General features: G+C 63.7%; 59 protein-coding genes and 1 other RNA gene (2 of these 60 cut by a window edge). 41 read left to right on the plus strand and 19 right to left on the minus strand.

Annotated elements, in window-relative coordinates:
- From LB569_RS13885 to LB569_RS13895, 3 genes are all read left to right on the plus strand, one after another.
- On the plus strand, window positions 1–120 hold the 3' portion of the coding sequence (locus LB569_RS13885; RefSeq protein WP_140702505.1) for a glutamate-5-semialdehyde dehydrogenase. The gene continues 1,161 nt to the left of window position 1, outside the view; only the last 120 of its 1,281 coding nucleotides appear in the window; its start codon lies off the left edge, out of view; its stop codon occupies window positions 118–120.
- 72 nt (window positions 121–192) lie between these two features.
- Window positions 193–780 (plus strand): nicotinate-nucleotide adenylyltransferase, encoded by a 588-nt coding sequence (locus LB569_RS13890; RefSeq protein WP_140703873.1) that lies wholly within the window; start codon window positions 193–195, stop codon window positions 778–780.
- Window positions 781–874: 94 nt separating this feature from the next.
- Window positions 875–2,173, plus strand: a complete 1,299-nt coding sequence (locus tag LB569_RS13895) for an MFS transporter (RefSeq protein ID WP_224692829.1) — start codon at window positions 875–877, stop codon at window positions 2,171–2,173.
- On the opposite strand, the gene LB569_RS13900 is transcribed toward LB569_RS13895, so the two are convergent.
- The gene (locus tag LB569_RS13900; RefSeq protein WP_140702501.1) at window positions 2,174–3,025 is read right to left on the minus strand and encodes a mechanosensitive ion channel family protein; all 852 of its coding nucleotides are present in this window, start codon (window positions 3,023–3,025) and stop codon (window positions 2,174–2,176) included.
- A 242-nt stretch (window positions 3,026–3,267) separates the two neighbouring features.
- On the opposite strand from LB569_RS13900, the gene rsfS reads away from it, so the two are divergent.
- The 10 genes from rsfS (at window position 3,268) to LB569_RS13950 (ending at window position 12,804) form a co-directional block, all read left to right on the plus strand.
- Window positions 3,268–3,645: a ribosome silencing factor gene (rsfS, locus tag LB569_RS13905; protein ID WP_140702499.1), complete on the plus strand. Its 378-nt coding sequence runs from the start codon at window positions 3,268–3,270 to the stop codon at window positions 3,643–3,645.
- Between the two features lie 70 nt (window positions 3,646–3,715).
- The gene (gene rlmH / locus LB569_RS13910; RefSeq protein ID WP_140702497.1) at window positions 3,716–4,198 is read left to right on the plus strand and encodes a 23S rRNA (pseudouridine(1915)-N(3))-methyltransferase RlmH; all 483 of its coding nucleotides are present in this window, start codon (window positions 3,716–3,718) and stop codon (window positions 4,196–4,198) included.
- Between the two features lie 153 nt (window positions 4,199–4,351).
- Complete coding sequence (locus LB569_RS13915) at window positions 4,352–5,713, plus strand: murein hydrolase activator EnvC family protein (RefSeq protein WP_224537459.1); 1,362 nt, start codon at window positions 4,352–4,354, stop codon at window positions 5,711–5,713.
- A 1-nt stretch (window position 5,714) separates the two neighbouring features.
- Complete coding sequence (locus tag LB569_RS13920) at window positions 5,715–7,046, plus strand: S41 family peptidase (protein ID WP_224537461.1); 1,332 nt, start codon at window positions 5,715–5,717, stop codon at window positions 7,044–7,046.
- A 184-nt stretch (window positions 7,047–7,230) separates the two neighbouring features.
- Window positions 7,231–8,421, plus strand: a complete 1,191-nt coding sequence (locus LB569_RS13925) for a divergent polysaccharide deacetylase family protein (protein WP_224692830.1) — start codon at window positions 7,231–7,233, stop codon at window positions 8,419–8,421.
- Window positions 8,422–8,451: 30 nt separating this feature from the next.
- The gene (locus LB569_RS13930; protein ID WP_224692903.1) at window positions 8,452–9,012 is read left to right on the plus strand and encodes an RNA pyrophosphohydrolase; all 561 of its coding nucleotides are present in this window, start codon (window positions 8,452–8,454) and stop codon (window positions 9,010–9,012) included.
- 27 nt (window positions 9,013–9,039) lie between these two features.
- Complete coding sequence (gene alr / locus LB569_RS13935) at window positions 9,040–10,179, plus strand: alanine racemase (RefSeq protein ID WP_224692831.1); 1,140 nt, start codon at window positions 9,040–9,042, stop codon at window positions 10,177–10,179.
- A gap of 274 nt (window positions 10,180–10,453) precedes the next feature.
- Complete coding sequence (gene rnk / locus LB569_RS13940; RefSeq protein ID WP_224692832.1) at window positions 10,454–10,885, plus strand: nucleoside diphosphate kinase regulator; 432 nt, start codon at window positions 10,454–10,456, stop codon at window positions 10,883–10,885.
- 26 nt (window positions 10,886–10,911) lie between these two features.
- Window positions 10,912–11,430, plus strand: a complete 519-nt coding sequence (locus LB569_RS13945; RefSeq protein WP_224692833.1) for a GreA/GreB family elongation factor — start codon at window positions 10,912–10,914, stop codon at window positions 11,428–11,430.
- 117 nt (window positions 11,431–11,547) lie between these two features.
- The gene (locus LB569_RS13950) at window positions 11,548–12,804 is read left to right on the plus strand and encodes a D-amino acid dehydrogenase (RefSeq protein ID WP_224692834.1); all 1,257 of its coding nucleotides are present in this window, start codon (window positions 11,548–11,550) and stop codon (window positions 12,802–12,804) included.
- A 33-nt stretch (window positions 12,805–12,837) separates the two neighbouring features.
- Here LB569_RS13950 and LB569_RS13955 read toward each other — a convergent pair whose 3' ends face one another.
- Together LB569_RS13955 and LB569_RS13960 are read right to left on the minus strand one after the other, a co-directional pair.
- Window positions 12,838–14,904: a phospholipase D-like domain-containing protein gene (locus LB569_RS13955; RefSeq protein WP_224692904.1), complete on the minus strand. Its 2,067-nt coding sequence runs from the start codon at window positions 14,902–14,904 to the stop codon at window positions 12,838–12,840.
- Window positions 14,905–14,990: 86 nt separating this feature from the next.
- Complete coding sequence (locus tag LB569_RS13960) at window positions 14,991–15,434, minus strand: hypothetical protein (RefSeq protein WP_140702486.1); 444 nt, start codon at window positions 15,432–15,434, stop codon at window positions 14,991–14,993.
- Window positions 15,435–15,619: 185 nt separating this feature from the next.
- On the opposite strand from LB569_RS13960, the gene LB569_RS13965 reads away from it, so the two are divergent.
- A complete protein-coding gene (locus tag LB569_RS13965; RefSeq protein ID WP_140702484.1) occupies window positions 15,620–16,189 on the plus strand; it encodes a hypothetical protein in 570 nt (189 codons plus the stop codon).
- Between the two features lie 30 nt (window positions 16,190–16,219).
- Here the strand turns inward: LB569_RS13965 and LB569_RS13970 are convergent, their stop codons facing one another.
- The gene (locus LB569_RS13970) at window positions 16,220–17,101 is read right to left on the minus strand and encodes a LysR family transcriptional regulator (protein WP_140702482.1); all 882 of its coding nucleotides are present in this window, start codon (window positions 17,099–17,101) and stop codon (window positions 16,220–16,222) included.
- A gap of 153 nt (window positions 17,102–17,254) precedes the next feature.
- Between LB569_RS13970 and LB569_RS13975 the strand changes: the two genes are divergently transcribed.
- Window positions 17,255–18,751 (plus strand): CoA-acylating methylmalonate-semialdehyde dehydrogenase, encoded by a 1,497-nt coding sequence (locus tag LB569_RS13975; protein ID WP_224692835.1) that lies wholly within the window; start codon window positions 17,255–17,257, stop codon window positions 18,749–18,751.
- A gap of 431 nt (window positions 18,752–19,182) precedes the next feature.
- On the opposite strand, the gene LB569_RS13980 is transcribed toward LB569_RS13975, so the two are convergent.
- Window positions 19,183–19,818, minus strand: coding sequence for a GntR family transcriptional regulator (locus tag LB569_RS13980; RefSeq protein WP_181173620.1), 636 nt, complete (start codon window positions 19,816–19,818; stop codon window positions 19,183–19,185).
- 126 nt (window positions 19,819–19,944) lie between these two features.
- On the opposite strand from LB569_RS13980, the gene LB569_RS13985 reads away from it, so the two are divergent.
- The 11 genes from LB569_RS13985 (at window position 19,945) to LB569_RS14035 (ending at window position 34,136) form a co-directional block, all read left to right on the plus strand.
- Complete coding sequence (locus LB569_RS13985) at window positions 19,945–20,838, plus strand: dihydrodipicolinate synthase family protein (RefSeq protein ID WP_224692836.1); 894 nt, start codon at window positions 19,945–19,947, stop codon at window positions 20,836–20,838.
- 90 nt (window positions 20,839–20,928) lie between these two features.
- Complete coding sequence (locus tag LB569_RS13990) at window positions 20,929–22,236, plus strand: NAD(P)/FAD-dependent oxidoreductase (RefSeq protein ID WP_224692837.1); 1,308 nt, start codon at window positions 20,929–20,931, stop codon at window positions 22,234–22,236.
- 31 nt (window positions 22,237–22,267) lie between these two features.
- On the plus strand, window positions 22,268–23,269 hold the full coding sequence (locus LB569_RS13995) for a 4-hydroxyproline epimerase (RefSeq protein ID WP_140702472.1): 1,002 nt from the start codon (window positions 22,268–22,270) through the stop codon (window positions 23,267–23,269).
- A 336-nt stretch (window positions 23,270–23,605) separates the two neighbouring features.
- Window positions 23,606–24,508, plus strand: a complete 903-nt coding sequence (locus LB569_RS14000; RefSeq protein WP_140702470.1) for a branched-chain amino acid ABC transporter permease — start codon at window positions 23,606–23,608, stop codon at window positions 24,506–24,508.
- Window positions 24,509–24,512: 4 nt separating this feature from the next.
- Complete coding sequence (livM, locus tag LB569_RS14005; RefSeq protein WP_140702468.1) at window positions 24,513–26,108, plus strand: high-affinity branched-chain amino acid ABC transporter permease LivM; 1,596 nt, start codon at window positions 24,513–24,515, stop codon at window positions 26,106–26,108.
- Entirely contained in the window at window positions 26,108–27,622 is a 1,515-nt protein-coding gene (locus LB569_RS14010) for an ATP-binding cassette domain-containing protein (RefSeq protein ID WP_224692838.1), read from the plus strand. Before livM ends, LB569_RS14010 begins: the two co-directional genes overlap by 1 nt.
- Entirely contained in the window at window positions 27,622–28,350 is a 729-nt protein-coding gene (locus tag LB569_RS14015; protein WP_140702465.1) for an ABC transporter ATP-binding protein, read from the plus strand. The genes LB569_RS14010 and LB569_RS14015 overlap by 1 nt, the downstream gene beginning before the upstream one ends.
- A gap of 16 nt (window positions 28,351–28,366) precedes the next feature.
- A complete protein-coding gene (locus LB569_RS14020; protein WP_140702463.1) occupies window positions 28,367–28,714 on the plus strand; it encodes a DUF6867 family protein in 348 nt (115 codons plus the stop codon).
- Window positions 28,715–28,851: 137 nt separating this feature from the next.
- Window positions 28,852–29,970 (plus strand): branched-chain amino acid ABC transporter substrate-binding protein, encoded by a 1,119-nt coding sequence (locus LB569_RS14025; protein WP_140702461.1) that lies wholly within the window; start codon window positions 28,852–28,854, stop codon window positions 29,968–29,970.
- A 286-nt stretch (window positions 29,971–30,256) separates the two neighbouring features.
- Complete coding sequence (gene pyc / locus LB569_RS14030) at window positions 30,257–33,715, plus strand: pyruvate carboxylase (RefSeq protein WP_224692839.1); 3,459 nt, start codon at window positions 30,257–30,259, stop codon at window positions 33,713–33,715.
- Between the two features lie 160 nt (window positions 33,716–33,875).
- Window positions 33,876–34,136, plus strand: a complete 261-nt coding sequence (locus LB569_RS14035; protein WP_140702457.1) for a DUF2312 domain-containing protein — start codon at window positions 33,876–33,878, stop codon at window positions 34,134–34,136.
- A 113-nt stretch (window positions 34,137–34,249) separates the two neighbouring features.
- On the opposite strand, the gene LB569_RS14040 is transcribed toward LB569_RS14035, so the two are convergent.
- Window positions 34,250–35,209 carry an alpha/beta hydrolase gene (locus LB569_RS14040; protein WP_224692840.1) on the minus strand — a complete coding sequence of 320 codons (960 nt, stop codon included), beginning with the start codon at window positions 35,207–35,209 and terminating at the stop codon, window positions 34,250–34,252.
- Between the two features lie 188 nt (window positions 35,210–35,397).
- Between LB569_RS14040 and LB569_RS14045 the strand changes: the two genes are divergently transcribed.
- From LB569_RS14045 to LB569_RS14055, 3 genes are all read left to right on the plus strand, one after another.
- On the plus strand, window positions 35,398–35,940 hold the full coding sequence (locus tag LB569_RS14045; RefSeq protein ID WP_224692841.1) for a TetR/AcrR family transcriptional regulator: 543 nt from the start codon (window positions 35,398–35,400) through the stop codon (window positions 35,938–35,940).
- A 109-nt stretch (window positions 35,941–36,049) separates the two neighbouring features.
- The gene (locus LB569_RS14050; protein WP_140702455.1) at window positions 36,050–36,499 is read left to right on the plus strand and encodes a hypothetical protein; all 450 of its coding nucleotides are present in this window, start codon (window positions 36,050–36,052) and stop codon (window positions 36,497–36,499) included.
- Complete coding sequence (locus LB569_RS14055) at window positions 36,496–36,795, plus strand: hypothetical protein (RefSeq protein ID WP_224692842.1); 300 nt, start codon at window positions 36,496–36,498, stop codon at window positions 36,793–36,795. The genes LB569_RS14050 and LB569_RS14055 overlap by 4 nt, the downstream gene beginning before the upstream one ends.
- Window positions 36,796–36,861: 66 nt before the next feature.
- Here the strand turns inward: LB569_RS14055 and msrB are convergent, their stop codons facing one another.
- The 4 genes from msrB to LB569_RS14075 all read right to left on the minus strand — a co-directional run bounded on the left by msrB (window position 36,862) and on the right by LB569_RS14075 (window position 39,937).
- Window positions 36,862–37,266, minus strand: coding sequence for a peptide-methionine (R)-S-oxide reductase MsrB (gene msrB / locus LB569_RS14060; protein WP_140702451.1), 405 nt, complete (start codon window positions 37,264–37,266; stop codon window positions 36,862–36,864).
- A gap of 105 nt (window positions 37,267–37,371) precedes the next feature.
- On the minus strand, window positions 37,372–38,562 hold the full coding sequence (locus tag LB569_RS14065; protein ID WP_224692843.1) for a vWA domain-containing protein: 1,191 nt from the start codon (window positions 38,560–38,562) through the stop codon (window positions 37,372–37,374).
- 6 nt (window positions 38,563–38,568) lie between these two features.
- Window positions 38,569–39,015 (minus strand): GNAT family N-acetyltransferase, encoded by a 447-nt coding sequence (locus LB569_RS14070; protein ID WP_224537491.1) that lies wholly within the window; start codon window positions 39,013–39,015, stop codon window positions 38,569–38,571.
- 58 nt (window positions 39,016–39,073) lie between these two features.
- Window positions 39,074–39,937, minus strand: a complete 864-nt coding sequence (locus LB569_RS14075; RefSeq protein ID WP_140702445.1) for a LysR family transcriptional regulator — start codon at window positions 39,935–39,937, stop codon at window positions 39,074–39,076.
- Between the two features lie 140 nt (window positions 39,938–40,077).
- On the opposite strand from LB569_RS14075, the gene LB569_RS14080 reads away from it, so the two are divergent.
- Window positions 40,078–41,616: an MFS transporter gene (locus tag LB569_RS14080; RefSeq protein ID WP_224692844.1), complete on the plus strand. Its 1,539-nt coding sequence runs from the start codon at window positions 40,078–40,080 to the stop codon at window positions 41,614–41,616.
- Window positions 41,617–41,656: 40 nt separating this feature from the next.
- Here the strand turns inward: LB569_RS14080 and LB569_RS14085 are convergent, their stop codons facing one another.
- Entirely contained in the window at window positions 41,657–42,496 is an 840-nt protein-coding gene (locus LB569_RS14085) for an AAA family ATPase (RefSeq protein WP_224692845.1), read from the minus strand.
- A 145-nt stretch (window positions 42,497–42,641) separates the two neighbouring features.
- Between LB569_RS14085 and LB569_RS14090 the strand changes: the two genes are divergently transcribed.
- The 6 genes from LB569_RS14090 (at window position 42,642) to LB569_RS14115 (ending at window position 45,999) form a co-directional block, all read left to right on the plus strand.
- A complete protein-coding gene (locus LB569_RS14090) occupies window positions 42,642–43,067 on the plus strand; it encodes a DUF4345 domain-containing protein (RefSeq protein ID WP_140703867.1) in 426 nt (141 codons plus the stop codon).
- 25 nt (window positions 43,068–43,092) lie between these two features.
- Window positions 43,093–43,248, plus strand: a non-coding RNA gene (gene ssrS / locus LB569_RS14095) — 6S RNA.
- A 94-nt stretch (window positions 43,249–43,342) separates the two neighbouring features.
- Window positions 43,343–43,930: a 5-formyltetrahydrofolate cyclo-ligase gene (locus tag LB569_RS14100; protein WP_224558872.1), complete on the plus strand. Its 588-nt coding sequence runs from the start codon at window positions 43,343–43,345 to the stop codon at window positions 43,928–43,930.
- A gap of 62 nt (window positions 43,931–43,992) precedes the next feature.
- Window positions 43,993–44,817, plus strand: coding sequence for a YmdB family metallophosphoesterase (locus tag LB569_RS14105; protein ID WP_140702437.1), 825 nt, complete (start codon window positions 43,993–43,995; stop codon window positions 44,815–44,817).
- Window positions 44,818–44,885: 68 nt separating this feature from the next.
- A complete protein-coding gene (locus LB569_RS14110) occupies window positions 44,886–45,653 on the plus strand; it encodes a TerC family protein (RefSeq protein ID WP_224692846.1) in 768 nt (255 codons plus the stop codon).
- Between the two features lie 58 nt (window positions 45,654–45,711).
- Window positions 45,712–45,999, plus strand: a complete 288-nt coding sequence (locus tag LB569_RS14115; RefSeq protein ID WP_224692847.1) for a BrnA antitoxin family protein — start codon at window positions 45,712–45,714, stop codon at window positions 45,997–45,999.
- Between the two features lie 5 nt (window positions 46,000–46,004).
- On the opposite strand, the gene LB569_RS14120 is transcribed toward LB569_RS14115, so the two are convergent.
- The 3 genes from LB569_RS14120 to LB569_RS14130 are packed head-to-tail and all read right to left on the minus strand — an operon-like array spanning window position 46,005 to window position 47,361.
- Entirely contained in the window at window positions 46,005–46,472 is a 468-nt protein-coding gene (locus LB569_RS14120) for an SRPBCC family protein (RefSeq protein WP_224692848.1), read from the minus strand.
- Between the two features lie 20 nt (window positions 46,473–46,492).
- Window positions 46,493–46,855, minus strand: coding sequence for a hypothetical protein (locus LB569_RS14125; protein ID WP_224692849.1), 363 nt, complete (start codon window positions 46,853–46,855; stop codon window positions 46,493–46,495).
- 23 nt (window positions 46,856–46,878) lie between these two features.
- Window positions 46,879–47,361, minus strand: a complete 483-nt coding sequence (locus LB569_RS14130; RefSeq protein ID WP_224692850.1) for an SRPBCC domain-containing protein — start codon at window positions 47,359–47,361, stop codon at window positions 46,879–46,881.
- 51 nt (window positions 47,362–47,412) lie between these two features.
- Between LB569_RS14130 and LB569_RS14135 the strand changes: the two genes are divergently transcribed.
- From LB569_RS14135 to LB569_RS14145, 3 genes are all read left to right on the plus strand, one after another.
- The gene (locus LB569_RS14135; protein ID WP_224692851.1) at window positions 47,413–47,736 is read left to right on the plus strand and encodes an ArsR/SmtB family transcription factor; all 324 of its coding nucleotides are present in this window, start codon (window positions 47,413–47,415) and stop codon (window positions 47,734–47,736) included.
- 199 nt (window positions 47,737–47,935) lie between these two features.
- Complete coding sequence (locus tag LB569_RS14140; RefSeq protein ID WP_140702425.1) at window positions 47,936–48,685, plus strand: YebC/PmpR family DNA-binding transcriptional regulator; 750 nt, start codon at window positions 47,936–47,938, stop codon at window positions 48,683–48,685.
- A 16-nt stretch (window positions 48,686–48,701) separates the two neighbouring features.
- On the plus strand, window positions 48,702–49,028 hold the full coding sequence (locus LB569_RS14145) for a SelT/SelW/SelH family protein (protein WP_224692852.1): 327 nt from the start codon (window positions 48,702–48,704) through the stop codon (window positions 49,026–49,028).
- Between the two features lie 30 nt (window positions 49,029–49,058).
- Here LB569_RS14145 and LB569_RS14150 read toward each other — a convergent pair whose 3' ends face one another.
- Both LB569_RS14150 and LB569_RS14155 read right to left on the minus strand, forming a co-directional pair.
- Entirely contained in the window at window positions 49,059–49,535 is a 477-nt protein-coding gene (locus tag LB569_RS14150) for a DUF1772 domain-containing protein (protein ID WP_224692853.1), read from the minus strand.
- A gap of 1 nt (window position 49,536) precedes the next feature.
- Window positions 49,537–50,361 carry an NAD(P)H-binding protein gene (locus LB569_RS14155; protein WP_224692854.1) on the minus strand — a complete coding sequence of 275 codons (825 nt, stop codon included), beginning with the start codon at window positions 50,359–50,361 and terminating at the stop codon, window positions 49,537–49,539.
- A gap of 122 nt (window positions 50,362–50,483) precedes the next feature.
- Here LB569_RS14155 and LB569_RS14160 point away from each other — a divergent pair, with 122 nt between their 5' ends.
- The gene (locus LB569_RS14160) at window positions 50,484–51,119 is read left to right on the plus strand and encodes a TetR/AcrR family transcriptional regulator (RefSeq protein WP_224692855.1); all 636 of its coding nucleotides are present in this window, start codon (window positions 50,484–50,486) and stop codon (window positions 51,117–51,119) included.
- Here LB569_RS14160 and LB569_RS14165 read toward each other — a convergent pair.
- Entirely contained in the window at window positions 51,116–51,394 is a 279-nt protein-coding gene (locus LB569_RS14165) for a hypothetical protein (RefSeq protein WP_224692856.1), read from the minus strand. The two genes, LB569_RS14160 and LB569_RS14165, sit on opposite strands and share 4 nt — an antisense overlap.
- A 316-nt stretch (window positions 51,395–51,710) precedes the next feature.
- Complete coding sequence (rpmE, locus tag LB569_RS14170) at window positions 51,711–51,932, minus strand: 50S ribosomal protein L31 (RefSeq protein WP_010912060.1); 222 nt, start codon at window positions 51,930–51,932, stop codon at window positions 51,711–51,713.
- 204 nt (window positions 51,933–52,136) lie between these two features.
- Between rpmE and LB569_RS14175 the strand changes: the two genes are divergently transcribed.
- The gene (locus LB569_RS14175; RefSeq protein WP_224692857.1) at window positions 52,137–53,936 is read left to right on the plus strand and encodes an ABC transporter transmembrane domain-containing protein; all 1,800 of its coding nucleotides are present in this window, start codon (window positions 52,137–52,139) and stop codon (window positions 53,934–53,936) included.
- 77 nt (window positions 53,937–54,013) lie between these two features.
- Here the strand turns inward: LB569_RS14175 and LB569_RS14180 are convergent, their stop codons facing one another.
- Window positions 54,014–55,045, minus strand: partial view of a carboxypeptidase M32 gene (locus tag LB569_RS14180; RefSeq protein ID WP_224692858.1) — the 3' portion only. It continues 453 nt past the right edge of the window; only the last 1,032 of its 1,485 coding nucleotides appear in the window; its start codon lies off the right edge, out of view — the gene reads right to left on this strand; the stop codon is at window positions 54,014–54,016.

Consider the following 55,045-nt stretch of genomic DNA (forward strand, 5'->3'; position numbering starts at 1 on the left):
GGCATGGGCGCCGAAATCGGCATCGCCACCGGCAAGATGCATGCACGCGGGCCGGTCGGCGTCGAGCAACTGACCTCGTTCAAATACCGTGTGCGCGGGTCGGGACAGGTGAGGCCTTGACGCTTTTCGCCGCCAGAGCCTGAAGCGATGCTGGCTTCTTCCGAACCGGCGGTGCCCTCCAGCTATCTGAAGATGCCGCATGCCGAGAAGGGGCTGGCGGTCGGCCTGTTCGGCGGTTCGTTCAACCCACCGCATGCCGGTCACGCGCTGGTCGCCGAGATCGCGCTCAGGCGCCTGGCGCTCGACCAGCTGTGGTGGATGGTGACGCCGGGCAATCCCCTGAAGAGCACGCGCGAGCTGGCGCCGCTCGCCGAGCGCATCATGCTTTCCGAGAAGATCGCCAAGAACCCGAAGATCAAGGTCACCGCCTTCGAGGCGGCGCATCATGTGCGCTACACCGCCGACACGCTGGCTCTGGTCAAGGCGCGCAATCCCGGCGTCGAGTTCGTCTGGATCATGGGCGCGGATAGTTTGCGGGACTTCCATCGCTGGCAGCGCTGGCGCGAGATCGTGCTTACCTTTCCGATCGCGGTCATCGATCGTCCGGGCGCCACGCTGTCCTTCCTGTCGTCGGTCGTCGCCAAGACCTTCGACTATGCCCGCATCGACGAGGGCGACGCGCCGCTTCTCGCCCGTATGAAGGCGCCGGCCTGGACCTTCATTCACGGTCCACGTTCGTCCCTGTCGTCGAGCGCGATCCGCAAGATGGCGAGGGAATAAGGGCTCTTCGCGGCAGGAGGAGCCAGTATTTCGGGCGCGCGACATGTCGTTTTTACATCGGTGTTCGCCCCGCCAATCAGCGATGCTCGCGGACATGGCAACTCAAACCAAGACCCAACCCGCAGTCGATCCGGAACAGGGCAGTGCTCCCGCGCCGCTGATCGCCATTGCCAGCGTCATCGTGTCGATGGCGCTGATTGCCATCGGCAACGGGCTGATGTTCGCCTACATCCCCGTCCGGCTTGGCGTCGAGGGCTTCGATCCGACCTGGGCCGGGCTGATCGTCACCGGGCTGTCGGCCGGCGGCCTTGCCGGCTGCATTCTGACCGGGCCGCTGGTGCGCAGGGTCGGCCACGCGCGCGCCTTCATGGTGCTGTCGGCGCTGATCGCGCTGTCCAATGCCGCCATCGGCGCCGGTCCGCACCCGCTGCTGTGGATCGCAGCGCGCGCGCTTTACGGCTTTGCCATATGCGGCCTGTTCATCGTCGCGCAGAGCTGGCTCAACGATGCGCTGCCGAACGCCATACGCGGCCGGGTGATGGCGGTGTTCTATGTCGCCTACATCGCGGGCCTGGGTGTGGGCTATGCGACGCTGGCCGTCATCGACATCCACACGGCCGCCGCGTCGCTGATCGGCATCACCTTTACCGCCCTGTCGATCCTGCCCGTCGGCATGACGCGCCTTGCACAGCCGCCGGCGCCGCAGGCGGCTTCGGTGGCGCTGCGCCAGGCCTGGCGGATTTCGCCGGTCGGCGTCGCCGGCATGCTGGCGGTCGGCGGGCTGTCGATGATCATTTCCGGCTTCGCGCCCATCCACGCCACGGCCAAGGGCTACAGCCAAGGCGATGTCGCGCTGCTGCTGTCGGCCATGCCGGTCGGCACGCTGATCCTGCAGATACCGCTCGGCTGGCTCTCCGACCGCACCGACCGGCGTTACGTGCTTGCGGGTGCGGCGGCATTGGCGGTCGTCGCCAGCTTGCTCGCCATCACCTTCGACGGCGGCGCGCTGATGGCGCTGGTGGTGATCTACCTGATCTGGGACGGGGCGGCGGAATCGATTTACGCGCTGTCCAGCGCGCATGCCGCCGACCGCGCCAGGAAGGACGAACTGCTCGCTCTGTCGAGCTCAATGCTGTTTGCCTGGTCGCTGGCCGGCTTCGTGGTGCCGGGCATCGTCACGGCGCTATCCGCCGTCTTCGGCACGGCGACCTTCATCTATGTCGGCATCGTCATCGCTTCGGTATTCTGCCTGTTCGTGCTGTGGCGCGTGATCGCGGTGCGTCCTGTTCCGGCGGCCGCCACGGGCAGTTTCGCGCCGATGTCGGCGCAGGCACCCTTGCCGGTGGAACTCGCTTTCGCGCCGGACGAAGAGGTCCGCCGCAGGGGCGACTGATTATTGCTTGCGCGCCTCGGGCGGCGCCGCTTGCGGAGGCGGCAGCGGGATCGAAATCCCTTCGCTGTCGAAGGCCTGCTTGGCGCGTTTCGTCATGTCGATCTGGGTGGCGAAATAGTCCGCCGCCGCCGTCCAGTAGCGCAAGGTGAGCGAAACGGTGGTGTCGCCGAGCCCGGCCACGAAGGCGATCGGCGCCGGTTCGCGGCGGATGCGCTTCTCGGCGCCGGCAATGGCAAGCAATGTCTTCTGCGCCCGGTCTATGTCGTTCCAGGAGCCGATGCTCAGCGTGATGTCGGTGCGGCGCACGCCGTTGCGGGTGAAATTGCGCACCGGCTGGTTCCACAGCGTCGAATTGGGCGCCAGTATGTAAACGCCGTCGGCGGTCCTGAGCCTGGTGGCGAAGAGGCCGATTTCCTCGATCGAACCTGATATGGAGCCGACCTCGACGGACTCACCGATGCGGAACGGCCGCAGCGCCAGAAGCATGATGCCGGCCGCGATGTTCTGCAATGTGCCCTGCAGCGCCAGACCGATGGCGAGGCCGATGGCGCCGATCGCGGCGATGATCGATGCGGTCTGCACGCCGAACTGGCCGAGCACCATGATGACGACAAGGATCAGGATCGCATAGCGAACGATCTTGGAAAAGAAATGCCGCAGCGTCGCGTCGAAGCCGTGGATGTGGCCGAGGCCAGCCGAGATCGAGCGCTCGGCAAGGTTGGCGACGATATAGCCGACCACCAGGAGGATGACGGCACCGATGGCGGAGAAGGAATAGGAGACGATCAGCGTACTGAGCTGCGCGAGGCCGGCCTGGACGGTGAGAAGGGTGTTTTGCGGGTCGATCGGCATGGCGGGATTCCGGTTGGTCGGTCAGCCGACAACCCCTCCAGCACGCCTGGGTTCCGATATTTTTGCGTGTCGCGTGGAACAATGTCCCAGTCGGCGAGTTCGCGTGAGTAGGGGCTCCGTCTTGAAACTGCAACGGAACTCTGCCTATCTAAGGGGTGTCACCCGCTTTTAGGGGTGATTTGGTTGTTCTTGCTGCGAAAGGAAATACACTGAGAACACCACTGCGGAAGAGGGCCGATATCGTGCCTTCGCCGGCCAGGATCAGCGTAGACGACGCCGTGTCCCGCGCCATCAAGACAGTCCTTGTCAGTCTGGAAGACTCCAAGGCCGAAAATATTGTCTCAATCGACATTCAGGGGAAATCGAGCCTCGGCGACTACATGGTCGTCGCGTCGGGCCGATCGCACCGTCATGTCGCGGCTGTCGCCGATCATCTCCTCAAGGCGCTCAAGGATGCCGGCCTCGGCACAGCGCGCGTCGAGGGATTGTCCGGCGCCGACTGGGTCCTGATCGATTCTGGCGATATCATCGTCCACGTCTTCCGCCCCGAAGTCCGCGAATTCTACAATCTCGAAAAGATGTGGCAGGCGCCGGATCTCGAGGAAGAGACCCTCCACTAAGCCGCCCGGGTCGTCGCCCAAATCAGATTTCACCTTTGGGTGACAGGCACGAACGGCTTATAGAGGCGGGATGAAGATTTCAGTTCATGCCGTGGGCCGAATGAAAGCCGGCCCCGAGCGGGAGTTGGCCGACCGCTATTTCGAGCGCTTCGCCAAGAGCGGACCCGGCGTGGGCCTTGAATTCGCCGGGATCACCGAGATCGCCGAGGGCCGCGCGCAGAGCGCCAGCGAGCGCCAGCGCGACGAAGGCTCGCGGCTGCAGGCTCAGTTGCAGCCAGGCACGGCCCTCATCCTGCTCGACGAGCGCGGCAAGAGCCTGTCCTCAGCGGATTTCGCCGGCCGTATCGGCCAGTTGCGCGATGGCGGACGCAAAGCGCTGGTGCTCGCCATAGGCGGCGCCGACGGCCATGATCCATCGCTGCGTGACCAGGCGGAGCTGGTGATGTCGTTCGGGGCGCTCACCTGGCCGCATCAACTGGTGCGCGTCATGCTGGGGGAGCAGCTCTACAGGGTCGCGACGATCCTGTCCGGCCATCCCTACCACAGGTCGTGAAAGCGGCCTGGTCGCGCAGAATTTAGCCCCAATGCCGCGCAAGATTACCGTGGGTTGGTTTTCCTTTGCATGTCGTTATTCGCGCGGTTGGGGCGACGCGCGTTAACATGGTTGATGATTCGTTAACGAAGCCGCGGATAGAGTCCACCGTGCATGGCTGATGGCTGGAAATCGACGAGGGGCTCATTGATAGGGGGCTCATGGCGCGCGCGCTGCGGTATCGCGGCTGCGATCGTCCTGTCGTTTCATGCGGCGCGGGCCGAAAACACCCTCGACATGGCGCCCGATCCGGACCAGAGCCGCGCCGAATACGAGCAGGTTTCCAAGGAAATCACGCTGTCGTCTGAAAGGCTGGCACAGCTCGCCGCCGACATCGCCGCCGTCAAGAAGGACCATGCCTCGATCACCGCCGCCCTGATCCAGTCGGCGATGACCGAGCAGAAGCTTGGCCAGGACATCGAGGACATCGGCGCCAAGCTGGAAGGGCTGAAGGGCCAGCAGCAGAAGATCCGCGCTTCGCTGATGGCGCGGCGCGACGTGCTGGCCGAAGTGCTGGGCGCCCTGCAGCGCATGGGACTCAACCCGCCGCCGGCGATCCTGGTCAAGCCGGAGGACGCGCTGTCGTCGGTGCGCAGCGCCATCCTGCTCGGCGCCGTGGTGCCGGAACTGCGCCAGCAGACCGACGCGCTGCTGACCGACCTCAAGGAACAGACCCGGGTGACGGCCTCGATCGAAGCCGAACGGGCGCGACTGACGGCGGCGGTCGGCGAGCAGGCGGCGGAGAAGAAACGGCTCGGCATGCTGCTCGAAGCCAAGCAGAAGCTCGAGGCCGACACGAAGGCGCAAATGGCGGCCGAGCAGCAGCGTTCCGAGCAATTGGCGGCCAAGGCCAGCAGCCTGAAGGACCTCATCGCCTCGCTCGAAGCGCAAGCCGACAAGACCCGCAAGGCCGCCGATGCCGCCAAGGCGGCCGCTGCCGGTCAGGCGGGTAGCGCCGAGTCCGATGGCACGGCGCCGAGTGGCGACCAGACGGCGTCGCTACAGGTTCCCGAGGGCAACAGATTGACCGCGGCAGCACCTTTCTCGGCGCTGCAGGGACAGATCGCCCTGCCGGTCACAGGCCGCATCAAACGCCGGTTTGGCGCCGACGACGGTAACGGCGCCTTGATGCTTGGGGACATGGTTGCGACACAATCGGGAGCCATCGTCACCGCGCCGGCGGATGGGAATGTGCTTTATGCGGGGCCGTTTCGCTCCTATGGTCAACTCTTGATCCTCAATGCCGGCGACGGTTATCATGTCGTCTTGGCTGGGATGAGCAGAATCAGCGTCGTGACTGGCCAGTCGGTGCTCGCAGGAGAGCCGGTCGGCGCGATGGGAGAAGCCCGGGTGGCAAGCACCTCGGTTTCGAAGAATGGAAATGCCACGCCGGAACTCTATGTCGAGTTCCGCAAGGATGGAAAACCCGTCGATCCGGCCCCATGGTGGGCGGACCGTTTTTCTGGAAGGACGTGAAATGATGCGGAAACTGTCGCTTCTGTTTGCCGGTGCGCTGATGGGCGCGTCCGCCATGAGCCTTGTCTATGGCGCTCCCGGCTCGGCGGCGAACGCTGCGGGATCGGAGACCTACAAGCAACTGGCGATCTTCGGCGACATCTTCGAGCGGGTGCGGGCGCAGTACGTGACCCCGCCCGACGACAAGTCGCTGGTCGAGAACGCCATCAACGGCATGCTTTCCTCGCTCGACCCGCATTCCTCCTACATGAACGCCGAGCAGGCGCAGGACATGCGCGTGCAGACCAAGGGCGAGTTCGGCGGCCTCGGCATCGAGGTCACCATGGAGAACGACCTGGTCAAGGTGATCACGCCGATCGACGACACGCCGGCCGCCAAGGCTGGCGTGCTGGCCGGCGACTATATCGCCAAGATCGACGGCGAGGAGGTTCGCGGCCTGACGCTCAACGACGCGGTCGACAAGATGCGCGGCCTGGTCAACACGCCGATCAAGCTGACCATCCTGCGCCAGGGCGCCGACAAGCCGATCGAACTGACCGTCGTGCGCGACATCATCAAGGTCAAGGCGGTCAAGTTCCGGGTCGAGAACGATATCGGCTACATGAAGATCACCTCCTTCACCGAAAAGACCTATGACGATCTCGAGAACGCCATCGACACCATCAAGAAGCAGGTGCCGGACGACAAGCTGAAGGGCTATGTGCTCGACCTGCGCCTCAACCCGGGCGGCCTGCTGGACCAGGCGGTGAGCGTCTCGGATGCCTTCCTCAAGCGCGGCGAGATCGTCTCGACGCGCGGCCGCGATCCGAAGGACGTCACCCGCTTCGACGCCAAGCCCAAGCAGACCGACGACATCAACGGCAAGCCGATGATCGTGCTCGTCAATGGCGGCTCGGCCAGCGCTTCGGAAATCGTCGCCGGCGCGCTGCAGGACCTGCGCCGTGTCACGGTGGTCGGCACGCAGTCCTTCGGCAAGGGTTCGGTGCAGACCATCATTCCGCTCGGCGAAAATGGCGCGCTCAGGCTGACGACGGCGCTCTATTACACGCCGTCGGGCAAGTCGATCCAGGGCAAGGGCATCACGCCCGACATCAAGGTCGATCAGCCGCTGCCGCCGGAACTGCAGGGCAGGGACCTGACCCGCGGCGAATCCGATCTCAAGGGCCATATCAAGGGCGCCGACGAGAGCTCGACCGGTTCCGGTTCGGCCGCTTATGTGCCGCCGGATCCGAAGGACGACCTGCAGCTCATCTATGCCGAGCAGCTGCTGCGCGGCCAGAAGACCGATCCCTCCTTCCCGCCCAATCCGGAAAAGGCCGTGCTCAACCAGTAAGGCCGCAACCGGTCTGGCCGGTTGAACGAAGCAATGCGATGCTGCCGGGACCGAAAGGTTCCGGCAGTTTGATTCGGAGGCCAGGACCAGGCCTCCAGATACGGCGCCGCGCCAGGATTGATGAATTCGTGCATGTCTTGCCGAAGGCGGTCGCCTTCGGAACCGTGCGCACCGGGGACAGGGCTTGGCTGATATCGGCAAGGACATCGAACGCCCGCTTGGACAGAGCGTCCGGGCGCCGCGCGCCTCCGGCAAGGTCAGCGTCGGCGTGATCGCGGCGAGCGCGGTCGTGCTGGCGGTGGTCGGCGTCTCCGCCGCGATCGCGCTCAGGGAAAAGCCGTTTCGAAAACCGCAGGAAGTCGCCGTTTCGACGCCGAAAGTGACCGCTTCGGCCGAGCCCGCCACGTCGCCTCCCGCCCTGGCTCCGGCGGCGACGCCAAAGGCGGAGACGAAGGACTTGTCGACGAAGAGCGGCGGTCCGAAGATCATTCATGTGCAGACGGAAGAGGGCGATGGCCCGCCCAAGGCGGCAATCGTCATTCGCGATCCATCGACCGTCGGCCAGAATCTCAAGATCGCGCATATTCCCGACAAGGCGCTGATCGAAACCAGTGAAACCGGACCCTTGCCGACGCGCTCCGCCGACGGAAGGCGGCCTTTCGACGTCTATGCGCGGCCGTGGTCGGGCTCGCGTGGGGCGCGCGTGGCGATCGTCATCGGCGGGCTCGCGGTTTCGCAGACGGGCACCCAGGCTGCCATCGCCAAGCTGCCGGCGGAAGTGACGCTCGCCTTCGCGCCACAGGGCAACAGCATCGGCCGCTGGATGCAGGCCGCGCGGCAGAGCGGCCACGAGGTCGTCATGCAGGTGCCGCTCGAGCCGTTCGATTACCCGAACGTCAATCCTGGCCGCAACACGCTGACAGTTGCGGCGACCCCCGACGAGAATCTGAAAAACCTGCACTGGGCGCTGTCGCGGACGACGAACTATACCGGGATCATGAACTATATGGGGGCGCGGTTTTCCGCCGACGCGGCGGCGATGGAACCGTTCATGGCCGAACTCGGCAAAAGGGGCCTCGCCTATATCGACGACGGCTCGTCGGCGCGCAGCCTGGCGCCCGACATGGCGCTCAGGGATGGCGTGCCTTTCGTCGCCGGCGACACGGCGATCGATGCGGTGCAGGATCGTGGCGCCATCCTCAAGAAACTGGACAGTCTCGAAGCGACAGCGCGGGCCAAGGGCAGCGCCGTTGGTATCGGCTCGGCTTTCGACCTGACAGTCGACACGGTGTCGTCATGGGTGGGCGAGGCCAAGAAACGCGGCATCGAGATCGTGCCGATTTCGGCTGTGGCCATCGATCCGCAAAAAAGATAGCCATCGGAAAACGGCTCGGAAGATTGAATGATGGCAAGGACTGGCAAGGTCGACCGCGAAACACTGCCCTATCGCCCCTGTGTCGGGTTGATGATCCTCAATGCGCAAGGCCTCGTCTGGGTCGGGCACCGCATTGCCGAACCCGACAGCGAATTTTCAGGCACGACACAGCTCTGGCAGATGCCGCAAGGCGGCATCGACAAGGGCGAGGAGCCGCTGCAGGCGGCGGAGCGGGAGCTCTACGAGGAGACCGGCATGCGCAGCGTCTCGCTGCTCGCCGAAGCGCCGGACTGGATCAATTACGACCTGCCGGACCATCTCGTCGGCATTGCCTTCAAGGGGCGGTATCGCGGCCAGACGCAGAAATGGTTCGCCTTCCGCTTCAACGGCGACACCAGCGAGATCCAGATCAACCCGCCGCCGGGCGGCCACACCGCTGAATTCGACAAATGGTCATGGCGGCCGATGCAGGATCTTCCGGAGCTTATCGTGCCGTTCAAGCGCAAGGTCTATGAGGACGTGGTGGCGGCGTTCCGGCATCTGGTGCCATATCGCCGGATGGTTGCCGCGCCGGCCGGGCGGCTCTATTGATGTTTATCCGCTGCAAGCAGGGTCGCCATGAACGACGCCCCCAAAAAGTCTCTGCCCGATGACGTCGCCGCCGTAAGCCAGGAGGCCGCGGGGGCCATTCTCACCATCGATCTCGGTGCGATTCGCGAAAATTACCGGCGGCTCAAGGCATTGCTGGGCGGCGCGCGTTGTGCCGGCGTGGTCAAGGCCGACGGCTACGGCCTCGGCGCACGCCAGGTGGCATCGGCGCTGGCGGAGGAAGGCTGCGGCATCTTCTTCGTCGCGCTGCTGGCCGAAGGCATCGCCTTGCGCAAGGCGATCGGGGCCGGACCCGAAATCTACGTGCTGAACGGGCTGCCGCCCGGTTCCGAGCCTGAGGCGGTGGCGGCTGGCCTGTGCGCGGTGATCAACAGCGGCGCGCAACTCGAAGCCTGGCGCGCCGCGGCCCGCCGCGTCGGCAGAACACTTCCGGCCGCCATCCAGGTCGACAGCGGCATGTCCCGGCTTGGCATGGCGCCGGCCGAAATAGACGCGGTCGCCGGCGATGCCGCCGCGTTCGACGGTATCGGCGTCAGATACGTGATGAGCCACCTGGCCTGCGCGGACGAGCCGCGCCATCCGGCCAACGAACAGCAGCGGTTGGCTTTCGAGCGGCTGCGCGCCCTGCTGCCCGAGGCGCCCGCCTCGCTCGCCAATTCCTCCGGCATCTTTCTCGGGCAGTCTTACCATTATGATCTCGCCCGTCCCGGCGCCGCGCTCTACGGCATCAATCCGACGCCCGCCGAACCCAACCCGATGCTGCCTGTCGTGCGGCTGCAGGCGAAGGTGGCGCAGACGCGCGATGTCGAAAAAGGCACCGGCATCGGCTATGGCCACACCTATCACGCGGATGGCCCGCTCAGCCTGGCGACGATCTCGTTCGGCTATGCGGATGGCTGGCTGCGCCGGTCCGCCTCGGCCGCCTGGTTCGAGGGAGTGCGCCTGCCCTTCCTCGGGCGGGTGTCGATGGATTCGATCATTCTCGACATATCGGCGCTCCCGCCCGGCAAGCTTGGCGAAGGGGATCTCGTCGAACTGCTCGGCCCCTCGCAAAGCGTCGATGACGCCGCCGGCCATGCCGGCACGATCGGCTACGAAATCCTGGCCAGCCTCGGAACGCGCTTCCACCGGCACTATCTCGGCGGCTGAGCGGTTTGGCCGCGCTTGACAAGCGGGCGCCTGTCGGCAAGGTTTGGGGCATGAGCAACCTCGCTTATACCAGAACCTTGTTCAGGGTCTGCCCGATCGCGGGATCGTAGCCCCGGCGCGGCCGCCTTCCGGCGTCCGTCCGTACCGGGGCATCCATACATCCACCATCGTCATCAAGTCGTCAGCTCCCGTCGGCTGCCGGCTTTCATCAGGCCGCCGTCAGCGCGGCGGCAAGCGCGCATCGGTTCGATGCGCCGATCCAAGAGGTTTTGCCATGCAACATGCAACAGGACAGCGTCCATCGAGCCAGATTCTGATCAGCGACACCGACCACGACAGGTTGACCGGCTTGGCGAGGACGGTGCTGGACCGCGCACCCGAGACGGCCGAGGAGCTGCTCTCGGAGCTGGACCGGGCCGTGATCGTGAAAGCGGCGGCAATGCCCGCCGGTGTAGTGCGAATGGGCTCGACAGTGACGATCCGCGACGAAGGCGGCGACATCAAGCGCATCGTGCTGGTCTATCCAGGCGAAGCCGACATTGCCGACAACCGGATCTCGGTGCTGACGCCGATGGGAACGGCGCTGATCGGCGCCAGCACTGGACAGGCGGTGTGCTGGAGCAGTCGTGGCGGACGCAAATTGTCGGTGACCGTGGAAGCCGTCGGTACGGCCGCCGGCGGCGAGCGTCGATCATGGAGGCAGTGATGAAAGACAGGAGCTGCCGCCTGACAATGAAGGATTTCGCCGTCCTGGACGTGATGCTCGAGCGCCGACGCGCATTCGCGGATCCGATGGTGGCGATGCTCGAAGAGAAGCTTTCCAGTGCCAGTACCGTGCCGACCGAGTCCGTCGGATCCGATATCGTGACGATGAACAGCCGCGTGGTGTTTTGCGTCGATGCCGGTGCGGCCGAGACGCGCACCCTGGTGCAGAACGACATGCGCGGGCCGGTCGGCTCCAGCCTGTCGGTGGCAACCAGGCGCGGGCTGTGCATGCTTGGCATGGCGCAAGGCCAGACGGCCTCGATCGAGTTCCCCGAGGGCAGGCGCGAGCAGGTCCGGATCGAGGCGGTGCTCTATCAGCCGGAAGCCGCGCGGCGGGCGGCCCGGGAAAGGGCTTCCGCAGGCAAACCGCGGCCGCACGGGCTGACCCTCGTCCATAGCACCGGCGCTTCCATGCGGCCTCTTGGCGAGACTGCCCGAATGCGGCAGACAGAGGGAGATGACGATCCCGGTCCGTCGGCGGCGTGAAGAGCCATGGCGCATGAGGGCGAAGATCGGGATCGATTTTCGCCGGCGATCGTGCGCAAATCGCGGATGCTGCCGTGTCCAACGGCGTGCCGAGGGACACGGCGTAAGGAGTGAACGATGAAGATCATGGTGCTGGGCAGTGGCGTCATCGGGGTGACCACGGCCTATTATCTCGCCGAGGCCGGCCATGAGGTGACGGTGATCGACCGCCAGAAAGGTCCGGCGCTGGAAACCAGCTTCGCCAATGCCGGCGAGATTTCCCCCGGCTATGCCTCGCCCTGGGCAGGGCCCGGCATTCCGCTCAAGGCCATCAAGTGGCTGCTGATGAAGCACGGCCCGCTGGTGGTGCGGCCGGCCTTCGATCCGCATATGTGGACATGGCTGGTCAAGATGCTGCGCAACTGCACGGCCGAGCGCTACGCCATCAACAAATCGCGCATGGTGCCGTTGGCCGAATACAGCCGCGACACGTTGAAGGCGCTGCGCGAAGCGACGGGCATTGCCTATGACGAGCGGACCCAGGGCACGCTGCAGCTCTTTCGTACGCAAAAGCAGCTCGACGGTACTGGTGGCGATGTCGAGGTGCTGAAGAAATATGGCGTGCCTTATGAAGTCCTCGACAAGGACGGTTGCATCGCGGCCGAGCCGGGCCTGGCAGGGGTACGTGAGAAATTCGTCGGCGGCCTGAGGCTGCCGCATGACGAGACCGGCGACTGCAAGATGTTCACCGACAGGCTGACCGAGCTCTGCGTGGCGCGCGGTGTCAAGTTCGAGTACGACGTGACGATCTGGCGCGTCATCCGCAGCCGCAATCGCGTCGCCAATCTGAGCACCAGCGCGGGCTGGAAGGCGGCGGACGCCTATGTCATGGCGCTGGGCAGCTATTCGGCGGGTTTCATGCGCCGGATGAAGCGATCGATCCCGGTCTATCCGGTCAAGGGTTATTCGATCACCGTGCCGATCAAGGACGCCGCCGCCGCACCCGTGTCGACAGTGATGGACGAAACCTACAAGGTCGCCATAACCCGGCTCGGCGACCGCATCCGCGTCGGCGGCACGGCCGAGATTTCCGGCTTCGATCTCAGGCTGCACGAATCGCGGCGGCGCACGCTCGAACACTCGGTCGGCGATCTCTTTCCCGGCGCAGGCGCCATGCGCGAGGCGACGTTCTGGTGCGGGCTGAGGCCGATGACGCCGGACGGACCACCGCTGATCGGCCGCACCGAGCTGTCCAACCTCTATCTCAACACCGGCCATGGCACGCTCGGCTGGACCATGGCCTGCGGCTCGGCCAAGGTGTTGTCCGACATCATCTCCAACCGGGTGCCCGACATCGACGTGCGTGCCCTGGGGCAGGAGCGGTATCTCAAATAGTCATCCGCGCGTCTCGCCGACTTTGGGCAATGATCAGAACGCCTGCCTGACCCAAGCCTCGTCGAACATTAGCCGGTAGGCCCATGGGATCGTCACATTGGTGGCGACCGGGTTGGAATGGGCGAGGTAGTCGTCATAGACCGGCTTCATCTTGGCGTAAAAGGCCGGGTCGAGCACTATCATGCCGTTCTCCGAATCGTGGAAGAAGCTGCGGTTGTTGAGGTTGACCGACGAGATGGCGACCAGCCTCTCGTCGATCATCATGATCTTGGAATGCAGCACCACGTCAGGCGCCTTGAATTCGCGAATGTTGATGCGGTCGCCATATTTCTCGACGAACAGCTTGTTGAGCGCGGTGAGGAACTTGCCGCCGATATCGCCCTTGAGGTCGATGCGGCCGACAATGTCGATCCTGACGCCGCGGGCGAGGGCCCGGTCAAAGGCCTGGGCGAGGCTCGGGGTCAGATTGAGGTAAGGGTTGACGATCTGGATATGGCGCTGGGCGGCGTCGACCAACTCGACGAAATAGGCTTCGAGCGCATGGCCGTCCTCGTAGGGCACGGAAATGAAATGCCGGGCGGTACCTGACGGGCGGCGGCCATCGGCGCGGACCGGGATGGAGAAGGGGCGCGCCAGGTTGGTGTCGGCATCGCGCAACCACATCGTCGACAGATGCGCGGCGAGCGTCTCGACCGTCGCCTGGTTGGCGAACTCGATGTCGAAGTCGCTCCAGTTCGAATAGTAGTTCAGCGAAAGACCGTCGGTCTTGCCGTATTGCTCGAGCTCCGGATAGCGCGACAGGTCGATCGGTTGGTGGAACAGAAAACCGTCATGGATGTTGCGGCCGCCGATGATGACGCGCGAACGCGCGGGATCCCGCGCCAGCGTCGCCAGCATCTTGATGTGTAGGACCTTGTGCAATTGTGAAATCTGCTCGTCGATCGGCGCGCCATGGTCCGCCCGCCAGCGATATTCCTGCAGCTCGACATTGGGGAATTCCGCTGCCAGCCGGTGCAGCATGGCGTCGTCCTTGTCGCGCTCCAGCACATCGGTGACCATGATGCGCACCTTGGTGCCGAGCGCGGCGTGGTGGCGGATCAGCCGCTCGATGATGCGCCCGGTAAAGTCGGCCTTGAATTCGAGCGAGGACAGATAGATCAGCTTCAGCCTTGGCGCGTGCGAGAAATCGAGCGGCAGTTCCGGATCGCCCTTGTCTATGGCTGCGTCGGACAATGGCGCGCCCATCAGCGCCTCGACCTTGGCGTTGAAGCCGTCGCGCGACTTGCGCAGCAGTTTGGGTTCTCCCAACGGCAGCGCGCAGGTCTGCGACAGCCAGCGGCTGGCATAGAAGGCGCGCCCGAGCGCGTCGAGGCCGGCACCGCTGGTAACCGGGCAGCGCTGGTAGCGGCTGTCCAGGGCGGCGAGCGCCGGATCGGCGGTCTCTTCGCGGCGGATGGTGAGCGGCGCGCCCGTGGGTGCAAGGCTGGAGCGGACCTTTGCCGTGCACCGGTTCAGGCTGTCGCTTGGGAACAGGCTGACCGTGTCATCCTCGCCGGACAGGCGAAAGCGGAATGCCGCACCAGCGGCAATGGTGCGCGAGGCGCCGACGGCACGGATCGCCAAGGCGCCGTCGCAGGTGCCCTCGATGTCGGCCGGCTGCCTGCCCGCCTGGCGCACGACGATCTCGGTGCTGCGTGCCTGCAGGCCGGAAAAATCGAACGTCTTGGGGGCCGAGGGCCGCGCCGCCGCGTCGATGTAGAGCGTCTGCCGCGACGCCCGCCAGCGGGCATCGAACCGGCCGTCGCCGCTGCCTTCACTGGCCGGCGGCAGATGCGCCTTGGCAACCGGTCCGGCCAGTTGCCGCAGCGTCGAATATGTTGCCTGGAAGTCGCGGTTCTGGACATCGCGCCGGTTGCGCCCGAACGGACCGGTGCCGTTGGCACGGTCCATGGCGCCGAGCTCGTTGTTGGCGAGCAGCGCCAGGAACCGCTTCTCGTAATCGCTGGTAGCGGCATCCCCAAAAAACTGCGCGGCCGCCACCTGGGGGCCGGATGTGCCGGCCGACAGCGAGGGCCGCGCGCAGCCCTCCTGTCCCGGCATGAGGGCGCAGCCATTGCGGCCCGCGCCGGCACAGCCGGCGAGGACCGCGAGCGCCAACAAAGCGGGGAGGATCGACGGGCGGCTGTTCACCCGGCGGCTCCGGCCTTCATGGCACTCAGCTGCGCCGGGTCGCGCGGCGGCATGAAACCATGTGGGAAGACTTTGCACACCGGAATGGCAAAAGTGGCGATCAGTAATTCTGCCTCGTCGCGCATCTTGCGGGATGCCGTCTTGTCGTCGCGGATGGCCCGCGCCGAGGCGACGAGGGCGCCGTCACAGGCGCAATGGTCGTGTTGGGCGATGTAGCAGGCGTCATGGGTTCGGCAGACCGCGTCGAGGCGATCGACGGGTCGGGCCGACAGATCGCCGGTGCGGGTGCCGGGACCGCAATAATTGCCGATGACGAAAGGCGAGGGACGGGCCATGGCGTAGCGGATCGGCTTGGGCAATTCGGCTTCCGGTACTTTCGTCCATGGATTGGCGCATGCGGAGACGAGAAGCAGCGGCAGGATGGCAAGATGGGCTCGCATGTCTATCCGCGCCAGCTTTCTGAAAGATTCCCACCCGGTGGCCCTGCCGATGGCTGACGACCGCACGCCTGATGCCACACAGGCCGGTTTTGTGGCAAGGAAAAGGCGGCGGATGTCGCCTGATCGTGATATGCTAAGGTGACATCTCCCATACGGACATTCCGGCCAGGCATTCGAAAGCACCGATGATACGTTTAAGCTTTGCGATTACCACTCTTGCAACTCTGTCCTGTACTTTTGCAGCCAATGCGGAAGACAAGACCTTTCATGATCAGAAGAACGGGTTCTCGCTGACCTTTCCCTCGGACTGGACCATCCAATCGCCTTCCGATGAAGAGATAAAGCTGAGCGTGGTGTCCGCCGATCTGACCTGCATGGTATCGGCCTCAATTTACGATCGTTCGGCAGCGAACTCGCAATCCAGTACGCGCGAATACATCGAAGGCTGGTCGATGGACAATTGGAAGAAGACATTCGGGCCCTCATTCAACACGGCCGATTTCAGCAATGACAGGCTCTCGACGTTCCCCGATGGCTACCCTGTGCGCCTTGCGGACGCGAAGTTCACGGTTCTCAGCCAGGACACGACCATCCATGGCCATTCCAGATTCGCGTTTTCGGTTCGGGGCGCGAGTTACGGCTATGTGAACTGCTCCGTGATGGGCCAAAGTGCCGAGCAAGTGGCGCAGATGTGGACGCCGCTCGCGGACAAAGCAGAGCGTGTGGTCAATTCGTTCATCCTGGACCCGCCCTGACCTGCGCGCAGTGCTTCCAGATTTTTGGGTTCACAGGAACAGGCCCCGTTCCCGCTCCACCGCCTTGGTGATGAAGCTGGCGACGATCTGGACGCGGCGCAGCGGCCTCACCGATTCGTGATAGACCAGCCAGTAGGCGCGGCGGATAGGCGCGACGATGTCGACCGGCACCAGTTCCGGCATCGAGCGGGCGACGAAGGTGTGCAGGATGCCGATGCCGGCGCCCGAACGCACGGCCTCGGCCTGGCCGAGCGCCGAGGATATGGCAAAGCTGGTATGCCAGTCGGCGCTGAACTCGGCGGCATAATCGAGCGAGGGGCTGACGATGAGGTCCGGCACATAACCGATGAGAGTGTGCTGGCCAAGATCGGCGGCGGTTTTGGGCAAGCCATTGGCTTCGGCATAGGCGCGCGCGGCGAACAGCCCGAGGGTATAGTCGACCAGCTTGCTCGCGACCAGCCGCCCTTCGGTCGGCCGCTCGACGGTGATCGCGATATCGGCCTCGCGCCGCGACAGCGAGAAGGAGCGCGGCACCGGCACGAGCTGGATGGTGAGTTCGCGGTGAAGGGCGGTGAGCTCGCCCAGGCGCTTGGCCAGGAAGGCGACGCCGAAGCCGTCGGGCGCGCCGATGCGCACGGTTCCTGAAACATCGTCGCCCTCGCCCGATATGGTCGAGCGCGCGGCGATCATGTCGCCTTCCATGCGCTCGGCGATGTCGAGGAAGCGCTCGCCGGCCGGCGTCAGTTCGCTGCCGGTGGTCAGCCGGCGGAAGAGTTTTGTCCTGAGCGCCTCTTCAAGGGCCGCGATGCGGCGCGAGACGGTGGCGTGGTTGAGCTCCAGGCGTTTGGCCGCACCCAGGATCTGGCCGGCACGCGCCACGGCGAGAAAGATGCGGACGTCATCCCAGTTCATCTACCCTCCCGACGATAAGCGTCATTTGCGGCAATTAATGCACAATCAACTGCCGCTGTCTATTTTTCGCACAACGGTTGCGATCTCCCTCGCGTTGCCATCGCCCGCGCAAAGGCGGACAATGCATCATCATCAAACCCAGGGAGAGAAATCATGATCGAGTACGGTCATTACATCGGCGGCAAGCATGTCGCCGGCACCAGCGGCCGCAAGCAGGACGTGATGCAGCCGATGGACGGCACGGTGCGCGGCACGGTGGCGCTGGCCTCGCAGGCGGAACTGCGCGCGGCGGTCGAGAACGCCAAGGCGGCGCAGCCGAAATGGGCTGCCACCAACCCGCAGCGCCGCGTGCGCGTGCTGATGAAGTTTCTCGAACTGGTCGCCCGCGACTATGACGAACTGGCCGACATCCTGGCGCGCGAACATGGCAAGACCATCGCCGACGCCAAGGGCGACATCCAGCGCGGCCTCGAAGTGGTCGAGGTCTGCATCGGCGCGCCGCACATGATGAAGGGCGAGTTCACCGACGGCGCCGGCCCCGGCATCGACGTCTATTCGATGCGCCAGCCGCTCGGCGTCGTCGCCGGCATCACGCCGTTCAATTTTCCGGCCATGATCCCGCTGTGGAAGATCGCACCGGCCATCGCCTGCGGCAACGCCTTCATCCTCAAGCCGTCCGAGCGTGATCCGGGCGTGCCGATGCGCATCGCCGAACTGTTCCTCGAAGCAGGGTTGCCCGCCGGCATCCTCAATGTCGTCAACGGCGACAAGGAAGTGGTCGACGCCATCCTCGACGATCCCGATATCAAGGCCGTCGGCTTTGTCGGCTCGACGCCGATCGCCCATTACATCTATTCGCGCGGCACGGCGGCGGGCAAGCGCGTGCAGTGCTTCGGCGGCGCCAAGAACCACATGATCATCATGCCCGACGCCGACATGGACCAGACCGTCGACGCACTGATCGGCGCCGGCTACGGTTCGGCTGGCGAGCGCTGCATGGCGATCTCGGTCGCCGTCCCGGTCGGCAACGATACCGCCAACCGGCTGATGGAAAAGCTGATCCCGCGCGTCGAGAGCCTGAAGGTCGGTCCGTCGACGGATTCGACCGCCGATTTCGGCCCGCTGGTGACGGCGCAGGCGCTGGAGCGGGTCAAGGGTTACGTCGACACCGGCGTCAAGGAAGGCGCCAAGCTCGTCGTCGACGGCCGCGGCTTCAAGATGCAGGGCTATGAGGACGGCTACTATATGGGCGGCTGCCTGTTCGACAACGTGACAGCGGACATGCGCATCTACAAGGAAGAAATCTTCGGACCGGTGCTCTCTGTGGTGCGGGCGCCGCGTTACGAGGATGCGATCAAGCTCGCCAACGACCACGAGATGGGCAATGGCGTCGCCATCTTCACCCGCGACGGCGATGCCGCGCGTGACTTTGCTTCCAGGGTCCAGGTCGGCATGGTCGGCGTCAACGTGCCGATCCCGGTGCCGATTGCCTACTACACGTTCGGCGGTTGGAAAGCGTCTTCCTTCGGCGACCTCAACCAGCATGGCCCGGACGCCTTCCGCTTCTACACCAAGACCAAGACGGTGACGTCGCGCTGGCCGTCCGGCATTAAGGACGGTGCCGAGTTCGTCATCCCAACGATGAACTAAGCCGGACGTTTTCTTGGTCTGCGCGTCCTCGCCTTCGGCCGCGGGCGCGCGGGCTGGCATCAAGGACGGTGCCTAGTTCGTCATCCCGACGATGAACTAAAGCCGAACGAGAAGACGCGATTTTGCTCAAGGCCTAAGTCCCCGACTTAGGCCTTTTGTTTTTGCAAACGCTAATGTGATGGAACCGGCGCGGCACGCGCCGATATCGTGAAAGCGCTCGGGAGAACTTCCACGAAAGCGAAGCCGGGCGCGGCCTGATCAATCCCAATGTGGTCCTCGAAGTGTTCGTTTCCGATCACGGCACTGGACGGTTCTGGCTTCCGACACGAAGGGCCAGAGTTGCATCCTGTCGGTCGGCGAGGGCTGGGACAGCCCAACGATCAAGGCGGCCTTGCCGGGCGCCTGAGCTATTAGCCTTCTCGCTCTCGCAGCTATCGGGTCGCAGCCACCTCGGCATGGCCGCGCAGCAGCGCCATCAGCTTCTTGGCGTCCTTGGCGGCGCCTTCCTCGTCGCCGTCCAGGATCGACCGGATCAACGCGACATGGTGCTCGGCGGATTCGGCCAGGCCGGTGTCGGCCTTGTAGCGGAACCAGAAGCGGCGGCTGTGGGTCTGCAACGGGGCGGCCAGCCTCGCGGCGAACGGGTTGTCGGCGGCCAGCGCCAGCGCGTCGTCGAGCGCCTTGTCGGCCTGGATAAAGGCAAGCACGTTGCCCGAGATGACCGCCTTCTGCATGGCAAGTGCGGCCTCGTGAAACAGGTCGGCGGCCTCGCGGGTGACGAAGCGGGCGGCCGATCGTGCGAGCACCACCTCGACGCCGCGCCTTGCGTCGAGCACGCGCAGCCAGTCGCCGGGATGCAGCGGTGCGATGGCGATGCCGGCACGTGGCCTGACATCGAGCAGTCCCTCCCAGGCCAGCCGCTGGATCGCCTCGCGCACCGGCGTGCGGCCAAGCGCCAGCCGATCGATCAGGGAGCCCTCGGTGACAAAGCTCGCCGGCGCCAGTTCGAGCGTGACGATCATGTGTTCTAGGACACGGTAGGCCCTGGCCGCCGCGGGCTCGGGCATGGTGCTTGCTTCGATGGATATCAAAGGCGGTCTCCTGATATATCTAGAATATATCATAACGGAATCCGCATTGACAGCGGCTTTCCTAACAGATATACCGCTGATATATCAGATGGAGAAATAGCCATGTGGACCGGAGTTTTCCCCGCCGTCACGACCAAGTTCACCGCCGACGACCGGCTCGATCATGCCGAGATGGAGCGCTGCTTCGGCCTGCAGATGGATGCGGGCTGTGACGGCATCATCGTCTGCGGCTCGCTCGGCGAAGGGCCGATGTTGTCGCCGGACGAGAAGATCGAGGTGCTGAAGACCGCGCAGAAGGTCGCCGGCAAGAAGCCGGTGCTGCTGACGGTCAACGAGGCTGGCACCCGCGAGGCGGCCAGCATCGCCAGGCGTGCCGCCAAGGAAGGCGCCAACGGCCTGATGGTGGTGCCGAGCCCGATCTACCATACCAACGCGGAAGAGACGGTCGCGGCTCTCCGCGCCGTCGCCGAAGCCGGTGACCTGCCGGTGATGATCTACTCCAACAGGCTCGCCTATCGCGTCGACGTCAGCGTCGACCAGATGGAGGAACTGGCGTCGGACAAGCGCTTCGTCGCCATCAAGGAGTCCTCCGACGATATCAGGCGTTCGACCGAGATCATCAATCGCCTGGGCAGCCGCTACGACCTGTTCACCGGTGTGGACAACCTCGCCTTCGAGGCGCTGTCGGTCGGCGCCATCGGCTGGGTGGCCGGCCTGGTCACCGCTTTCCCGCGCGAGACCGTCGCCATCTACCAGTTGATGAAGCAGGGCCGCCGCGAGGAAGCGCTCGCCATCTACCGTTGGTTCCGGCCGCTGCTCGATCTCGACGTCTCGACCTATCTGGTGCAGAACATCAAGCTCGCCGAAGTGTTCGCCATCAACACCAATGACCGCGTGCGCATGCCGCGCCAGCCGCTGTCGGGCGAGCGCCGCAAGGCGGTCGAGAAGATCGTCAAGGACGCGCTCGCGGTGCGGCCAACGCTGCCGCAGTTCTGAGGAGAAGTTTCTTCTCCCCGTTCACGGGGAGAAGACGGCGGTTCACCCTCCGTAGCTGCAGCGCAGCTGCCGCGAAGGACGGGCAGCCAGATGAGGGGCAGCGCCCACGTGCAGGATGATTCCAAATTGGCAAACGAGGGGCACAGCCCCTCATCCGCCCTTCGGGCAGACATCGCCATCATCGGCGGCGGCATCATCGGCATTTGCGCGGCGGCCTTCCTGGCCGAGGCGGGGCTGGATGTCACGGTTTTCGACCGCACCGGCATCTGCGAGGAGACGAGCTCCGGCAACGCCGCCGCCTTTGCCTTCTCCGACGTGCTGCCGCTGGCCCACAAGGGCATGATCCGGCAGCTGCCGAAATGGCTCGCCGATCCACTCGGCCCGCTCAGCATCCCGCCTGCCTACCTGCCGAAGCTTCTGCCCTGGTTGATCCGGTTCTGGCGCGCTGGCGCGCCGGGGAAATACGAGGCGAGCCTGACGGCGCAGGCCGGCATGATGAAGCTTGCCGAGGCCGAATGGATGGATCTGCTCGATCGTTCCGGAACGCGGCCGATGCTGCGAGAGGACGGCTCGCTCGAACTCTACGAAAGCGAGGCGGAATTCCGCGCCTCGCTGTCGGGCTGGGCGGCGCGCGAGCGTTTCGGCATCGGCTTCCGACATGTCGAGGGCGAGGCACTGGCGGGCTTGCAGCCGGGGCTGTCGCCGCGTTTCGTCAAGGGCACCTTCGTGCCGGGATGGAAGACGGTCGCCGACCCAAAACTGCTCGGCAAGGCGGTGTGGGCTTACGCGCAGTCCAGGGGTGCCCGCTTCGAGATGGCCCGCGTCGAGCGGGTCGCCGCAGACCAGGAAGGCGCTGTGTTGACGCTGGCCGACGGCTCGACGAGGCAAGCCAGGCAACTCGTCATAGCCGCGGGCGCATGGTCGCACCTGCTGGCGCGACAACTCGGCGATCGCATTCCGCTGGAGACCGAACGCGGCTACAACACGACCTTGCCGAAGGGCGCCTTCGACGTGAAGCGGCAGTTGATCTTCTCCGGCCACGGCTTCGTCATCACCCCGCTCGAAACCGGCCTGCGTGTCGGCGGTGCCGTGGAGCTCGGCGGCATCGATCGGCCGCCCAATTTCGACAGGTCGAAAGCGCTCCTGCAAAAGGCGCGGAAATTCCTGCCGGGGCTCGATCCCTCCGGCGGGCGCGAATGGATGGGGTTCCGGCCCTCGCTGCCGGATTCGGTACCCGTCATTGGCAGGGCGACGCGAAGCCGTCAGGTTATCTATGCCTTCGGCCACGGCCATCTCGGCCTGACCCAGGCCGCGGCAACCGGACGGTTGATCCTGGAATTCGTTCTGGGGCAGACTTCGTCCGTTGATCCGGCCCCCTTCAGCCCACAACGATTTTGATTTTTTCGGGTTTTGATTTTCGAGGAGCGACATGGCCAAGAAATCCTTCTTCTGCATCGACGGCCACACCTGCGGCAACCCGGTGCGGCTGGTCGCCGGCGGCGGCCCGCTGCTGCAGGGCTCGACGATGATGGAGCGGCGCGCGCATTTTCTTGCCGAATATGACTGGATCCGCACCGGGCTGATGTTCGAGCCGCGCGGCCATGACGTGATGTCCGGCTCGATCCTCTACCCACCGACGCGCGAGGATTGCGACATCGCCATCCTGTTCATCGAGACCTCCGGTTGCCTGCCCATGTGCGGCCACGGCACCATCGGCACGGTGACGATGGCCATCGAGCACGGCTTGATCAAGCCGAAGACGCCCGGCGTGCTCAGGCTCGACACGCCGGCCGGCCTTGTCATCGCCGAATACAAACAGGTCGGCGAGTATGTCGAGGAGGTGCGCATCACCAACGTGCCGTCCTTCCTCCATGCCGAAGGGCTGACGGTCGAATGTCCGGGGCTCGGCGAGATATCAGTCGATGTCGCCTATGGCGGCAATTTCTACGCCATTGTCGAGCCGCAGGCGAACTACCGTGACATGGCCGATCATTCCGCCGGGGACTTCATCGCCTGGAGTCCGGTGGTGCGGCAGCGGCTCAACGAGAAGTACACCTTCGTCCATCCGGAAAATCCCGGCATCGCCGGACTGTCGCACATGCTGTGGACCGGGAAGCCGACGGTCGAGGGCGCGGATGCGCGCAATGCCGTCTTCTACGGCGACAAGGCGATCGACCGCTCCCCCTGCGGCACGGGCACCTCGGCGCGCATGGCGCAGCTCCATGCCAAGGGCAAGCTCAAGGCCGGCGACGCCTTCGTCCATGAATCGATCATCGGTTCGCTGTTCAAGGGCAAGGTCGAAAAGGAGGTCACCGTGGCTGGTAAATCGGCGATCATCCCATCGATCGGCGGCTGGGCGAGGATGACTGGACTGAACACCATCTTCATCGACGACCGCGATCCGTTCGCGCACGGTTTTGTGGTCAGGTAAGGAGAATCCTGACCCAACGGAAATGAGTGTGACGAAAAAGCGAACCGTGTCAGGAACGCAAGGATTCCTCTCATCACCTAATTTTGACGGTGATTTCTTCGAAACGCGGCGCATGATGCGCCTCAATCGTCAAAGACATTGCGTTATGCCAATGATAGGGTCCGCGATAGTCCAGGGGTCGGGTGCAAAAAACGTGCGATCGGAAAGGCGTGATGTGGAAGCACGCGGAGCGATCAGAAAAATCACGTTGCAATCCGGGCTCGAAACTTTACGACTAGGGGAAATACGAAAAGGAATGCGTCTGCATGGGCGACATTCCAGGGGAGCCATGTACACATGCAGTACTTTGTCCAGCAGCTTATCAATGGGCTGACGCTGGGATCGATCTATGGGCTGATCGCGATCGGCTACACGATGGTCTACGGCATCATCGGCATGATCAATTTCGCCCATGGCGATATCTTCATGGTGGGCGCCTTCGCGGCGCTGATCGTTTTCCTGATCCTGACTTCGCTGTTTTATTCGGTGCCCGTGGTCATCGCGCTGCTGATCATGATGGTCGTGGCGATGCTGCTCACCAGCCTCTACAACTGGACGATCGAGAAGGTGGCCTACCGGCCGCTGCGCGGTTCGTTCCGGCTGGCGCCGCTGATCACCGCGATCGGGATGTCGATCGCGCTGTCGAACTTCGTCCAGGTGACGCAAGGGCCGCGCAACAAGCCGATCCCGCCGATGGTCAGCCAAGTCTACAACATCAACGGCGTCAGCGTGTCGCTGAAGCAGATCATCATCGTCATCGTCACGGCCTTGCTGCTGGCGCTGTTCTGGTACCTGGTCAACAAGACCTCGCTTGGCCGGGCGCAACGCGCCTGCGAGCAGGACCGCAAGATGGCGGCACTGCTGGGCATCGACGTCGACCGCACCATCTCGATCACCTTCATCATGGGTGCAGCACTCGCGGCCGTCGCCGGCACGTTGTTCCTGATGTACTACGGCGTCATCGCCTTCTCCGACGGCTTTACGCCGGGTGTGAAGGCATTCACGGCGGCGGTGCTTGGCGGTATCGGTTCATTGCCTGGTGCCGTGCTGGGCGGCTTGCTGATCGGCTTCATCGAAAGCATGTGGTCGGCTTACTTCTCCATCGACTACAAGGACGTCGCGGCGTTTTCGATCCTGGCGATCGTGCTGATCTTCCTGCCTTCCGGCATATTGGGCCGGCCAGAAGTCGAAAAGGTCTGAGACCATGGCCGTGACCGTATCTCCTGAGCGCGACACCGTCGCCAGTCCCATGCAGCGCGCGCTGCGCGAGGGCTTCTATGCCGGCGCCATCGCGCTTGGCCTGTTCGTGCTGTTCATCGGCCTCAAGACCGACCAGAACATCTCCAACGAACTGGTCTTGGTGCAGCGCTGGGGCCTGCTGGCCGCCGTGGTCATCGCCACGGCCGTCGGCCGTTTCCTCTACGTCGCCTATGGCCAGCCTTTCATGGCCAACCAGAAAATCACCAATGTCGCCACCGGCCTGTTGCCAGCCAGCGTCGCATCGCGCTTCTTCCAACTGCCCTGGTTCATAGCGGCAATCGTCGCGGCGGTGCTGTTGTTCGTGTTCAACAGCTCGCTCGCCGGATGGGTCGGAGCGGAACCGGCAGGCTATCTGCAGTTCCTGCGCGCGCTGGCGGTCATTTACGTGCTGGCCTGCGTGATCTATTACTTCCGTGGGTTCATCCACGCCAACTTCACTAAACTCGGCATTGCCGCGTTGGTGCTCTATCCGATCCTTGTCGTCGTCGTGCTGTCGTTGATGTCGTGGTCTATCGCCACCGGGCTGCAGGGCTCGCTGAAATGGGTCGACAATTTCGGCATCCAGATCCTGATCTATGTGATGCTGGCCTGGGGCCTCAACATCGTCGTCGGCCTCGCCGGACTGCTCGATCTCGGCTACGTCGCCTTCTATGCGGTCGGCGCCTACGCCTATGCGCTGCTTGGCACGACCTATGGCCTGTCGTTCTGGATACTGCTTCCGGCGGCCGGTGCCATGGCCGCCTTCTGGGGCGTGCTGCTCGGCTTTCCGGTGCTACGCCTGCGCGGCGACTATCTGGCGATCGTCACCCTTGCCTTCGGCGAGATCATCCGCCTGGTGCTGATCAACTGGCGCGACGTGACCAACGGATCGGCCGGTATCTCCGGCATCCCGAAAGTCACCTTCTTCGGCCTGATGACCTTCAATGTCTCGGACCCCAACTATATCGCCAAGGTCCTGCACCTCGCGACCTCGAGTGCCTACTACAAGATCTTCCTCTACTACCTGATCCTGGCGCTTTGCATGCTCACCGCCTTCGTCACCATCAGGCTGAGGCGCATGCCTGTCGGCCGCGCCTGGGAAGCCTTGCGCGAGGACGAGATCGCCTGCCGTTCGCTCGGCATCAATACGACGACGACCAAGCTGACCGCCTTTGCCACCGGCGCCATGTTCGGCGGTTTCGCCGGCGCATTCTTCGCCGCCCGGCAAGGCTTCGTCAGCCCGGAATCCTTCGTCTTCCTGGAATCGGCCATCATCCTGGCCATCGTCGTGCTTGGCGGCATGGGCTCGCTGGTCGGCATCGCCGTCGCGGCATTGGTCATGATCGGCGGCACCGAGGCGCTGCGCGAACTCGACTTCCTCAAGCAGGTTTTCGGGCCCGATTTCACGCCGGAACTCTACCGCATGCTGCTGTTCGGCATGGCCATGGTCATCGTCATGCTGTGGAAGCCGCGCGGCTTCGTGGGCAGTCGTGAGCCGACCGCCTTCCTCAAGGAGCGAAGGGCTGTCTCGAGCTCCTTCACCAAGGAAGGACACGGCTGATGAACGCAAGCGCAATTCAGAGGACCAATCCGGGCATGAAAGACGCCATTCTGCAGGTCGAGCACCTGTCGATGAAGTTCGGCGGCCTGGTCGCCATCGGCGACCTGTCGTTCGAAGCCCGGCGCGGCGAGATCACGGCGCTGATCGGGCCCAACGGTGCCGGCAAGACCACCGTGTTCAACTGCATCACCGGCTTCTACAAGCCTTCGGAAGGCATGATCACGCTCAACCGCGCCGATGGCTCCAGCTACCTGCTGGAACGGCTGCCCAACCATGAGATCCCGGCGCGCGCCAAGGTGGCGCGCACCTTCCAGAACATCCGCCTGTTCTCAGGCATGACGCTGCTGGAGAACCTGCTGGTCGCCCAGCACAACAAGCTGATGAAAGCTTCGGGCTACACGATCCTAGGGCTGTTTGGCTTCAGCGGCTATCGAAAGGCCTCGGCCGAATCGGTGGAGCTCGCCAAGCACTGGCTGGAGAAGGCCGATCTCGTCGATCGCGCCGACGATCCGGCCGGCGACCTGCCTTACGGCGCGCAGCGGCGGCTCGAGATCGCGCGCGCCATGTGCACCGGCCCGGAGCTTCTGTGCCTCGACGAACCGGCGGCCGGTCTCAACCCGAAGGAATCGGCGGCTCTCAACGAACTGTTGATGGGGATCAAGCACACGACAGGCACCTCGATCCTCCTGATCGAGCACGACATGTCGGTGGTCATGCAGATCTCCGACCATGTCGTGGTGCTGGAATATGGCCGTAAGATCTCCGACGGCAATCCGCAGTCGGTGCGCACCGATCCGCGCGTCATCGCCGCCTATCTCGGCGTCGACGACGAGGAGGTCGAGACCGTGCTCACCGAAGTCGGCGACGAGGACGTCATCGAACAGCTCGACATCGGTCCTGACTCCGCGCATGGCCCGGGAACATCGTCGTCGTATCTAGCCGGTCCGGTGAGCGACACGGTCGGCCATAGCCAAGGTGAACGCGTAACCGTGTCGAAAGGCGCCTCCAAAGCGGCGCAGGTCGATGCCCGTGCCGTCAGCGTGGCAAGCAGGCCTGTTGCGACAACGCCGGCGCCGGCCAAGCCCGCCGCGGAGAAGGCGGCACCAAGGAAAATGGCTGCCAAGGCTCCTGCAGCGAAGGCCGAAGGCGTTTCGAACCGTCTCCCTGCCCCGCGTGGCGGCAAGGCCGACAATCTGACCCGCATCAAGGGCATCGGCACGGTCAACGAGAAGAAGCTCAACGAACACGGCATTTTCCACTTCGACCAGATCGGCGCCTGGAAGAAAGCCGACGTCGAGGCGGTCGAAGCCTATCTCGCCTTCGACGGACGCATCAGCCGCGAGGAATGGGTCAAGCAAGCCAAGCTGCTCGACCGGCGCAAGGATACGGAGTTCTCGCGCCGCGTCGACGCCGGCAAGGTGGCGACCAGCCATACGTCCGGAAAGACTGCCGGCGCGGCGTCGGGGAAAGCCGCGACCAAGCCTGCGACGGGCAAGCGCGGAGGGGGCAAGTGATGGCCGGGAAAACGCTGCTCGATATCAAGGGCGTGCAGACCTATTACGGCAACATCCGTGCGCTCAACGGCGTCGATGTCTCCGTCAACGAGGGGGAGATCGTCGCGCTGATCGGCGCCAACGGCGCCGGCAAATCGACGCTGATGATGACCATATTCGGAGCGCCACGCGCCCGAACGGGTACCATCACCTTCGCCGGCACCGACATCACCCAGTTGCCGACGCACGAGATCGCGCGCCTGCGCATCGCGCAATCGCCCGAGGGCCGGCGCATCTTTCCGCGCATGACGGTGATGGAAAACCTGCAGATGGGCGCCAGCCTCGACAACCTCAAGCACTATGACGAGGACGTCGAGAAGGTGTTCACGCTGTTCCCGCGCCTGAAGGAACGCATCGCCCAGCGCGGCGGCACGCTGTCGGGCGGAGAGCAGCAGATGCTGTCGATCGGGCGCGCGCTGATGGCGCGGCCGAAGCTGCTGCTGCTCGACGAGCCGTCGCTGGGTCTGGCGCCGCTGATCGTCAAGCAGATCTTCGATGCCATCCGCGAGTTGAACCGCACGCAAGGGCTGACCGTGTTCCTGGTCGAGCAGAACGCGTTCGGCGCGCTCAAGCTCGCCACGCGCGGCTATGTCATGGTCAACGGCAATGTGACGATGAGCGGCACCGGCAAGGAGCTGCTCGCCAATCCGGAAGTGCGCGCCGCCTATCTCGAAGGCGGACATCACTGAGTTCAGGAGACTTCCCATGCAAGGCATTCTCTACGAGGAACCGTCGGTCTGGCAGTTCTTCTTCGTCACCTGCCTGCTCGGCGGCTGGGCGGCCTGGATGACCGGCAAGGCCAGCGCTCAGACATGGCGCAGCTTCATCCAGCTGTTTGCCTATCTGCTCGGGCTCGGCGTCGGCATCCGCTTCATCCACCACGCGCTGTTCAATGGCACGATGTTCTCGCTGCATTACTATATCGTCGACACCATCGTGCTGATGATACTGGGCTTCGTCGGCTATCAATACACACGAACGAACCAGATGGTCACACAGTATAATTGGCTCTACGAAAGAGCTTCAATCTTGAGCTGGAAACCGAAAGGTTGACGTTCATCATTAACGCCGCGTCAGGGATGAATCGGCGTGACAAGTGCCTGAAAATCGGCAAACTATGCTTTCTGCGATAAGGGTGGGCATCGCATGAAAGCTTCATCCACGCCCACTCCGTTAATGGGAGCGTTTAAATGAAAAAGTCACTTTTGTCCGCCGTGGCCCTGACCGCGCTCGTCGCGTTCGGCGGCAATGCGTGGGCTGATGTAATGTTCGGCGTTGCCGGTCCGATCACCGGCCCGAACGCTGCCTTCGGCGCACAGCTGCAGAAGGGCGCGGAAGCAGCCGTTGCCGACATCAATGCCAAGGGCGGCATCAATGGCGAGCAGATCAAGCTCGAAGTCGGCGACGACGTCTCCGATCCGAAGCAGGGCATCTCGGTCGCCAACAAGTTCGTCGGCGACGGCGTCAAGTTCGTGGTCGGCCACTTCAACTCGGGCGTGTCGATCCCGGCCTCGGAAGTCTACGCTGAAAACAACATCGTCGAAGTCACGCCGGCCGCGACCAATCCGAAGTTCACCGAGCGTGGCCTGTGGAACGTGTTCCGTACCTGCGGACGCGACGACCAGCAGGGCGGCATCGCCGGCGCCTACATCGCGGCGAATTTCAAGGATGCCAAGGTAGCGGTCATCCATGACAAGACTCCTTATGGCCAGGGCCTTGCCGACGAAACCAAGAAGGCGATGAATGCCGCCGGCGTCACGGAAGTGATGTATGAAGGCGTCAATGTCGGCGACAAGGACTTCTCGGCGCTCATCGCCAAGATGAAGGAAGCCGGCGTCACCCTGATCTATTGGGGTGGACTGCACACCGAAGCCGGCCTGATCATCCGCCAGTCCGCGGACCAGGGCCTCAAGGCCACGTTGATGTCGGGTGACGGCATCGTCACGGACGAACTCGCCGCGATCGCGGGCGACGCCGTCGCCGGCACGCTCAACACGTTCGGCCCCGACCCGCGCCTGATCCCGGCCAACAAGGAACTCGTCGAGAAGTTCCGCGCGCAGGGTTTCGAGCCGGAAGCCTACACGCTTTACGCCTACGCAGCCGTGCAGGCGATCGCCGAAGCGGCTACCAACGCCAAGTCGAACGACCCGCAGGCCGTTGCCAAGGCGCTGCATGAAAACGGACCGTACCCGACCGTGCTGGGCGATCTCGCCTATGACGCCAAGGGCGACCCGAAGCTGCCGGGCTACATCATGTACGAATGGAAGAAGAAGGACGACGGGAAGTATTCCTGGTTCCCGAAGTCGTAATTCATTCGGTTCCGCAACCAACGATGCCCGGCGCCTCGCGCCGGGCATTTTTTTACGCGCGCCTGCAGCCGGCTACGTCAGGGTGAGCCTTCGTCAGCCAGGAGAGATCGCATCCAGGATCGAAATTGTCGCCATTGTTCCGTCCGTTCGAACCGATGCGTGCGAGTGTTGGCCGGATAATTGACCTAAATCGGTTTAAATCTGTGCCGATTTTGTTTGCACTGCAGCATTTTCACGCTAATCATTGCCGCGATTTCCCGTTCCTTCCGTTGCTGGAGCCCAATCCTTGGCCATCACGAAGATCCTCGTCGCCAACCGGTCAGAAATCGCCATCCGCGTCTTTCGCGCGGCCAACGAGCTGGGCCTCAAAACCGTGGCGATCTGGGCCGAGGAAGACAAATATTCGCTGCACCGCTTCAAGGCCGACGAAAGCTACCAGGTCGGGCGCGGCCCGCATCTGGGCAAGGACATGGGGCCGATCGAGAGCTATCTGTCGATCGAGGAGGTGATCCGCGTCGCCAGGCTGTCGGGCGCCGATGCCATCCACCCCGGCTACGGGCTGCTGTCGGAAAGCCCCGAATTCGCCGAGGCCTGCGCGCAAGCAGGCATCACCTTCATTGGTCCGAAGCCGGACACGATGCGGCGCCTCGGCAACAAGGTCGCCGCGCGCAATCTCGCCATCGAGGTCGGCGTGCCCGTGGTGCCGGCCACCGATCCATTGCCGGACGACATGGAAGCCGTCAAGGAGCTCGCCAAGACGGTCGGTTATCCGGTCATGCTGAAGGCTTCGTGGGGAGGCGGTGGCCGCGGTATGCGCGCCATCCGTTCCGAGGCCGAGCTCGCCCGCGAGGTCATGGAAGGCAAGCGCGAGGCGAAAGCCGCCTTCGGCAAGGACGAGGTCTATCTCGAAAAGCTGATCGAGCGCGCCCGGCATGTCGAGGTGCAGGTGCTTGGCGACACGCATGGCAACGCCGTGCATCTGTTCGAGCGGGACTGCTCGATCCAGCGCCGCAACCAGAAAGTCGTGGAACGCGCGCCGGCGCCCTATCTCAGCGAGGACCTGCGACAGGAGCTTTGCGGCTACGCGCTGAAGATCGCGCGCGAGACCAGCTATATCGGCGCCGGCACGGTCGAATTCCTTCAGGACGCCGACACCGGCAAGTTCTACTTCATCGAGGTCAATCCGCGCATCCAGGTCGAGCACACCGTCACCGAGATGGTGACCGGCATCGACATCGTGAAGGCGCAGATCCACATCCTCGACGGCTTCGCCATCGGCACGCCGGAATCGGGCGTGCCGGCGCAGCGGGACATCCGGCTGAACGGTCATGCCTTGCAATGCCGCATCACCACGGAAGACCCGGAGCACAATTTCATTCCGGACTATGGCCGCATCACCGCCTATCGCGGCGCCACCGGCTTCGGCATCCGCCTCGATGGCGGCACGGCCTATTCCGGCGCGGTCATCACCCGCTTCTACGATCCGCTGCTGGAGAAGGTCACCGCCTGGGCGCCGACACCGGCCGAGACGATCGCCCGCATGAACCGCGCCCTGCGCGAATTCCGCATCCGCGGCGTCGCCACCAACCTCACCTTCCTCGAAGCGATCATCAATCACCCGAGCTTCGCCGACAATTCCTATACGACCAGGTTCATCGACACGACGCCGGAGCTGTTCCAGCAGGTCAAGCGCCAGGACCGCGCCACCAAGCTGCTCAACTATCTGGCCGACGTCAGCGTCAACGGCCATCCCGAGACGCGCGGCCGGCCAATGCCGAAGGCGGACGCGGCCGCGCCCGTGGTGCCCTACCTCAACGGCAATGTGCCTGGTGGCAGCAAGCAGAAGCTCGACGTGCTTGGGCCGGAGAAATTCGCCGGCTGGATGCGCGAGCAGAGGCAAGTGCTGGTCACCGACACGACGATGCGCGACGGCCATCAGTCGCTGCTCGCCACCCGTGTGCGCACGCATGACATTGCCGGCATCGCCGGCACTTACGCGCGGGCGCTGCCGCAACTGTTGTCGCTGGAGTGCTGGGGAGGCGCCACTTTCGACGTCGCCATGCGCTTCCTCACCGAGGATCCGTGGGAGCGGCTGTCGCTGGTGCGGGAAGCCGCGCCCAACCTGTTGCTGCAGATGCTGCTGCGCGGCGCCAACGGCGTCGGCTACACCAATTATCCCGACAATGTCGTGCAGCATTTCGTCAAGCAGGCGGCGGCGGGCGGCATCGACCTGTTCCGCGTCTTCGACTGCCTGAACTGGGTCGAGAACATGCGCGTCGCCATGGACGCGGTGGGGGCCGAGGGCAAGCTGATCGAAGCGGCGATGTGCTATACCGGCGACATCCTCGATCCGGCGCGGGCCAAATACGATCTCAAATATTATGTCGGGCTCGCCTGCGAATTGCAGGCGGCCGGCGCCCACATCATCGCGGTCAAGGACATGGCCGGCCTGCTGAAGCCGGCGGCGGCCCGTGTGCTGTTCAAGGCGCTGCGCGAGGCGACCGACCTGCCGATCCATTTCCACACCCACGACACGTCGGGCCTGTCGGCCGCGACGGTGCTGGCGGCGGTGGAAAGCGGCGTCGACGCCATCGACGCGGCGATGGACGCCTTCTCCGGCAACACCTCGCAGCCATGCCTGGGCTCGATCGTCGAAGCGCTGAAGGGCACCGAGCGCGATCCAGGCCTCGACCCGCAGTGGATTCGCAAGATCTCGTTCTACTGGGAAGCGGTGCGCAACCAGTACGCCGCCTTCGAGAGCGACCTGAAAGGGCCGGCCTCGGAGGTCTATCTGCACGAAATGCCCGGCGGGCAGTTCACCAATCTGAAGGAACAGGCACGTTCGCTCGGGCTGGAGACACGCTGGCACGAGGTGGCGCAGACCTACCACGACGTCAATCTGATGTTCGGTGATATCGTCAAGGTGACGCCGTCGTCCAAGGTCGTCGGCGACATGGCGCTGATGATGGTGAGCCAGGACCTGGCCGTTGCCGATGTCGAGAACCCGGCGCGCGACATCGCCTTCCCGGACTCGGTCGTCTCGATGCTGCGCGGCGATCTCGGCCAGTCCCCGGGCGGCTGGCCACAGGGGCTGCAGAAGAAGGCGCTGAAGGGCGACAAGCCGATCACGGCGCGGCCTGGATCCTTGCTCAAGCCGGCCGACCTCGAAAAGAGCCGCAAGGAGATCGAGGACAAGCTCGAGCGCAAGCTGTCGGAATACGAGTTCGCCTCGTGGCTGATGTATCCGAAGGTGTTTTCCGACTTCGTCGCGGCGCAAGAGACCTATGGCCCGGTCAGCGTCCTGCCGACGCCCACTTATTTCTACGGCATGAAGTCCGAAGACGAGATTTTCGTCGATATCGAGAAGGGCAAGACGCTGGTCGTGCGCTGCCTCGCCATCGGCGATGTCGACGACAAAGGCATGGTCACCGTGTTCTTCGAGCTCAACGGCCAGCCGCGCCGCGTGAAGGTGCCCGACCGGGCGCATGGCGTATCCGCCGCCAAGGCACGCCGCAAGGCCGAGCCCGGCAACGAGGCGCATGTCGGGGCACCGATGCCGGGCGTGGTCTCGGCGCTTTCGGTGGCAGCTGGCCAGGCGGTGAAGGCCGGCGACGTGCTGCTTTCCATCGAGGCGATGAAGATGGAGACGGCGCTGCATGCCGAGCGCGACGGCACGGTTGCCGAGGTGCTGGTCAAGGCAGGCGACCAGATCGATGCCAAGGATCTGCTCATAGCGTTCAATTAGCCAGGCACCCTTGCTGGATGGCTGGCGGCTTCTGGCGGCAGCCCTCACCGCTCATTCGATAACAGCTTGACCCGCCGGCCCCGGTCGGGCATCGAACCGCTGAAATTCGCCGCGGCACGGTTCCCGAGTCGCGGCGCGGAACCGTTCCCTGGAGAAAAACATGGCCGACGATATCACCGAAACCAGCCAGACTGTTGCCGCCGGCCAGCTGCGTGCCTTGATCGAGCGCATCGAGCGGCTCGAGGAAGAAAAGAAGACAATTTCCGACGACATCAAGGAAGTGTTCGCCGAGGCCAAGGGCACCGGCTTCGACACCAAGGCAATTCGCACCATCATCCGGTTGCGCAAGAAGGACCAGGCCGAGCGCCAGGAAGAGGATGCCATCCTCGATCTCTACATGGCCGCGCTCGGCATGGAGTGATCATAATCGCAACACTCGTCTTGATGGCGTCCATTTGTGCGTGAAGAGCGGCTTCAAAGGCCGCCGGCATTGGCGAGTCCGGGTCGTTTCTTTGCTTTTCTCGCCAACGGACGTCAAGTCTCGGCCGTAAGTCGTTCGGAGAGGAATGCTCCGATCGTATCCAACGCCTTTGTCGCCGCCGAAAGCCGGCCGACGTCGGAGGTGAAGCCGTGCGGCATGCCCTCCCACACTTCGAGTTTTGCATCGACGCCGGCCGCGATAGCCCGCGCGACATAACGGCGGGAGTCTTCCAGCAGCACCTCGTCATCCCCGACATGGATCAGCAGCGGCGGTAGACCTGCCAGGTCGCCGTGGAGGGGCGAGGCAAGCGGGTCCATGGGGTCATGGCCCGCCATATATGCGTAAACCAGTTCGGCGGCCTGCGACCGCGTGAAGTAGGGATCTGCGACGGCCCGATCCTCCCAGCTTGCCCCGGAAAGCGTCAGGTCTGTCACAGCCGACAGTGCGACCGCCGCCACGGGCCTGGTTTCGCTGGCCGACCTCGACACAAACGACAGCAGTCCCAGTGCCAGGCCGCCGCCGGCCGAGTCCCCGACAAGCGCAATGCTGCGCAGCCCACTGTCGATGAGCCCACGATAGCAGGCCCGCGCGTCAAGCACGGCGGCTGGGAACGGGTGCTCGGGAGCAAGCCGGTAATCCGGCACGAAAGCTTGGGCCCCAGCCCGCTTGGCGATATGCCCGGCAAAGTGCCGGTACGCCTGGGCAGTGCCCCAATTGTACCAGCCACCGTGCAGGTGGAGGAGCGCCTGTCCCGGTCGCGCATCGGATGGCTGACACCACCAGCCCGCGATGCCGCCTACGGTGCCGGGTCGAAAGGTCACGTCCTCTGGTGCAACGACGTGGCTGATGATTGCGTCAAAGATTTCACGTGCGGCTATTCCCTGCATCTTTCCCTTGTTCGGCTCAACCAGCGTCCGCAATCCAGCAATCGCGATTTTGTCTTCGGGTGTGATGGGATGGAACGCGGACCGCGTTTCGGGAGGGATAGGGTGCCTGTCGGGAGAATTCCACATGCTTGAGTCTCCGCGTGGGTTAAAGGTCGGGAATCTTTTATAATTACGGAACGTATCGTAAATTACGAAGCATGTCAATTGACTTTACGGTACGTTTCGATATTGCATGCCCAATGTCTGGAACCGTGAACCCACCCGCTCGGCCTGGGCGACCTCGCAGCGAAGCTGCAGAGGCGCACGCCGCCATCATGGAAGCGGTCTATGAGCTGCTGCAGGGGCGGTCCGCACGCGACTTGACGATGGAAATGGTGGCCAAGCGGGCCAAGGTCGGAAAGCCGACTCTCTACAAATGGTGGCCGACCAAAGGCGCCCTGATCCTGGCCATGTTCGCGGAGCGCATACACAACAAGCGTGACCCAGTGGAGGCCGCGACGGCCGAGCAAACCATCCGCAACAGGGTCCGGCGGCTGATCGGAGAGTTCAACGGATTGTTCGGAAAGGTCATGGCCGGCCTGATCGCCGAAGGCCAGAGCGAACCCGCCATCCTGAAAGAACTCTACCAAGAGCACATGTGGCCCTCACGGGCTGCGGCCATCGCCGAGCTGGAGCGAGGCAAGGCTGATGGCGAGTTCCATCCGGACATCAATTCCGAGCTGTTGGTCGACGCGATCATTGGCCCGATCTACTTCCGGCTGCTTCTGCGATCCGCGCCATTGACGGAAGAATATGGCGAGGCGCTCGTCGACCAGGTTCTGCTTGGCCTGCGATCGAAATCGGCAGGTGTCGGTTGAACGGGAAGATGGGTCCATACTCGATCTCTACATGGCCGCGCTCGGCATGGTGTAAGGCCGGCAACAGCTTCGGCGGGCGGATAGAGCCAGCCATCATACGATTGAAGCCATGAGCGAATTCGACTTCGGCGGCCGTCGTGCCTTGGAATTCCGTCATCGCGGCTTCTGGTCGCTGTTTGCCGAACGGCATCCGGAAGAAAGAGCCCGGTTGGCGCGGCGCGGGCCCTGGTTCTGGCAGCGCGGGCTGCCCGACTTCGCCCTGGTCCTTTCCATGTATGTCGCGCCGGCGCAGAACCATGTCGGCGTCTTCTTCGGCCGCAACGAGAAGTTCGGCGCCACGCAGGCGTGGGCGCGGCTGGAGCCGTTCCGGCCGGCGATCGAGGACAGGCTGAAGCTCCGGCCGGAACAAAGCTGCGAAGGCCTCGGCATCAATTCGATGTGGCGGGTGAACTGCTTTGCCGAGGACAATTGGCCGGCGATGACCGACTGGCTGGTAACGGAATGCTCGCGTGTCGAGCACGCTGTTGTCGAAGTGCTTGGGCGGGGTAAGCCGCCATGATGGTGGATTTCTTCGGCGCGCGCTGGCGTGGGCAGATACCGCTGGAGAGGCTGTTCTGGCGCGACACGATGTTGATCGCCACTGCAATCAACATCGCTTCATCGGCGGCAGCCTTGGTGCTGCTCGGCCTGAAGATGCCGCTCGCGCTGGTGCTGGCGGTGCATTTCGCGCCGGTGCCCTACAACGTCTTTCTCACTCTGGCCGTCTGGCGGACCGCCGAGAAATCCGGCGGCGCCAAGGCCTCGCTGATGATGCTGGGTTCGGCGCTCTGGCTGATCGCCACGGTCGTCGTCTGAGGCAGGCATCCAATTACGAAAAAGGGCGGCCGCAGCCGCCCTTCGCGAGAGATGCTGACGCCTTGTTCAGGCCGCCGGCTCGAATTTCAGCGCCACGCCGTTGATGCAGTAGCGCAGGCCTGTCGGCGGCGGGCCGTCCTCGAAGACATGGCCGAGATGGCTGCCGCAACGGGAGCAGTGGCATTCGGTGCGGACCATGCCGTAGCTGCGGTCGACGGTGTTCTCGACGGAACCCGGAACGGGATCGTTGAAGCTCGGCCAGCCGGTGCCGCTCTCGAACTTCAGTGTGGATTGGAACAGCGGCTGGTCGCAGCCGACGCAGGAAAAAGTGCCGGCGCGCTTCTCGTAGAGCAGGGCGCAGCTGCCCGGCCGCTCGGTGCCGTGGTTGCGCATGACGGCGTATTGCTCAGGAGTCAGCCGGGCGCGCCATTCGGCATCGGTGCGGGTGACGGGATAGGCGTGGGTGTCCATGAAGAATCTCCTCGGCCTTGGCGGCTCGTTGTTGGTTGTAATCGCTATTCGCCAAAAGATAGGCGTTTGTTACACGTCTGCCCAGTGTCTGGCATGTCGCCCGTCTCAATGTTTCCGAGACAATTGTCTGGTCGCCGCCTCCAGCCCGGCGAGCGTCATGGGGAACATGCGGTCGCCGAAGATGCCGCGGATCATGGCGATCGAATGGGTGTAGCCCCAGTTCTTTTCGCTCTCGGGGTTCAGCCACACCGCGTTCGGCCATTGCTGCAAGAGCCGGCCGAGCCAAACCGAACCGGCTTCCGGGTTCCAATGCTCTACCGAGCCGCCGGGGTGAGCGATCTCGTAAGGGCTCATCGAGGCGTCGCCGACGACGATGACCTTGTAGTCGGGGCCGTATTTGTGGATGAGGTCGAAGGTCGAAATCACCTCGGCATGGCGGCGGCGATTGTCCTTCCACACGCCTTCGTAGAGGCAGTTGTGGAAATAGAAATATTCGAGCTGGCGGAATTCGGCGCGCGCCGCCGAAAACAGCTCCTCGACGCTCTTGATGTGATCGTCCATCGAGCCGCCGACATCGAAGAACATCAGAAGCTTCACCGCGTTGCGGCGCTCGGGCCGTGTCTGGACATCGAGATAGCCGTGCTCGGCGGTGGCGTGGATGGTGCCGGGCAGGTCGAACTCTTCCTCGGCACCCTCGCGCACCCAGCGGCGCAGGCGCTTCAGCGCGATCTTGATGTTGCGGGTGCCGAGTTCGACCGCGTCGTCGAAATTCCTGAATTCGCGTCTGTCCCAGACTTTCACCGCGCGCCGGTTGCGGCTTTCAGCTTGCCCGATGCGCACGCCTTCGGGATTGTAGCCATAGGCGCCGAAGGGCGAAGTGCCGCCAGTGCCGATCCATTTCGAGCCGCCCTGGTGACGGCCCTTCTGCTCCTCGAGCCGCTGCTTCAAGGTCTCCATCAGCTTCTCGAAACCGCCGAGCGCCTCGACCAGTTTTTTCTCTTCCTCGGTCAGGTGCTTTTCGGCGAGCCGGCGCAGCCATTCCTCAGGGATATTGGCGACATCAACCGCATCCGGTCCGCCCAGCGCCTCGATGCCCTTGAAGACATGCGCGAAGACCTGGTCGAAGCGGTCGATGTGGCGCTCGTCCTTCACCAGGGCGGCGCGGGCGAGGTAGTAAAACCCCTCGACGTCATAATCGACAAGCCCGGCTTCCAGCCCTTCGAGCAGAGAGAGATATTCCCTGAGCGAGACGGGAACGCGTGCTGCCTTCAGTTCGAGGAAGAAGGGAAGGAACATGGCCGGTTACAGCAAATCATACTCGATGAAGCCCGTCCTGCGCGCGACGCGGTCGTAGAGCTTGCGCGCGGTGGCGTTGGTTTCGTGCGTCATCCAGTAGACGTTTTTCACCCCGATCTTGCCGGCCTCCTGCTTCACCGCTTCGATGAGGGCGGCGCCGATGCCCTTGCCGCGCACATCAGGGTCGGCGAACAGGTCTTGCAGGTAGCAGTTGTTTTTCTCCGACCAGCCGGAGCGGTGGTAGAGATAATGGGTGAGGCCGACGGCCCTGCCGTCTAGGGTTGCGATAAAACCCTTCGGCTCGAACTCGCCAGCCGTGAACAGCCGCTTCCAGGTGATCGCGTAGACCTCTTCCGGCAGCTTCGTCTCGTAGAAGGTCAGGTAGTCGGTCCACAGGCGCCGCCAGTCGGCATGGTCGGATTGCGCGAGCGGGCGGACGGTGATTTCGGTCATTTCGCCTCCTCCAGGGCCTGATCCGTCCAGACAGAATCAGGGTTGCGCGCAGTTTCGCCTAAACCGCCGGCGAATTGTACTCGCCAAATGCGGTCGCCAGCATATGCAGTGCCTCGCGGGCTCGCGGCGCCAGCCTGTGCGAATGCAGCACCACTTCGGACGGATCAAGCGGCGGCAGGCCGAGCTTGCGGCTGACTTCGACCAGTCCTGGAGGAGCGACGCGGTGGGCGAGGGCGGAAACCGCAAAGCCCGCCGACACCGCAATGTTGACGGCCGCGCCACCGCCACCGACGAAGGACTCCTCCCAGGCGATGCCAGCCTTGTCCAGTGTCTCGACCGCCCGCACACGGTCCGGGCAGCTGCATATGGTGCTCAGGAGAGCGAGGCGTAGCGGCGTCCCGCGCTGCCATTCGAAGGAAGGGGTCGCGAACCAGCCATAATGGTTGCGCGACAAGGTCCGGCCCGGACGGCTGTCGCCTTCGCGGTGCACGATGATCGCATCGAGTTCGCCGCGATCGAACGCCTCTTTCAGCACCGTGCTGGTGTCGATCCTCAGACTGAGCGTGAGCGAAGGATCATGCGCGTGGATCTGGGCGATCAGGACGGAAAGCTCCGGGCCGGCCGCGTGATCGACAAAGCCGAGCGCAAGCCGGCAAGGGGCGGCGGCAAACTCCGCCATGGCGCGCTCATGCGCGGCAAGGAAATCTCGTGCGGACGGGAGAAAAACCGCTCCCTTCGGCGACAGGCTGACCCGGCGCGGCGTGCGTTCGATCAGCCGCGCCCCGAGCTTTTCCTCGAGCCGGCGCAGCTTGACGCTGATCGTTGCCTGGGTGCTGCCGAGCGCGGCGGCGGCACGGGTAAAGCTCTGCAGGTCGGCCACCATCACAAAGGTGCGAACGGCATCGACGTCTAGGCTGGTCATTCAGGACCTCTTTGGGTAGGCATTCGATTTTGTCATTTCTGAAATAGAAATTCATAGCCTTTTTTCATGGTCGAGTCTCCTTTATTCCACGCTGACCGCGGAAGAGCACTGCCGCTCATCTCAATGTTGCGAGGACCGATATGCCGTTTGAACGAAACACCATCGCGCTGACCGGCGTGTGCCTGGCGTCGCTGCTGTTCGGGCTCGAAATCTCCAGCGTGCCGGTGATCCTGTCGAAACTGGAAAGCGTTCTCGCCGCCGACTTCAAAGACCTGCAATGGATCATGAACGCCTATACGATCGCCTGCACCACGGTGCTGATGGCGACGGGCACCCTGGCCGATCGTTTCGGCCGCAAGCGCGTGATGGTGGCCACAACCGTCGCCTTCGGCCTCGCATCGCTGCTGTGCGGCCTGGCGACCAGCGCGCCGCTGTTGATTGCCGCGCGCTTTCTGCAGGGGCTCGCGGGCGGGGCGATGCTGACCTGCAGCGTGGCCGTGCTGTCGCATCAGTTCCAGGATGGAAAGGCGCGCGGCAAGGCCTTCGTCGCCTGGAGCGTCGTGGCCGGCATCGGGCTCGGGTTCGGCCCCGCCATCGGCGGGCTGATCGTGGCGTTGTCGAACTGGCAATGGGTATTTCTGATCCACGTGCCGCTGGCTATCCTGGCGCTCGCCTTCATCGGCGCCGGTGTGACGGAATCGCGCGATCACAACGCCCGGAAGCTCGACTGGGCGGGCATGCTGACACTTTCGGCCGCGGTTTTCGGCTTCTCCTATCTGATCACGCAAGGTGGCGATCTCGGCACAGGCGTCCGCATCGGCGTGACCATCGCGTCGGTGGCGGCCTTCATCGCATTCGTTGTCGCCGAAAAGATCAATCCCTATCCGATGTTCGATTTCTCCGTCTTCCGAATCCGCCAGTTTTCGGGCGCGATCATGGGCGCGATCGCCATGAATTTCAGCTACTGGCCGTTCATCATCTATCTGCCGATCTATTATTCCGGGGTGCTTGGATACGACAGCACAACCACCGGCCTTCTGCTGCTGGTCTATACGCTGCCGTTCATGGTCATGCCGCCGCTCGCCGAGCGCCTGCGCGCACGGTATCAGGCGCGGATTGCCATTCCGCTCGGCCTGTTGACGCTGGGGATCGGCTTCATCGCCATGTGGGTCGGATCCAGGCTGGAGGGAGCGAACTGGATGACCATGCTGCCGGGCACGCTGATCGCCGGCATCGGCATCGGCCTGACCAATTCACCGACCACCAACACCACGACCGGCGCGGTGTCGCCGGACCGGGCCGGCATGGCTTCCGGCATCGATATCAGCGCGCGGTTGATCACGCTCGCCATCAATATAGCGGTTCTGGGCCTTTTGCTGACGCAAGGCATCGCCGCTTATCTCGGCAAGGCGCTCGGCCCGGCTCTTGATGCCGGTGAGATAAGGACGCTGGCGGAAAGGATCGCTACCGGCAATCTCTCCGACCTTGCGCGGGAGACGCCCTCGCTCGCAACCCTCGACCCGTCCGGCGCTATCGTACATGCAGCCCTGGTCAATGGCTTCGGCTGGGTCATGCTCTATTGCGGGATTGGCGTTCTTGCCCTGTCGATCATCGGTTTCGTCATCTTCGGACCGAAGCGCGTCGCGCCGCTGGAGAGAAGGTTTGCCGCCGCCGAGTGAGCGGCCGAAGCCTGCTCGTGGCGGGAGCTTCGCTCGATCTTCACCCCTGCCGTCGCGCCATGAAGGCCAGCCGTTCGAACAGATGCACATCCTGTTCGTTCTTCAGCAGGGCGCCGTGCAGCTTGGGCAGCGCGTTCTTGGCGTCGGCGCGCAAATCCTCGGGCGCGATGTCGTCGGCGACCAGCAGCCGGATCCAGTCCAACGCCTCCGATGTCGACGGCTTCTTCTTCAGCCCCGGCACGTCGCGGATTTCGTAGAACTGGGTGAGTGCGGCGCGCACCAGGTTCTGCTTGATGCCGGGATAGTGGACGTCGACGATCTTGTGCAGGGTCTCGACATCGGGAAAGCGGATGTAGTGGAAGAAGCAGCGGCGCAGGAAGGCGTCCGGCAGTTCCTTCTCGTTGTTGGAGGTGATGATGACGATGGGCCGCACGGCGGCGCGGATCGTCTCGCCGGTCTCGTAGACGAAGAACTCCATCCGATCGAGCTCCTGCAGGAGGTCGTTGGGGAATTCGATGTCGGCTTTGTCGATCTCGTCGATCAGAAGCACGACTTTCTTGCCGGCGGCGAAGGCCTCCCAAAGCTTGCCGCGCTTAATGTAGTTCCTGATGTCATTGAACCTCGCGTCGCCAAGCTGGCTGTCGCGCAGCCGCGAGACGGCGTCATACTCGTAGAGGCCCTGCTGAGCCCGCGTCGTCGACTTGACATGCCATTCGATGAGGTCGAGGCCGAGTGCCGCCGCCACCTGCCGGGCAAGTTCCGTCTTGCCGGTGCCGGGCTCGCCCTTGACCAGCAGCGGCCGTTCCAGCGCGATCGCCGCGTTGACCGCCACCATCAGATCCTTGTCGGCGACGTAGTCCGCCGTACCTTCGAAACGCATTTTTGCTCCTTGGTTGGTCCGGACGACCGTAAGGAGGCGGCTCAACCTGTGCAAGGGCGCGCCGGCTGCGACGAATGGGCTTGAAACCCGGGATCAAAATTATCCGTTCATGAGGGAAGGCCGCCCGACAGGCCGAAAGGGCAACATGGACGGAAAAATATCAGCCAAGACGGCGCTACAGATCGTTGTCGCGGTGCTGGCGGCAACGCCGGTCCTGGTCGGTATCGAGGGCATTCTGTTCGGACCGGCGTTCCTGCATGTAGCCGCACCATGGCCGGTCGATCTCGACAGCCATTTCCGCTTCCTGTCCGGGTTTTTCCTGGCTGTTGGTATTGCCTGGTACAGCTGCATTCCCGGCATAGAGGCAAAGACCGAGCGGTTCCGGTTGCTTGCCGCCTGCACGTTCACGGGCGGCCTGGCGCGGCTTGTTTCGTTGTTTTTGGTCGGCGCGCCTTCGCTGGGTCACGTCGCCGGGCTATGCGTCGAGCTGCTGGCGGTACCGGCGCTGGTCGTGTGGCAGGGCCGTGTCGCGAATAAAGCCGCCGGGAGGGGGCAACTCTCTGGCGCTTAGCCAGCCAGCGGCCTATATTGGGGGAGACGGTCTGCGCTTCCCGGCAGGAGACACTTTTCCCCGGGGCCTTAACGATCCTTAGGGAGCTGTCCCTGGGAAGACCCGTGGGTTTTCTCACACGGCGCCCACCTACTTTGTAGGCACCCGGGATCGACCTCTCCACCGGTTGTGTGGATCGTCACTAATTGCCATCTCCACGCATTCCTGTGGGTGATGCGGTAGAAAACGTCGCTCCTAAAACGCAATCCTGATACGGCCTTTTCTATCGTCCTGGCATGACATCTTCGAAAGACCTGAAAAAGCAGCTTCGGCTCGAGGCCCTTGGGCGCCGCGACGCGCTTGATGAACTGTGGCGGGTGGAGGCGGCGCTCGAAATGGCAGAGACAGCGCGCGACCAGTTCTCCATCGAACCCGGCCAGATCGTGTCCGGCTTCTGGCCGATGCGTTCAGAAGTTGACGTTCGCCCACTGATGTTTGCCTTGCGCGAGCAAGGGGCGCGGCTCTGCCTGCCCGCCATTCTCGACAAGACCACCATCGTCTTTCGCGAACTGGTGCGTGGCGCGCCGATGGTCGACATGGGCTTTGGCACGGTCGGGCCGCATGCGGAGGCCGAAGTCCTCGACCCCTCGGTCATGCTCGTGCCGCTCGCCGCCTTCGACGCGCGCGGCCACCGCATCGGCTATGGCGCCGGCTATTACGACCGCGCGATCGCGAAGCTCGTCGACAAGGGGCATGCGCCCCGGCTGATCGGCATCGCTTTCGACTGCCAAGAAGTTTCGCAAGTTCCGGACGAACCCCATGACGTGGTCATCCCGGAAATACTCACCGAGAGCGGGTTGCGCCGCTTCGCGCCAAAATTGTAGATAGTTCTTTGAACGCATGATCTTTGCCGAAAAGTCATGCAACTTTTCGGGGTCAGGCATAGATGAGACTTCTCTTCCTCGGGGACATGGTTGGAAAGACGGGCCGCACCGCGGTGTGGGAACAACTTCCTGGGCTGATCTCCGACTTCAAACTCGATTTCGTCATCGTCAACGGCGAGAACGCCGCCGGCGGCTTCGGCATAACCGAAGAGATTTTTCGCGAGACGATCGCGGCCGGCGCCGATGTGGTGACCACGGGCAACCATGTCTGGGACCAGCGCGATGCGCTGGCCTTCGCGCCACGCGAGCAGCGCTTCCTGCGTCCCTCCAACTTTCCCAAGGGCACGCCCGGACGCGGCTCCGGCGTCTATATCGCCAGAAGCGGGGCGCGTGTTCTGGTCGCCAACATCATGGGCCGGGTGTTCATGCATCCCGAACTCGACGATCCGTTCCAGGCCGGCGAGCGTGAGCTTGCGGCCTGTCCGCTCGGCGAGCAGGCCGATGCGGTGATCATCGACTTCCATGCGGAGGCGACCTCGGAGAAAATGTGCTTCGCGCATTTCGTCGACGGCCGCGCCAGCCTCGTCGTCGGCACCCACACGCACCAGCCGACCGCCGATCACCAGATCCTCAATGGCGGCACCGGATACCTGTCGGATGCCGGCATGTGCGGCGACTATGATTCCTCGCTCGGCATGGACAAGGAGGAGCCGCTCAACCGGTTCCTGTCGAAAGTGCCGAAAGGACGTTTCGAGGCAGCGACCGGACCGGCGACATTGTGCGGCGTCGGCGTCGATATTTCCGACCGCACGGGGCTGACCGAGAAGATCGCGCCGTTTCGTCGCGGGCCGCGATTGGAAGAAACGGCACCGTCCTTCTGGTCGTGACATTGATATAGAGGTTCGCAGTACCTAATTGCCGGCGACACTGCTCTAGATCGTAGGGGACGACCTCCATGCAGCTTATTGAATTCCTGGCGCCGCATTTTCAATTCGTTTCCGATCCAACCGCCTGGGTCGCCTTGCTGACGCTGGTGGTGCTTGAGATTGTGCTCGGCATCGACAATCTGATCTTCATCTCCATCCTGACCAACAAGCTGCCCGTGGAGCAGAGGGCGCGCGCGCGCCGCCTTGGCATCTCAGCGGCGCTGATCATGCGCCTGGTGCTGCTCGCCACCATTTCCATCATCGTCCAGCTGACGACGCCGGTGTTTACCGCGTTCGGCCACGGCTTCTCCTGGCGCGACCTGATCCTGATCGCCGGCGGCCTGTTCCTGGTGTGGAAGGCGACCAAGGAGATCCATCACACGGTCGACCCCGACGACCATCAGGATACGATGCTGGGCGAAACGCTCAAGATCTCGCTCGCCGGCGCGATCTTCCAGATCCTGCTGCTCGACCTGGTCTTCTCGATCGATTCCATCATCACCGCCATCGGCATGACCGACGAGATCGCCATCATGTACATCGCGGTCATCGTGGCCGTCACGGTGATGATGCTGGCGGCCGGGCCGCTGGCGGATTTCATCGCCAAGAACCCCAGCATCGTCATGCTGGCACTGGGCTTCCTGCTGATGATCGGCATGACGCTGATCGCCGATGGCATGGGCTACCATGTGCCCAAGGGCTACATCTACGCGGCGATGGGTTTCTCGGCGCTGGTCGAGGGCCTCAACATGCTGGCGCGGCGGCGCAAGAAAGCGAAGTCTGGCGACGTGCATTAGAGCGCGGACGCTTAGGATTGTCGGGCTCGGAAAGCGACGCCGCATGAAAGGAGGCGCTATGAGCAGGAAGGATCTTAGCCGCGACCAGCGAGACCAGCTTGCAAAGCTGGTCGATTTGCCTGACAGCGAGATTGATACTTCCGATGTTCCCGAAGCTCCGGCCGAGAACTGGATACACGCCCGTCGCGGGAATCTTTACCGCCCAATCAAACAGCCGGTGACCATTCGGCTCGGTGCCGACGTGCTTTCATGGTTCAAGGAACATGTCGGAGGCGGGGGCTATCAACCCGAGATTAATCGCGTGCTCCGCCGCCATGTGATCGAACAGGAAAAGCGGCGATCCTAGCTCGCTTAACCTGCCGGTACTCCGTTCGGGTGCCGATCACCGATGAGGCCCAGCGTCAGGCCCTGTTCCAGCCAGGCCTTGGCGCCGGCGAGCACCAGTGTGAAGCCTCCGGTTGAACCGACCGCTCCTTTCACCTGCTCGTCGCCATTGCCGGCAAAGCCGAAATTGCGAACTTCGAGGAAGGTTGTCCGGCCGGGCATTTCCGTGAAGATCCAGACCACGGTGGTAGGCGGGTCGCTCCACGTCATCACGATCCGTTCGTTCCTGACGATTTCGCTCACGCGGACCGTCGTAGAGACGCCGTACATGCGCCACTCCCAATGCACCTCCTTGCTCCCATCCAGCCGGCCGCTGCCATGGGTGAACCAGAATTTTGTCGTGATCGCCGGGTCGACAATGGCCTCGAACACCTCGGCGATAAGCCGCCGGATCAGCATGCCGGGTTCGGCCGTGGGCGTTTCATGGATCTGCATTGCCGTTCTCCTTTCCGAACTCACCAGGCGTCGGGTTCACGGACCATGTGAACGATGTTGGCCGGGTTGGTGATCCAGCCACCGCGGAACCCTTCGCCCAGCGGTTCGATGGCATCGCATCTTGTGATGCCGGCGTCGGCGAAACGCTCGGCGGCGCCCGAAAAATCCTGCGTGAACAGCTCCAGCCAGACTTCCGCCTGGCTCATCATGGGTGCCTCGTCGATCCACAGGCGGTTGGGTCCAAGCTCGAAGCCGACGGCCGGCGCCTTGGCGGTGAACGGCTTGAGGCCGACGACGTCCCGGTAAAAGGCGATCGTCGCCTTATATTGATGCGGCGGCACCTTCATGGCGATGTTGATGCCGCCGGTGATCTTCGCGGTCATTGCTGGCTCCATTTTCTTGGCGTTCAAATGTTGTCTTCGCTGGCGGGCTCGCCCTTCATCTCGCTGCGGTAATAACCGTCGCGTAGGTTGATGCCGTATTCGACATAGGCCTTCATGCAGGCCAGCATCTGCGACCAGCCCTCGCAGTTGAGGTAGGATTTCTTCAGGCCGACCGCGCCTTCCCGCCAGCCGCTCTCGGCGATGGTGACGAAGGTGCCGCCATCGTCGAGCGGCTCGAAATTCATCTCGATGCGGGTCTTGTACGCCGGCTTGCCGTCGGCGTCGGTAGCATCCCAGCGCAGCACGATGCGGCTGTCTTTGACCACTTCGTCGACCTCGACAGGCACCTTGCCCCACCAGACGACACCAGAACCGGCAACCAACGGCGCGCTGGCGCCGCCGATGGTGGTGAAATAGCCGCTGAGCTTCCTCGGATTGACGACCGCGTCGAAGACCTCGGCAACCGGCCTGCCGATGCGGCCGGAAATTCTGAACCCAAGAGACATATCCACAGCTCCTTGCTTGATCGCGACAACGATATGTTATAGAAACATAACATGTCAAGCCGATCGCAGGACGACAATGTTTTCAAGGCGCTGGCGCATCCGCGCCGGCGCGAAATGCTGGATCAATTGAAAGACGAGCCGAAAACCACCGGCATGCTGTGCGAGGCCTTTCCCGACATTGATCGCTGCACCGTCATGCTGCACCTCAAGGTGCTGGAGGAGGCTGACCTGATCGTTGCGCGCCGCGAAGGACGCGAGCGCTGGAACCATCTCAACGCACTGCCGATCAAGCAGATCCACGACCGCTGGATCAGCCAGTATGCCGGCCATGCGCTCAGCATCATCGACCGGCTGAAGTCCGATCTTGAAGCATAGACACGTCCCGGGGTCGCCTTAGTGCGGCGCGGCTGGACGAATTGAGCCGATTTATCTATAAGCCGGCCATTCCGACAAGAGCGCCGCGCGTCCATCTGGACGCATCAGGGACGTTCTGAAATTTTGAATTCGAGTGTTTTGGAAAGCGAGGTCACGCATCTCGCGGCAAGATGCTCTAGCCGAACACGACAGGGGTGCCATGGCTGGCCATTCACAGTTCAAGAACATCATGCACCGCAAGGGCCGTCAGGACGCGGTGCGGTCGAAAATGTTTTCCAAGCTGGCGCGCGAAATCACCGTCGCCGCCAAGAGCGGAACGCCCGACCCATCGATGAATCCGCGCCTGCGCCTGGCCATCCAGAACGCCAAGGCGGTGTCGATGCCCAAGGACAACATCCAGCGCGCCGTCAACAAGGCCTCGATGGGCGATGCCGAAAACTATGAAGCCGTGCGCTATGAAGGGTATGGTCCCGGCGGCGTGGCGCTGATCGTCGAGGCGCTGACCGACAACCGTAACCGTTCGGCCTCCAACGTGCGCGCAGCCTTCACCAAGGCCGGCGGCGCGCTCGGCGAAACCGGGTCGGTGTCGTTCATGTGGAACCGCGTTGGCGAAATCTATTATCCGGCCTCGGCCGGCAGCGCCGACAAGGTCATGGAGGCGGCGATCGAAGCCGGCGCCGACGATGTCGAGTCCGACGAGGAAGGCCATACAATCTATTGTTCCTTCGAAAATCTCGGCGACGTGTCGAAGGCCCTGGAAGCCTCGCTCGGCGAGGCCGAATCGGTGAAGCCGATCTGGCAGCCGCAGAACAATGTCCCGGTCGACGAGGAGCGCGCCCAGTCGCTGATGAAGCTGGTCGCCACGCTCGAGGACGACGACGACGTGCAAAGCGTCTACGCCAATTTCGAAGTCGATGACGAGACCATGGCCAAGCTCAGCGCGGCGTGAGCGAAGGCCGTCCGACATGAGGACAGCTCAGTTGCCCGCCGTCCGCATCACCTACTGCACGCAGTGCATGTGGCTGCTGCGTGCCGGCTGGATGGCGCAGGAGCTGCTTTCAACCTTCGGCACCGAACTCGGCGAGGTGACGCTGGTGCCGGGCACCGGCGGCATCTTCACCATCTCCTGCAACGATGTGCTGGTCTGGGACCGCAAGCGCGACGGCGGTTTTCCCGATGCGGCAAAACTGAAGCAACTGGTCCGCGACGTCATCGATCCGGATCGCGATCTCGGCCATGCCGACCGCAAGGGTCACACGTCGAAGGGCGACACGCAGAAAGACCCCGCCTGAGCGGAGTCTTTTGCGTCTCGATAGACCTCTTCAGAGCAATGCGAAGATAAAGCAGGCCATCGCCGCGATGGCGGTGACGGTGCGGACGTGGTTCCACATCACCCATTGGCTCAGATGGTTCGCCCAGACGGCGGCGCCGTTGCTGCTGGCCGGGTCGACAGCGGCGAGCGTGTCGTTGAGCGGCACGTTGAAAACCATGGTCACGATCGGGTTGCCGATCAGGTAGATCACCGCGCCGGCCAGCAGCCAGTACGAGCCGGACTGGCTCCAGCCCATGAGGGCGGCGGCTATAAGCACCAGGCAGATCAGTCCGGTGCCGAAAAGCGCGGTCATGAAGGTCGGGGTGATCACCGTGATGTTGATCGAATTCATCGCGGCGATGCCAGTTGGAACGGGCAGCCGGGCAAGTGCCGCCATGACGAAGTTGGAAAAGGCGAAGAACACGCCGCCGACGACGCCCGAGCCGATCGCGGCGATGATGGTGAGGGCGGGAAGAAGCCTGGTCATCTCAGCTGCTCCAGATGCCGGTTGCTGCGGTTTCGGTTGCGTAGGCGGCAAAGTCTTTCGGAGCGCGGCCAAGCAGGCGCTGGACACCGTCGGTCAACGTCTCGTTGCGGCCGTCGAGAACCTGCGTGAACAACTCGTTGAGCAGCCAGGCGAATTCGGGCGGCAGGTCATGCGCGGCCATCGCCGCGGTGAATTCATCATGCGAGATTCTGGCGTAGCGGATATCGCGGTCGGCCGCCTTGGCGATCTCGGCGACCGCTTCGGCGAAGCTCAGGAGCCGCGGCCCGGTCAGTTCATAGAGCTGGCCGACATGGCCTGGCTCGGTCAGCGCGACGAAGGCGGCTTCGGCGATGTCGTCGGCATCGACAAATGGCTCGCCGACATCGCCGACCGGCAAGGCCACTTCGCCTTGCAGAAGAGACTCGACGAGAAAACCCTCGGAGAAATTCTGCGAGAACCAGGCGCAGCGCAGGATCGTCCAGTCGGCTCCCGAGGCTTTCAGCATCTCCTCGGCGCGCTGCGCCTCGTGCTCGCCACGGCCAGACAACAACACCAGCCGGCGAACGCCATGCTGCACGGCAAGGCGAGCAAAGGCATCGACGATCTCGGCGGCGCCCGGCACGGCTATGTCGGGATAATAGCTGATGTAGACGGCGCCGACGCCTTGCACGGCCGGCCCCCAGGTAGCGGGGACTTCCCAGTCGAAGCGCGGTATGCCGGAGCGCGAGCCGATGCGGACCGGCACGCCATGCGCGGTCAGCAGCCCGGCGAGACGGCGGCCAGTTTTGCCGGTGCCGCCGAGGATCAGGATTGGTTTGTCGGTCATGATGGTTTCCTCCGTTAGAAAATATGATCAATCCTCACATTTGCAAAACGTGATAAACCCTCGTATTTTGGGAGTCAAGCCATTCGAATGGATTTTGCCGAGCACATTTGTTGGAGACAGTCATGGAAGACACGGCGGCCAACGAGCAGATCGCTTCGCCGCGCAAGGCACCAAGCCAGCAGCGCAGCCGCGAACGTGTCGAGCGCATGCTTGCCGCCGCCTCGGCGCTGATCGCCGAGCAAGGCAGCGATGCCATGCGCATGGGCGAGGTGGCGGAACGGGCAGGCGTGTCGATCGGCTCGCTCTACCAGTTCTTTCCCGACAAGCGGGCGATCGTCTGGGCGCTGGCCGAGCGCTATACGGTGGAAAGCCAGGCCTGCATCTCAGAGGCGCTCAAGGACGTCACGGATGCGGAGGGGCTGGGCCGAGCGTTTTCGGAGCTGGTCGATATCTACTATGGGCTGTTCCTAGCCGAGCCGGTGATGCGCGACATCTGGTCGGGCACGCAGGCCGACAAGACACTGCGCCAGCTCGAACTCGCCGACAGCCGCGCCAATGCCGAATTCCTCAGTGCCGTCTTGAGGCGGCTAAAGCCCGATGCCGATGCCGAAGCCTTGGAGACGACGGCGTTTCTGGTCTGGCAGATGGGCGAGGCGGCCGTGCGGCTGGCGATCTCGGTCGACCGGCAGGAAGGCGACAGGCTGGTGGCTGCCTACAAGCGCATGGCGCTCAGAGAATTGCTTCCTGAAGAGGGCTAGCGGCCGAGATAGCTGCGAAGCATTTCAGCACGCTCGTCATCCGTGCACATTACCATCCGGGCAAGGCTGAGCATACCGCGATGGAGCGTGACCACAGCCAATGCGGAGGCCACAATCGTCTCATCTGCCTCGGTTTGCAGATCCCTCAGCGCCAAATGGAAAAGCGTCTGCCAGGCGGCTTTGTAGTGGGGTTCGATCCAATCTGGTATCGGCGGGTTCCGGTCGTCGAGCAATCGCGCTTCTTCGATGATCGCGGCCAGGCCGTAGACTCCCAATTCGCCGGAACATGTTCTCTGGAGATACGAACGATTTCGGGAATCGCGGCGTAAGAGGCGTCTCCTACATCTCCCTGATGGTGCAGTTCGTTCAGGAGTTCGTTCCAGATTGTCTCGTCATTGTAGCGGAGGGCCAGTGCTCGCAGGGCCGGTCGTGGATCATATGTAACCTTGTATCCGCCCTTGAGACCGAACCATCGGTGATCGTCGAGAATGGACATATGGCCTCCGTGACCAATTGCGTTCAAGACAGGGGCTTGAGGTCAACAAAAACCCGCCACGAGGGCGGGTCTTTGAACTGCGAAGGTCGCTTGGCTTAGAGGCCGAAGCCCTCGAAGCGCTTCTTGAACTTCGACAGGCGGCCGCCGCGGTCGAGCAGGGTCTGCTGGCCGCCGGTCCAGGCCGGGTGGGTCGTCGGGTCGATATCGAGGTTCATCGTATCGCCTTCCTTGCCCCAGGTCGAACGGGTCGTGTATTCGGTGCCGTCGGTCATGACGACCTTGATGGTGTGGTAGTCGGGGTGAATGGCGCTCTTCATGGCTCGGTTCCTGGCTTGCTGGCGCGGCGGACGGGCATAAGCCTGCGTCGATGCGCCCCTTTTTAAAACTCGAAGCCGCAGCTATTGAGGAGCCACGGCTTCTAAAACGGTCGGCGTGCCTATACATCAGCCGGAATTGAATCACAAGGCCGTGGCAAGCGCAATTCAGGCGCATAGGCCGAGGCGGCTAGAGGAACACCGAGAATGGCGCAATCAAGCAGCGCAGACGAGCGCCGACGCTCGCTCAAGCCGCTCAGGCGCCTGTTCCCCTATATCGCGGGATATCGCACGCTGGTCGTCGGCGCGCTCATCTCGCTGGCCATCGCGGCGGCAACCACATTGGCGCTGCCGCTGGCGGTACGGCGCATGATCGACCATGGTTTCTCGTCGACCGGCACCACCTTCATCGCCGAGTATTTCGCGGCGCTGGTGGCGATGGCCGCCGTGCTGGCGGCGGCGTCGGCCGGCCGTTACTATTTCGTCATCACGCTCGGCGAGCGCGTCGTCGCCGATATCAGGCGCGACGTTTTCGCCCATGTGACGACGCTGTCGCCTGCCTTTTTCGACACCGCCCAGTCGGGCGAGATCGTGTCACGGCTGGCCGCCGACACCACGCAGGTCAAGTCGGCGGTCGGCGCCACCGCGTCCGTGGCGCTGCGCAATGTCATCCTCGGCCTCGGCGCGGTGGGGATGATGGTCGTCACCAGCCCGAAACTGTCCAGCCTCGTCATCGCGGCCATTCCCATCATCGTGCTGCCGCTGGTCGCCTTCGGCCGCTCGGTGCGGCGCAAGTCGAGGCAGGCGCAGGACACGCTTGCCGACGCGACAGCCTATGCCAGCGAGCAGATCGGCGCGGTGCGCACGCTGCAGGCCTTCACCAATGAGAAACTGGTCACCGGTCGCTTTTCGGGCGCGGTGGAAGCCGCCTTCGAGGCGGCACGCGCCTCGATTTTCGCACGCTCCTTCCTGACCTTCTTTGCCATTTTCACCATTTTTTCGTCCGTCGTGGCGGTGCTGTGGTTCGGCTCGCGCGACGTGCTCGACGGCATGATATCGCCCGGCACGCTCGGCCAGTTCCTGCTCTACTCGGTGTTCGCCGCCGGTGCGCTCGGCGCGCTGTCGGAAGTCTGGGGCGAACTCGCGCAAGCAGCCGGCGCGGCCGAACGGCTGACCGAGATCCTGGCCGAGACGCCGGCGATCCAGGCGCCGGCCAGTCCGAAACCGCTGCCGGCGGTCGCCAAGGGCGGGATCTTCTTCGACGACGTCTCCTTTTCCTATCCGGCGAGGCCCGACCGCGCCGCCGTCCATGGCTTGAGTTTTTCGGTCAAGCCCGGCGAGACGGTGGCCATCGTCGGCCCCTCGGGTGCCGGCAAAAGCACTGTGTTCTCGCTGATCCTGCGCTTCTACGATCCGGAGACAGGAAAAATCCTGATCGACGGCGTCGATGTGCGCGAGGCCGATCCTGTTGCGGTCAGGCAGCGCATCGCCATCGTGCCGCAGGACGTCACCATCTTCGCGGCGAGCGCACGCGACAATATCGGCTTTGGCCGGCCAGGCGCCGGCGAGGCCGAGATCGAGGCGGCGGCGAAGGACGCGCTGGCCGACGAATTCATCCTCAAGCTCGAAAAAGGCTACGACAGCCAGGTCGGCGAACGCGGCGTGACGCTGTCGGGCGGCCAGCGCCAGCGGGTGGCGATCGCCCGCGCCATCCTGCGTGACGCGCCGATCCTTTTGCTCGACGAGGCGACCTCGGCCCTCGACGCCGAAAGCGAAACGCTTGTGCAGACGGCGCTCGAGCGGCTGATGCGGGGGCGCACCACCATCGTGATCGCCCACCGGCTGGCGACGGTGCTCAAGGCCGACAGGATCCTGGTCATGGACGGCGGCCGCATCGTCGAGGAAGGCACGCACCAGAGCCTGGTCGCCAAGGGCGGCATCTATGCCCGGCTGGCCAAGCTGCAATTCGAGACCGGAGCCAGCGCCTTCAGGGGCGCGGCGGAGTAACGGGCTCTACTCGCCTCGGCGTAACGAAACTCGTCATCCCAGGCGGCATTGTCGCTTCGTGGGTCACGCGGCCGGCGTCATCCGCCGTAGCGCTGCTTCAGGTGGTTGACGAAATAGACGGCGTTGAGTTTTTCGCCGGTGGCGCGTTCGAGCAGGTCCGGCGTCGACCAGCGCGACCCCTGCGACCAGATTTTCTCACGGCGCCATCCGTTGATCGCCTCGAAATTCCCTTTGGCGAGATCATCGTCGGCTGAAGGATGCTCGCGCACCAGCGCGGCCCATTGCTGCGCCGCCATCATCGCGCCCAGCGTGTAGGAGGGGAAATAGCCGAAGGCGGCACCTGGCCAATGCACGTCCTGCATCGGTCCGTCGGCCGGATTGTCGATGGTTGAGAGGCCGAGATAGTCGCGCATCCTGGCATCCCAGGCTTCAGGCAGGTCAGCCACCTCCAGGCGACCCGAGACAAGCTCCTGCTCCAGTTCGTAGCGCAGGATCACATGCAGCGGATAGGTCACCTCATCGGCATCGACGCGGATCAAGCCGCGCTCGACGCGGTGTACATGGGGCAGGAGATCGTCGAGCGACCAGGCCTCGCCGAGATGTTTTTCCACCACCGGCAGCGCCCAGCGCCAGAAGGCCGGATTGCGGCCGACCTGCTTTTCGACGAACAGGCTCTGGCTTTCATGCACCGCCATGCCGCGGGCCTTGCCGAGCGGCCAGTGCGACCATGCCTTGGGCAGGTTCTGTTCATAGAGCGCGTGACCCGTCTCGTGCAGCACGCCCATCAGCGCCGACAGGAAATCCGACGTCTTGTAGCGCGTGGTGATGCGCACGTCGCTCGGCACGCCACCGCAGAAGGGATGGTGCGACACAGACAATGAGCCATGGGTCAGGTCGAAGCCGACCGCAGCCATCATGGCAAGCCCGAGCTCGCGCTGCCGGTCGATGGCATAGATGCCCGAAAGCGGTTTCAGCGGATGCTTGCGCAGCCGCGCTTCCTGTATCGCCAGCGCCTCCGGCACGAAGCCTTTGAGGAAGGCCTTCAGGTCGGCGAAGACGGGGGTGATATCGGCCGTGCGGTTGCCGGGATCGTATTGCTCCATCAGCGC

Source organism: Mesorhizobium sp. BH1-1-4, assembly GCF_020165665.1.
Classification (GTDB): domain Bacteria; phylum Pseudomonadota; class Alphaproteobacteria; order Rhizobiales; family Rhizobiaceae; genus Mesorhizobium.

Coding starts and splice junctions, on each gene's coding strand:
- LB569_RS13890 (WP_140703873.1), top strand. CDS start 193: ATGCCGCATGCCGAGAAGGGGCTGGCGGTCGGCCTGTTCGGCGGTTCG.
- LB569_RS13895 (WP_224692829.1), top strand. CDS start 875: ATGGCAACTCAAACCAAGACCCAACCCGCAGTCGATCCGGAACAGGGC.
- LB569_RS13900 (WP_140702501.1), bottom strand. CDS start 3,025: ATGCCGATCGACCCGCAAAACACCCTTCTCACCGTCCAGGCCGGCCTC.
- rlmH (WP_140702497.1), top strand. CDS start 3,716: ATGAAGATTTCAGTTCATGCCGTGGGCCGAATGAAAGCCGGCCCCGAG.
- LB569_RS13915 (WP_224537459.1), top strand. CDS start 4,352: ATGGCTGATGGCTGGAAATCGACGAGGGGCTCATTGATAGGGGGCTCA.
- LB569_RS13920 (WP_224537461.1), top strand. CDS start 5,715: ATGATGCGGAAACTGTCGCTTCTGTTTGCCGGTGCGCTGATGGGCGCG.
- LB569_RS13930 (WP_224692903.1), top strand. CDS start 8,452: ATGGCAAGGACTGGCAAGGTCGACCGCGAAACACTGCCCTATCGCCCC.
- alr (WP_224692831.1), top strand. CDS start 9,040: ATGAACGACGCCCCCAAAAAGTCTCTGCCCGATGACGTCGCCGCCGTA.
- rnk (WP_224692832.1), top strand. CDS start 10,454: ATGCAACATGCAACAGGACAGCGTCCATCGAGCCAGATTCTGATCAGC.
- LB569_RS13945 (WP_224692833.1), top strand. CDS start 10,912: ATGAAGGATTTCGCCGTCCTGGACGTGATGCTCGAGCGCCGACGCGCA.
- LB569_RS13950 (WP_224692834.1), top strand. CDS start 11,548: ATGAAGATCATGGTGCTGGGCAGTGGCGTCATCGGGGTGACCACGGCC.
- LB569_RS13955 (WP_224692904.1), bottom strand. CDS start 14,904: ATGCCGGGACAGGAGGGCTGCGCGCGGCCCTCGCTGTCGGCCGGCACA.
- LB569_RS13960 (WP_140702486.1), bottom strand. CDS start 15,434: ATGCGAGCCCATCTTGCCATCCTGCCGCTGCTTCTCGTCTCCGCATGC.
- LB569_RS13965 (WP_140702484.1), top strand. CDS start 15,620: ATGATACGTTTAAGCTTTGCGATTACCACTCTTGCAACTCTGTCCTGT.
- LB569_RS13970 (WP_140702482.1), bottom strand. CDS start 17,101: ATGAACTGGGATGACGTCCGCATCTTTCTCGCCGTGGCGCGTGCCGGC.
- LB569_RS13975 (WP_224692835.1), top strand. CDS start 17,255: ATGATCGAGTACGGTCATTACATCGGCGGCAAGCATGTCGCCGGCACC.
- LB569_RS13980 (WP_181173620.1), bottom strand. CDS start 19,818: ATGCCCGAGCCCGCGGCGGCCAGGGCCTACCGTGTCCTAGAACACATG.
- LB569_RS13985 (WP_224692836.1), top strand. CDS start 19,945: ATGTGGACCGGAGTTTTCCCCGCCGTCACGACCAAGTTCACCGCCGAC.
- LB569_RS13990 (WP_224692837.1), top strand. CDS start 20,929: ATGAGGGGCAGCGCCCACGTGCAGGATGATTCCAAATTGGCAAACGAG.
- LB569_RS13995 (WP_140702472.1), top strand. CDS start 22,268: ATGGCCAAGAAATCCTTCTTCTGCATCGACGGCCACACCTGCGGCAAC.
- LB569_RS14000 (WP_140702470.1), top strand. CDS start 23,606: ATGCAGTACTTTGTCCAGCAGCTTATCAATGGGCTGACGCTGGGATCG.
- livM (WP_140702468.1), top strand. CDS start 24,513: ATGGCCGTGACCGTATCTCCTGAGCGCGACACCGTCGCCAGTCCCATG.
- LB569_RS14010 (WP_224692838.1), top strand. CDS start 26,108: ATGAACGCAAGCGCAATTCAGAGGACCAATCCGGGCATGAAAGACGCC.
- LB569_RS14015 (WP_140702465.1), top strand. CDS start 27,622: ATGGCCGGGAAAACGCTGCTCGATATCAAGGGCGTGCAGACCTATTAC.
- LB569_RS14020 (WP_140702463.1), top strand. CDS start 28,367: ATGCAAGGCATTCTCTACGAGGAACCGTCGGTCTGGCAGTTCTTCTTC.
- LB569_RS14025 (WP_140702461.1), top strand. CDS start 28,852: ATGAAAAAGTCACTTTTGTCCGCCGTGGCCCTGACCGCGCTCGTCGCG.
- LB569_RS14035 (WP_140702457.1), top strand. CDS start 33,876: ATGGCCGACGATATCACCGAAACCAGCCAGACTGTTGCCGCCGGCCAG.
- LB569_RS14040 (WP_224692840.1), bottom strand. CDS start 35,209: ATGTGGAATTCTCCCGACAGGCACCCTATCCCTCCCGAAACGCGGTCC.
- LB569_RS14045 (WP_224692841.1), top strand. CDS start 35,398: ATGGAAGCGGTCTATGAGCTGCTGCAGGGGCGGTCCGCACGCGACTTG.
- LB569_RS14050 (WP_140702455.1), top strand. CDS start 36,050: ATGAGCGAATTCGACTTCGGCGGCCGTCGTGCCTTGGAATTCCGTCAT.
- LB569_RS14055 (WP_224692842.1), top strand. CDS start 36,496: ATGATGGTGGATTTCTTCGGCGCGCGCTGGCGTGGGCAGATACCGCTG.
- msrB (WP_140702451.1), bottom strand. CDS start 37,266: ATGGACACCCACGCCTATCCCGTCACCCGCACCGATGCCGAATGGCGC.
- LB569_RS14065 (WP_224692843.1), bottom strand. CDS start 38,562: ATGTTCCTTCCCTTCTTCCTCGAACTGAAGGCAGCACGCGTTCCCGTC.
- LB569_RS14070 (WP_224537491.1), bottom strand. CDS start 39,015: ATGACCGAAATCACCGTCCGCCCGCTCGCGCAATCCGACCATGCCGAC.
- LB569_RS14075 (WP_140702445.1), bottom strand. CDS start 39,937: ATGACCAGCCTAGACGTCGATGCCGTTCGCACCTTTGTGATGGTGGCC.
- LB569_RS14080 (WP_224692844.1), top strand. CDS start 40,078: ATGCCGTTTGAACGAAACACCATCGCGCTGACCGGCGTGTGCCTGGCG.
- LB569_RS14085 (WP_224692845.1), bottom strand. CDS start 42,496: ATGCGTTTCGAAGGTACGGCGGACTACGTCGCCGACAAGGATCTGATG.
- LB569_RS14090 (WP_140703867.1), top strand. CDS start 42,642: ATGGACGGAAAAATATCAGCCAAGACGGCGCTACAGATCGTTGTCGCG.
- LB569_RS14100 (WP_224558872.1), top strand. CDS start 43,343: ATGACATCTTCGAAAGACCTGAAAAAGCAGCTTCGGCTCGAGGCCCTT.
- LB569_RS14105 (WP_140702437.1), top strand. CDS start 43,993: ATGAGACTTCTCTTCCTCGGGGACATGGTTGGAAAGACGGGCCGCACC.
- LB569_RS14110 (WP_224692846.1), top strand. CDS start 44,886: ATGCAGCTTATTGAATTCCTGGCGCCGCATTTTCAATTCGTTTCCGAT.
- LB569_RS14115 (WP_224692847.1), top strand. CDS start 45,712: ATGAGCAGGAAGGATCTTAGCCGCGACCAGCGAGACCAGCTTGCAAAG.
- LB569_RS14120 (WP_224692848.1), bottom strand. CDS start 46,472: ATGCAGATCCATGAAACGCCCACGGCCGAACCCGGCATGCTGATCCGG.
- LB569_RS14125 (WP_224692849.1), bottom strand. CDS start 46,855: ATGACCGCGAAGATCACCGGCGGCATCAACATCGCCATGAAGGTGCCG.
- LB569_RS14130 (WP_224692850.1), bottom strand. CDS start 47,361: ATGTCTCTTGGGTTCAGAATTTCCGGCCGCATCGGCAGGCCGGTTGCC.
- LB569_RS14135 (WP_224692851.1), top strand. CDS start 47,413: ATGTCAAGCCGATCGCAGGACGACAATGTTTTCAAGGCGCTGGCGCAT.
- LB569_RS14140 (WP_140702425.1), top strand. CDS start 47,936: ATGGCTGGCCATTCACAGTTCAAGAACATCATGCACCGCAAGGGCCGT.
- LB569_RS14145 (WP_224692852.1), top strand. CDS start 48,702: ATGAGGACAGCTCAGTTGCCCGCCGTCCGCATCACCTACTGCACGCAG.
- LB569_RS14150 (WP_224692853.1), bottom strand. CDS start 49,535: ATGACCAGGCTTCTTCCCGCCCTCACCATCATCGCCGCGATCGGCTCG.
- LB569_RS14155 (WP_224692854.1), bottom strand. CDS start 50,361: ATGACCGACAAACCAATCCTGATCCTCGGCGGCACCGGCAAAACTGGC.
- LB569_RS14160 (WP_224692855.1), top strand. CDS start 50,484: ATGGAAGACACGGCGGCCAACGAGCAGATCGCTTCGCCGCGCAAGGCA.
- rpmE (WP_010912060.1), bottom strand. CDS start 51,932: ATGAAGAGCGCCATTCACCCCGACTACCACACCATCAAGGTCGTCATG.
- LB569_RS14175 (WP_224692857.1), top strand. CDS start 52,137: ATGGCGCAATCAAGCAGCGCAGACGAGCGCCGACGCTCGCTCAAGCCG.